Source organism: Flavobacterium hankyongi (assembly GCF_036840915.1).
GTDB classification, from domain to species: domain Bacteria; phylum Bacteroidota; class Bacteroidia; order Flavobacteriales; family Flavobacteriaceae; genus Flavobacterium; species Flavobacterium hankyongi.
Genome location: NZ_CP085725.1, coordinates 1557131 through 1614475, shown reverse-complemented (window position 1 = coordinate 1614475; position 57345 = coordinate 1557131). Strand labels below are relative to the sequence as shown.

At 31.3% G+C, this 57345-nt stretch carries 62 protein-coding genes and 1 pseudogene (2 of these 63 only partly in view); 27 read left to right on the top strand and 36 right to left on the bottom strand.

All coding sequences use genetic code 11. From position 1 onward, the window contains the following. The 3 genes in view from LJY17_RS07520 to LJY17_RS07510 are tightly spaced (at most 21 nt apart) and all read left to right on the top strand, a layout consistent with a single transcriptional unit that may run on beyond the window. Nucleotides 1–384, top strand: the end of a protein-coding gene (locus LJY17_RS07520; RefSeq protein ID WP_264543227.1) for a sigma-54-dependent transcriptional regulator. 780 nt of this gene lie to the left of the window's left edge; 384 of the gene's 1164 nt are visible here — the last part of the coding sequence; its start codon lies off the left edge, out of view; the stop codon is at nt 382–384. Between the two features lie 7 nt (nt 385–391). After that, nucleotides 392–1027, top strand: coding sequence for a DEAD/DEAH box helicase (locus LJY17_RS07515; protein ID WP_264543226.1), 636 nt, complete (start codon nt 392–394; stop codon nt 1025–1027). A 21-nt stretch (nt 1028–1048) separates the two neighbouring features. After that, the gene (locus LJY17_RS07510; protein WP_264543225.1) at nt 1049–1267 is read left to right on the top strand and encodes a DUF2007 domain-containing protein; all 219 of its coding nucleotides are present in this window, start codon (nt 1049–1051) and stop codon (nt 1265–1267) included. Nucleotides 1268–1434: 167 nt separating this feature from the next. Here the strand turns inward: LJY17_RS07510 and LJY17_RS07505 are convergent, their stop codons facing one another. Further along, a complete protein-coding gene (locus LJY17_RS07505) occupies nt 1435–3897 on the bottom strand; it encodes a T9SS type A sorting domain-containing protein (protein ID WP_264543224.1) in 2463 nt (820 codons plus the stop codon). A 135-nt stretch (nt 3898–4032) separates the two neighbouring features. Between LJY17_RS07505 and LJY17_RS07500 the strand changes: the two genes are divergently transcribed. Beyond that, nucleotides 4033–5667: an ABC-F family ATP-binding cassette domain-containing protein gene (locus LJY17_RS07500; RefSeq protein ID WP_264543223.1), complete on the top strand. Its 1635-nt coding sequence runs from the start codon at nt 4033–4035 to the stop codon at nt 5665–5667. Nucleotides 5668–5715: 48 nt separating this feature from the next. Here LJY17_RS07500 and LJY17_RS07495 read toward each other — a convergent pair whose 3' ends face one another. From LJY17_RS07495 to LJY17_RS07470, 6 genes are all read right to left on the bottom strand, one after another. Next, nucleotides 5716–7269: a vWA domain-containing protein gene (locus LJY17_RS07495; RefSeq protein ID WP_264543222.1), complete on the bottom strand. Its 1554-nt coding sequence runs from the start codon at nt 7267–7269 to the stop codon at nt 5716–5718. A gap of 176 nt (nt 7270–7445) precedes the next feature. Then, nucleotides 7446–9347 (bottom strand): vWA domain-containing protein, encoded by a 1902-nt coding sequence (locus LJY17_RS07490; protein WP_264543221.1) that lies wholly within the window; start codon nt 9345–9347, stop codon nt 7446–7448. A 38-nt stretch (nt 9348–9385) separates the two neighbouring features. After that, nucleotides 9386–10294 carry a hypothetical protein gene (locus LJY17_RS07485; RefSeq protein ID WP_264543220.1) on the bottom strand — a complete coding sequence of 303 codons (909 nt, stop codon included), beginning with the start codon at nt 10292–10294 and terminating at the stop codon, nt 9386–9388. A gap of 4 nt (nt 10295–10298) precedes the next feature. Continuing rightward, a complete protein-coding gene (locus LJY17_RS07480; RefSeq protein ID WP_264543219.1) occupies nt 10299–10799 on the bottom strand; it encodes an RNA polymerase sigma factor in 501 nt (166 codons plus the stop codon). A gap of 172 nt (nt 10800–10971) precedes the next feature. Then, complete coding sequence (locus LJY17_RS07475) at nt 10972–11412, bottom strand: SRPBCC family protein (RefSeq protein WP_264543218.1); 441 nt, start codon at nt 11410–11412, stop codon at nt 10972–10974. Nucleotides 11413–11423: 11 nt separating this feature from the next. After that, the gene (locus LJY17_RS07470) at nt 11424–12245 is read right to left on the bottom strand and encodes a DUF6929 family protein (protein WP_264543217.1); all 822 of its coding nucleotides are present in this window, start codon (nt 12243–12245) and stop codon (nt 11424–11426) included. 37 nt (nt 12246–12282) lie between these two features. On the opposite strand from LJY17_RS07470, the gene LJY17_RS07465 reads away from it, so the two are divergent. Further along, entirely contained in the window at nt 12283–13158 is an 876-nt protein-coding gene (locus LJY17_RS07465; RefSeq protein WP_264543216.1) for a PPK2 family polyphosphate kinase, read from the top strand. On the opposite strand, the gene LJY17_RS07460 is transcribed toward LJY17_RS07465, so the two are convergent. Next, the gene (locus LJY17_RS07460) at nt 13159–13632 is read right to left on the bottom strand and encodes a hypothetical protein (protein ID WP_264543215.1); all 474 of its coding nucleotides are present in this window, start codon (nt 13630–13632) and stop codon (nt 13159–13161) included. It abuts the gene before it with no gap. A gap of 79 nt (nt 13633–13711) precedes the next feature. On the opposite strand from LJY17_RS07460, the gene LJY17_RS07455 reads away from it, so the two are divergent. Both LJY17_RS07455 and LJY17_RS07450 read left to right on the top strand, forming a co-directional pair. Then, on the top strand, nt 13712–15076 hold the full coding sequence (locus LJY17_RS07455) for an MATE family efflux transporter (RefSeq protein WP_264543214.1): 1365 nt from the start codon (nt 13712–13714) through the stop codon (nt 15074–15076). A 7-nt stretch (nt 15077–15083) separates the two neighbouring features. Further along, nucleotides 15084–15311 carry a hypothetical protein gene (locus tag LJY17_RS07450; RefSeq protein WP_264543213.1) on the top strand — a complete coding sequence of 76 codons (228 nt, stop codon included), beginning with the start codon at nt 15084–15086 and terminating at the stop codon, nt 15309–15311. A 2-nt stretch (nt 15312–15313) separates the two neighbouring features. Here the strand turns inward: LJY17_RS07450 and LJY17_RS07445 are convergent, their stop codons facing one another. The 3 genes from LJY17_RS07445 to LJY17_RS07435 all read right to left on the bottom strand — a co-directional run bounded on the left by LJY17_RS07445 (nt 15314) and on the right by LJY17_RS07435 (nt 18002). Further along, on the bottom strand, nt 15314–15952 hold the full coding sequence (locus LJY17_RS07445) for a response regulator transcription factor (protein ID WP_264543212.1): 639 nt from the start codon (nt 15950–15952) through the stop codon (nt 15314–15316). Nucleotides 15953–15954: 2 nt separating this feature from the next. Then, entirely contained in the window at nt 15955–16719 is a 765-nt protein-coding gene (locus tag LJY17_RS07440; protein ID WP_264543211.1) for a sensor histidine kinase, read from the bottom strand. A gap of 653 nt (nt 16720–17372) precedes the next feature. Beyond that, nucleotides 17373–18002, bottom strand: coding sequence for a hypothetical protein (locus LJY17_RS07435; protein ID WP_264543210.1), 630 nt, complete (start codon nt 18000–18002; stop codon nt 17373–17375). Nucleotides 18003–18168: 166 nt separating this feature from the next. On the opposite strand from LJY17_RS07435, the gene LJY17_RS07430 reads away from it, so the two are divergent. Both LJY17_RS07430 and LJY17_RS07425 read left to right on the top strand, forming a co-directional pair. After that, nucleotides 18169–18759: a TetR/AcrR family transcriptional regulator gene (locus tag LJY17_RS07430; protein ID WP_264543209.1), complete on the top strand. Its 591-nt coding sequence runs from the start codon at nt 18169–18171 to the stop codon at nt 18757–18759. Nucleotides 18760–18819: 60 nt separating this feature from the next. Then, complete coding sequence (locus LJY17_RS07425; RefSeq protein WP_264543208.1) at nt 18820–19704, top strand: hypothetical protein; 885 nt, start codon at nt 18820–18822, stop codon at nt 19702–19704. Between the two features lie 14 nt (nt 19705–19718). On the opposite strand, the gene meaB is transcribed toward LJY17_RS07425, so the two are convergent. The 3 genes from meaB to LJY17_RS07410 form a co-directional block, all read right to left on the bottom strand. Then, nucleotides 19719–20804: a methylmalonyl Co-A mutase-associated GTPase MeaB gene (meaB, locus tag LJY17_RS07420; protein WP_264543207.1), complete on the bottom strand. Its 1086-nt coding sequence runs from the start codon at nt 20802–20804 to the stop codon at nt 19719–19721. Between the two features lie 92 nt (nt 20805–20896). Then, the gene (locus tag LJY17_RS07415; protein WP_264543206.1) at nt 20897–21538 is read right to left on the bottom strand and encodes an NAD(P)-dependent oxidoreductase; all 642 of its coding nucleotides are present in this window, start codon (nt 21536–21538) and stop codon (nt 20897–20899) included. 55 nt (nt 21539–21593) lie between these two features. Further along, on the bottom strand, nt 21594–22001 hold the full coding sequence (locus LJY17_RS07410; protein ID WP_264543205.1) for an Rrf2 family transcriptional regulator: 408 nt from the start codon (nt 21999–22001) through the stop codon (nt 21594–21596). Between the two features lie 125 nt (nt 22002–22126). Here LJY17_RS07410 and LJY17_RS07405 point away from each other — a divergent pair, with 125 nt between their 5' ends. Both LJY17_RS07405 and LJY17_RS07400 read left to right on the top strand, forming a co-directional pair. Continuing rightward, complete coding sequence (locus LJY17_RS07405; RefSeq protein WP_264543204.1) at nt 22127–23038, top strand: AEC family transporter; 912 nt, start codon at nt 22127–22129, stop codon at nt 23036–23038. Between the two features lie 164 nt (nt 23039–23202). Further along, nucleotides 23203–24606 (top strand): FAD-binding oxidoreductase, encoded by a 1404-nt coding sequence (locus LJY17_RS07400; protein WP_264543203.1) that lies wholly within the window; start codon nt 23203–23205, stop codon nt 24604–24606. Here LJY17_RS07400 and LJY17_RS07395 read toward each other — a convergent pair. The 9 genes from LJY17_RS07395 to LJY17_RS07355 form a co-directional block, all read right to left on the bottom strand. After that, nucleotides 24603–25136: a class I SAM-dependent methyltransferase gene (locus LJY17_RS07395; RefSeq protein WP_264543202.1), complete on the bottom strand. Its 534-nt coding sequence runs from the start codon at nt 25134–25136 to the stop codon at nt 24603–24605. The genes LJY17_RS07400 and LJY17_RS07395 overlap by 4 nt on opposite strands. Nucleotides 25137–25252: 116 nt before the next feature. Further along, a complete protein-coding gene (locus LJY17_RS07390; protein ID WP_264543201.1) occupies nt 25253–25822 on the bottom strand; it encodes a hypothetical protein in 570 nt (189 codons plus the stop codon). Nucleotides 25823–25902: 80 nt separating this feature from the next. Continuing rightward, nucleotides 25903–29265 carry a preprotein translocase subunit SecA gene (gene secA, locus LJY17_RS07385; protein WP_264543200.1) on the bottom strand — a complete coding sequence of 1121 codons (3363 nt, stop codon included), beginning with the start codon at nt 29263–29265 and terminating at the stop codon, nt 25903–25905. Between the two features lie 78 nt (nt 29266–29343). Next, nucleotides 29344–29565 (bottom strand): DUF2795 domain-containing protein, encoded by a 222-nt coding sequence (locus LJY17_RS07380; RefSeq protein WP_002986941.1) that lies wholly within the window; start codon nt 29563–29565, stop codon nt 29344–29346. A gap of 146 nt (nt 29566–29711) precedes the next feature. Then, the gene (locus LJY17_RS07375; protein WP_264544885.1) at nt 29712–30281 is read right to left on the bottom strand and encodes a cob(I)yrinic acid a,c-diamide adenosyltransferase; all 570 of its coding nucleotides are present in this window, start codon (nt 30279–30281) and stop codon (nt 29712–29714) included. Nucleotides 30282–30285: 4 nt separating this feature from the next. After that, nucleotides 30286–30666, bottom strand: coding sequence for a DUF3887 domain-containing protein (locus LJY17_RS07370; RefSeq protein ID WP_264543199.1), 381 nt, complete (start codon nt 30664–30666; stop codon nt 30286–30288). Nucleotides 30667–30817: 151 nt separating this feature from the next. Beyond that, nucleotides 30818–31507: an ABC transporter ATP-binding protein gene (locus tag LJY17_RS07365; RefSeq protein ID WP_264543198.1), complete on the bottom strand. Its 690-nt coding sequence runs from the start codon at nt 31505–31507 to the stop codon at nt 30818–30820. 79 nt (nt 31508–31586) lie between these two features. Next, nucleotides 31587–32366, bottom strand: a complete 780-nt coding sequence (locus LJY17_RS07360) for an O-methyltransferase (protein ID WP_264543197.1) — start codon at nt 32364–32366, stop codon at nt 31587–31589. A gap of 9 nt (nt 32367–32375) precedes the next feature. Continuing rightward, nucleotides 32376–34235 (bottom strand): ABC-F family ATP-binding cassette domain-containing protein, encoded by a 1860-nt coding sequence (locus tag LJY17_RS07355; protein WP_264543196.1) that lies wholly within the window; start codon nt 34233–34235, stop codon nt 32376–32378. Between the two features lie 265 nt (nt 34236–34500). On the opposite strand from LJY17_RS07355, the gene LJY17_RS07350 reads away from it, so the two are divergent. From LJY17_RS07350 to ftsY, 11 genes and pseudogenes are all read left to right on the top strand, one after another. After that, nucleotides 34501–35019, top strand: a complete 519-nt coding sequence (locus tag LJY17_RS07350; RefSeq protein WP_264543195.1) for a DUF4833 domain-containing protein — start codon at nt 34501–34503, stop codon at nt 35017–35019. 85 nt (nt 35020–35104) lie between these two features. Beyond that, a complete protein-coding gene (locus LJY17_RS07345; RefSeq protein ID WP_264543194.1) occupies nt 35105–36259 on the top strand; it encodes a glycosyltransferase family 2 protein in 1155 nt (384 codons plus the stop codon). Nucleotides 36260–36331: 72 nt separating this feature from the next. Beyond that, nucleotides 36332–37630, top strand: coding sequence for a dihydrolipoamide acetyltransferase family protein (locus LJY17_RS07340; protein WP_264543193.1), 1299 nt, complete (start codon nt 36332–36334; stop codon nt 37628–37630). Nucleotides 37631–37698: 68 nt separating this feature from the next. Next, on the top strand, nt 37699–38472 hold the full coding sequence (locus LJY17_RS07335; protein WP_264543192.1) for a 3'-5' exonuclease: 774 nt from the start codon (nt 37699–37701) through the stop codon (nt 38470–38472). Nucleotides 38473–38547: 75 nt separating this feature from the next. Further along, nucleotides 38548–39159, top strand: coding sequence for a fumarylacetoacetate hydrolase family protein (locus LJY17_RS07330; protein ID WP_264543191.1), 612 nt, complete (start codon nt 38548–38550; stop codon nt 39157–39159). Further along, a complete protein-coding gene (locus LJY17_RS07325) occupies nt 39159–39503 on the top strand; it encodes an Hpt domain-containing protein (protein WP_264543190.1) in 345 nt (114 codons plus the stop codon). Before LJY17_RS07330 ends, LJY17_RS07325 begins: the two co-directional genes overlap by 1 nt. Before the next feature lie 58 nt (nt 39504–39561). Next, nucleotides 39562–40813 (top strand): annotated as a pseudogene (locus LJY17_RS07320) (CinA family nicotinamide mononucleotide deamidase-related protein). Between the two features lie 74 nt (nt 40814–40887). Next, entirely contained in the window at nt 40888–41124 is a 237-nt protein-coding gene (gene rpmB / locus LJY17_RS07315; RefSeq protein ID WP_073309425.1) for a 50S ribosomal protein L28, read from the top strand. A 26-nt stretch (nt 41125–41150) separates the two neighbouring features. Beyond that, a complete protein-coding gene (gene rpmG, locus LJY17_RS07310) occupies nt 41151–41333 on the top strand; it encodes a 50S ribosomal protein L33 (protein ID WP_035640032.1) in 183 nt (60 codons plus the stop codon). A 45-nt stretch (nt 41334–41378) separates the two neighbouring features. Then, entirely contained in the window at nt 41379–41531 is a 153-nt protein-coding gene (locus LJY17_RS07305) for a DUF4295 domain-containing protein (protein ID WP_014166478.1), read from the top strand. A 187-nt stretch (nt 41532–41718) separates the two neighbouring features. Further along, nucleotides 41719–42672, top strand: a complete 954-nt coding sequence (gene ftsY / locus LJY17_RS07300) for a signal recognition particle-docking protein FtsY (RefSeq protein WP_264543189.1) — start codon at nt 41719–41721, stop codon at nt 42670–42672. 216 nt (nt 42673–42888) lie between these two features. On the opposite strand, the gene LJY17_RS07295 is transcribed toward ftsY, so the two are convergent. Both LJY17_RS07295 and LJY17_RS07290 read right to left on the bottom strand, forming a co-directional pair. Further along, complete coding sequence (locus LJY17_RS07295) at nt 42889–43677, bottom strand: anti-sigma factor (RefSeq protein ID WP_264543188.1); 789 nt, start codon at nt 43675–43677, stop codon at nt 42889–42891. Beyond that, nucleotides 43678–44208 (bottom strand): RNA polymerase sigma factor, encoded by a 531-nt coding sequence (locus LJY17_RS07290; protein ID WP_264543187.1) that lies wholly within the window; start codon nt 44206–44208, stop codon nt 43678–43680. Nucleotides 44209–44362: 154 nt separating this feature from the next. On the opposite strand from LJY17_RS07290, the gene LJY17_RS07285 reads away from it, so the two are divergent. Genes LJY17_RS07285 through LJY17_RS07270 form a run of 4 tightly spaced genes read left to right on the top strand, consistent with a single transcriptional unit; the run spans nt 44363 to nt 49136 of the window. Continuing rightward, nucleotides 44363–45013 carry a DUF4331 domain-containing protein gene (locus tag LJY17_RS07285; RefSeq protein ID WP_264543186.1) on the top strand — a complete coding sequence of 217 codons (651 nt, stop codon included), beginning with the start codon at nt 44363–44365 and terminating at the stop codon, nt 45011–45013. 22 nt (nt 45014–45035) lie between these two features. After that, nucleotides 45036–45590 (top strand): DUF4331 domain-containing protein, encoded by a 555-nt coding sequence (locus tag LJY17_RS07280; RefSeq protein WP_264543185.1) that lies wholly within the window; start codon nt 45036–45038, stop codon nt 45588–45590. A 58-nt stretch (nt 45591–45648) separates the two neighbouring features. Next, a complete protein-coding gene (locus tag LJY17_RS07275; RefSeq protein ID WP_264543184.1) occupies nt 45649–46935 on the top strand; it encodes a tetratricopeptide repeat protein in 1287 nt (428 codons plus the stop codon). Next, complete coding sequence (locus LJY17_RS07270; protein WP_264543183.1) at nt 46935–49136, top strand: TonB-dependent receptor; 2202 nt, start codon at nt 46935–46937, stop codon at nt 49134–49136. The genes LJY17_RS07275 and LJY17_RS07270 overlap by 1 nt, the downstream gene beginning before the upstream one ends. A 69-nt stretch (nt 49137–49205) precedes the next feature. On the opposite strand, the gene LJY17_RS07265 is transcribed toward LJY17_RS07270, so the two are convergent. The 11 genes from LJY17_RS07265 to LJY17_RS07215 form a co-directional block, all read right to left on the bottom strand. After that, a complete protein-coding gene (locus LJY17_RS07265) occupies nt 49206–49742 on the bottom strand; it encodes a hypothetical protein (protein ID WP_264543182.1) in 537 nt (178 codons plus the stop codon). A 191-nt stretch (nt 49743–49933) separates the two neighbouring features. Next, on the bottom strand, nt 49934–50512 hold the full coding sequence (locus LJY17_RS07260) for a DUF6705 family protein (protein WP_264543181.1): 579 nt from the start codon (nt 50510–50512) through the stop codon (nt 49934–49936). After that, nucleotides 50513–51115, bottom strand: coding sequence for a DUF6705 family protein (locus LJY17_RS07255; RefSeq protein WP_264543180.1), 603 nt, complete (start codon nt 51113–51115; stop codon nt 50513–50515). Nucleotides 51116–51375: 260 nt separating this feature from the next. Further along, on the bottom strand, nt 51376–51765 hold the full coding sequence (locus tag LJY17_RS07250; RefSeq protein WP_264543179.1) for a DUF6705 family protein: 390 nt from the start codon (nt 51763–51765) through the stop codon (nt 51376–51378). Then, nucleotides 51766–52368, bottom strand: coding sequence for a DUF6705 family protein (locus LJY17_RS07245; protein ID WP_264543178.1), 603 nt, complete (start codon nt 52366–52368; stop codon nt 51766–51768). It abuts the gene before it with no gap. Nucleotides 52369–52380: 12 nt separating this feature from the next. Beyond that, nucleotides 52381–53868, bottom strand: coding sequence for a hypothetical protein (locus LJY17_RS07240; protein ID WP_264543177.1), 1488 nt, complete (start codon nt 53866–53868; stop codon nt 52381–52383). A 95-nt stretch (nt 53869–53963) separates the two neighbouring features. Beyond that, entirely contained in the window at nt 53964–54713 is a 750-nt protein-coding gene (gene tpiA, locus LJY17_RS07235) for a triose-phosphate isomerase (RefSeq protein WP_264543176.1), read from the bottom strand. A 1-nt stretch (nt 54714) separates the two neighbouring features. Next, a complete protein-coding gene (locus LJY17_RS07230) occupies nt 54715–55221 on the bottom strand; it encodes a TlpA family protein disulfide reductase (protein ID WP_264543175.1) in 507 nt (168 codons plus the stop codon). Then, nucleotides 55218–55424 carry a hypothetical protein gene (locus LJY17_RS07225; protein ID WP_264543174.1) on the bottom strand — a complete coding sequence of 69 codons (207 nt, stop codon included), beginning with the start codon at nt 55422–55424 and terminating at the stop codon, nt 55218–55220. The genes LJY17_RS07230 and LJY17_RS07225 overlap by 4 nt, the downstream gene beginning before the upstream one ends. A 3-nt stretch (nt 55425–55427) precedes the next feature. Continuing rightward, nucleotides 55428–56525, bottom strand: a complete 1098-nt coding sequence (locus tag LJY17_RS07220; protein ID WP_264543173.1) for a BT_3928 family protein — start codon at nt 56523–56525, stop codon at nt 55428–55430. A gap of 2 nt (nt 56526–56527) precedes the next feature. Continuing rightward, on the bottom strand, nt 56528–57070 hold the full coding sequence (locus tag LJY17_RS07215) for a DUF1599 domain-containing protein (protein WP_264543172.1): 543 nt from the start codon (nt 57068–57070) through the stop codon (nt 56528–56530). 76 nt (nt 57071–57146) lie between these two features. Here LJY17_RS07215 and folP point away from each other — a divergent pair, with 76 nt between their 5' ends. Beyond that, nucleotides 57147–57345, top strand: the 5' portion of a protein-coding gene (gene folP, locus LJY17_RS07210) for a dihydropteroate synthase (RefSeq protein ID WP_264543171.1). Its footprint extends 623 nt past the window's final position; 199 of the gene's 822 nt are visible here — the first part of the coding sequence; it begins with the start codon at nt 57147–57149; the stop codon falls past the right edge of the window.

Below are 57345 nucleotides of genomic sequence, written 5' to 3'. Positions count from 1 at the left end.
TTAATTCAACGAGTAGGAGCAGACAAGGATATTAAAGTAAATGTTCGAGTAGTTGCAGCAACAAACAAAGATCTCAAAAAAGAAATTGAAGAAGGACGTTTTCGTGAAGATTTGTATCACCGTCTTGCTGTTATTTTAGTAAAAGTTCCGGCTTTAAATGATAGGAGAGATGATATCCCAGCTTTAATAGAGCACTTTACTGCTAAAATTGCAAGTGAGCAAGGAAGTGCTGTAAAATTTTTTTCTAAAGGAGCTGTTAAATTACTTCAGGAGTATGATTGGACAGGAAATATTAGAGAGTTACGAAACGTTGTTGAGCGTTTGATAATTCTTGGTGGAAACGAAATTTCTGAAAATGATGTGAAGCTTTTTGCTTCGAAATAAAAATAATATGCAATTAAAAAAAATAAACCCTAACCTTCAGCAAGCTCTTGCTGAAACCGGATTAACTGATCCAACAGATATTCAAAAAGAGTGTTTTGGCACACTTAAAAGTGGTGCAGATGCTGTTGTGATAATGTCAGAAGGTGAAGGGAAAAGTACTACTATTGCCTATACGGTTATTCAAAAACTTGAAAAAGCAGTTGGTGAATCTACTAGAGCCTTAATTATTGTAAAAGATAAAGAAGCGGTGTTGGAAATGGTAGATATGATTCAAAGGTTTGGAAAGTACACTAATTTGAGGGTAATTGGTGTAAACGACAAAACAAATATTGATGACGAAAAAAATATTATTTCAGCAGGAATGGATGTTTTAATAGGTACACCAAATAAAATCAACGCAATGTTTTCGGGTGCTGGGTTCAATATGAATACCATTAAAATATATGTTGTCGATGACGCTGATGAACTTTTTAAATTAAGACAAGAACCAATAGTTCAAAGATTGTCAATGAGTATTGAAAAAACACAACGATTGTTTTTTGCTTCTCAATTAACAGAAAGAATAGAAATCCTGGCAGATAAAATCATGATTGATCCGTTCCTTTTTGGAGTTGATGATTATGAGGATGAAGATGACGAGTAAAAAAATAAATAAAAAATAAATATGGCATTAATGAAGGTGTTCTCAGGGAGTGAGATTTTAGCTCAAGCTTTACAGACTAAATTAGAAGCGGCTGAAATTTCTACAGTAGTTAAAAATAACATTCAATCAGGCATTATTGCTGGTTTTGGAACTGCAGGTCAGGCTGTTGAAGTTTTTATTAAAAAAATTGATTTACTTAAAGCGAATCCAATTATTGAAGAATTTAAGATGAGTATTTAGGACTCTAAATATCAAAATATTGAGAAGACTACTATTAGTAGTCTTTTTTTGTATTTTTAAATTTTGATATACTTATGAAACAATTCAAATTTTTATTACTTTCTTTTCTTAGAGATTTTGAGTATATCGATCGACATAATAAGTATTAAATTTAGAAACAATGTCTCTTAATGTTTAATAATTTTCTTAGTTATGTTTTTTTGATCTGATTTGAAATTTATAAAATATACTCCATTTTTTAGAAAATCTAAGTTAATGGAATTGTTATTTATGTTCGATTTTGAATAAATCAATTTTCCTTCTTCTGAATAAATATTTATTTGTACTTTTTTTTCTATATTTTGAGACTGTTTCCAATTCAGATTACTTGTAAATGGAATCGGATATAATATAAAATCTTTATTTTCATCTTTTAAATAATCAATAACTTCAAGTGTACTTGAATTTAAAAAATAATCAACTCTTCCAATTTGATAGTAACTAGTAGCAATATCTAATTTATTATCATTGTTAATGTCTCCTAAATTGATATTTCTCGATAAACTTACTGCATCACCTAAACTATCTATTACTATTTGATTTCCAAAACCTGCGTTGCTGTTCAAATAAGCAAAAACTTTCTCGTCATATGGTGAATAATATTGATACGATACACCAACAATATCTTTTAAATTGTCATTGTTTATGTCACCACAATCTAATGCTTTAGCTGATTGATTACCGATAAAAATTCTATTAGAAAAAACGCCATTACCATTATTTTTTATCCAATAAATTGTTGATGAGCTATAACTATTACTACCACACGTTATAATATCTAAAAAACTATCATTGTCTAAATCTTCTAATAATATTACATCAGTAGTAATGCTTTGTGTTATAAGATGAGTTTGAAAAACACCATTCCCATTGTTTTCTAGCCATTGTATTGTGCTTGATAATGAAGAGCTTATTAGAATATCTTTATCGCCATCGTTGTCAATGTCGCCGCTCTTTATTTGATTTGGAGTATATAAAAATCCAGTATAAGATATTGTGTTAAGTGAACTATAACTATTATTTCCTAGATTAGTAATTATTCCAAGTTTTATTGTTCCTGATGCAAAAGTTAATAAAATATCTTTTAAATTATCTCCATTAATATCACAAATTTCTATTTCTTTAGATTGATTAGTTAATGCTAAAGAATAGTTTAATTGAAATGATTCATTGCCTTGATTTATGTAAATTTCTAAACTAGAGTTTGTTAAAGATATAATGTCTAAATCATTATCATTATCAATATCCTCAATTTCAAAATCATTAACAAATGTACTTGAATTTGGTAGTGAGTTTGTTATTAATTTGTAAGAACTAAAATTATTGTCGGATCTGTTTTTATTCCAGACAATTGATTTGTATCCTGATATAATATCTTTTCTACCGTCGTTATTTAAATCGGCAATTTTTGTTTTATTTATACCTATTGGATAGAAGTTAATTATTATTTCTTTGTAATTATTATTTGAAGTATATATAAAACTACTAAGTTTAGTTGGTGTTCCAGACCCATATGAAGCTGAAACAATATCAGGTTGTCCATCAATATTTATATCTTCAACAATGAATGACTTAGGATAAGTTACATTAGTTGTAATAGTGATGAATGTAGCAAAATTAGTAGTTCCTAAATTTTTATACCAGCCAATTTTATTATTTGTCCAATAAGAAACAACTATGTCTTTACGTCCATCATTGTCAATATCATGTATAATGATCTCATTTGGGTCTTGATTTGTAGAATTTATTAAATGTCCATTGTCAAAAGAAGTTCCATTTAGGTTCAAATAATATTTTAAATTATCATTGTACTTGGAACCAGCTATTAGATCAATATATCCATCTTGATTCACATCTAAAAAGTTAAATGCAGTACCTGAATCTGCATCGCCAATGATGTATTGATTTGTGCCAAAATTTCCATTATTAAGATTTAATGAAAAATATATAGAACCATCACTATGACCTGATATAACATCCTTAAATCCATCGTTATTGATGTCATAAATATTAATTTTGTTTGTTCCAGAGTTTGTAATATATAAATTTTCAAGGTTTTGGAATGTCCCATTACCATTGTTAGTAAATTTAACAACGGAAGAATTTCCGTAACAACCAACTATTATGTCACTGTCACCATCATTATCAATATCTTCAGATTTAATTGACTTAGGCGAATTTACAGAGTTTGATATTGTTATTGCAGGAGAAAAGTTATTGTTGTTTAAGTTTCTATACCAAACAATATAATTTTGATACTGACTGCAAGCAATAATATCTTTTAAACCATCATTGTCTAAATCTTTTACATAAACTGAACTAGGTGTGTCTATTTGATTGGAAATAATTAAGCGTTGATTATTTGAATAATCACCTTCTAAATTTTTGTACCAAATTATTGAATTGTCATAGTATGAGGCAACTATCAAGTCTTTTTTTGAATCATTATTTAAATCATCACAAAATATTGAAGTTACATCATTTGAAAAATGGCTCTGATCAATCAAAGTTAACTTATTATCAAAAGTTACTTGACAAAAAATGTAGTTAGAAATTAATAGTGAAAATATAAAGTGTAATTTTTTTATCATATTGTTTAATAGTTTGTAATGAAAATAAGTCCAAAATTATGATTTTTATTTCTACGATTAAAAATGAATCTTATTAATTCTATCTTTGCACCTTCAAAAAATTGATTATTGCAATCAATTTACAAACAAATAATTATGATTACAGTAAATGATATCGCGGTAGAATTTGGTGGAACAACGCTTTTTAGTGAAGTTACTTTTGCCATTAATGAAAACGATAAAATTGCCCTTATGGGTAAAAATGGAGCAGGAAAATCAACACTTTTAAAAATTGTTGCAGGAGAGAATAAACCTACTCGTGGCGGGATTTCGGCACCAAGTGATGCGGTAATTGCTTATTTACCACAGCATTTGTTGACAAAAGACGATTGCACTGTAATGGAAGAAACATCAAAAGCATTTGCTGATGTTTTGAATATGAAAAAGGAAATTGATGAGATCAACGAACAATTAACAGTTCGTACTGATTATGAAAGTGACGATTATATGAAGCTGATTGAGCGCGTATCCGAGCTTTCTGAAAAATATTATTCAATTGAAGAAGTTAATTACGAGGCAGAAGTTGAAAAAGTTCTAAAAGGACTTGGTTTTGAAAGAGAAGATTTTACACGTAAAACATCTGAATTTTCAGGAGGATGGAGAATGCGTATCGAATTAGCAAAAATCTTATTGAAGAAACCTGATTTGATTTTACTGGATGAGCCAACGAATCACTTGGATATGGAAAGTATTCAATGGTTAGAGGATTTCTTGATTAATCAAGCCAAAGCGGTAATGATTATTTCTCACGATAGAGCCTTTGTTGATAACATCACCAATCGTACTATTGAAGTGACAATGGGACGTATTTATGATTATAAGGCGGTGTATTCTCATTATTTAGAATTGCGTAAGGACAGAAGAATTCACCAACAAAAAGCCTATGATGAGCAACAAAAATTCATTGCTGATAACCAAGCTTTTATTGATCGTTTTCGTGGTACATTTTCTAAAACTGATGCGGTACAATCCCGTGTGAAAATGTTAGAGAAGTTAGTGCTTGTTGAAGTAGATGAGGTTGACTCTTCGGCATTAAAATTGAAGTTTCCACCTTCACCTCGTTCAGGGCAATATCCTGTAGTAGTGGAAGGTTTATCTAAATCATATGGTGATCATGTTGTATTTAAAGACGCTAATCTAGTGATCGAACGCGGTCAAAAAGTAGCGTTTGTGGGGAAAAATGGAGAAGGAAAATCAACCATGATTAAAGCGATCATGAAAGAAATTGATATCGATAGTGGAAGATTAGAAATTGGTCACAACTCACAAATTGGATACTTTGCTCAAAACCAAGCGGCTTTATTAGATGGTGAAATGACCATTTTTGAAACTATTGACGCTATAGCAGTTGGAGATATGCGTACAAAAATCAAAGATTTACTAGGAGCTTTCATGTTTAAAGGCGATGATATCCAAAAGAAAGTTAAAGTGCTTTCAGGTGGAGAAAAAACGCGTTTAGCAATGATTAAATTATTGTTGGAACCAGTAAATCTTTTAATTCTCGATGAGCCTACTAATCACTTAGATATGAAAACGAAGGATATTATTAAAGATGCGTTGAAGGATTTTGACGGAACCTTGGTTTTGGTATCACATGACCGTGATTTCTTAGATGGATTGGCCGAAAAAGTATTCGAATTTGGTCATAAACGTGTAAAAGAGCATTTTGAAGATATTAAAGGTTTCTTAGCTCACAAAAAAATGGAGAGTTTAAAAGAAATTGAAAAATAAAAATAAAGTAAAAAGGGATGATATTCATCCCTTTTTTATTGTTGATCTTTAAATTTTCGCACTTTTTGCAAGTCGAATAAATTCAGATTTATATCCTTCAGAATCGTTGTCAAGTCCTTCTTTGGCAAGGCTTATAATATCATCTAGATTTTTATTCTCAATGTATTTAGAATCTCTTAACTTCATTCCAAACCATGCTACTGATGATGCAAACTTAAAGTCAGGACTCGTTGATTTTAATGATTTAGCTGTATTTGGAATGATTTGAACCATTTCGATGCTTTTTTCTCCCTCTGGTTTTTTGTAACGAAATTTAATAGTAGCCAAATCATCCGAAGTTGATGTTATAGCAGTTTCATTCGAAGTGTATTTTAATTTAGAAGGGGTGTATGCACTCTCAACTCCAGTTGGAATGATTTCATATAATGCAGTAACGGTATGTCCGCTTCCTAATTCTCCAGCATCAATGGCATCGTTTTTAAAATCTTCATCGTTTAGCTTTCTGTTTTCGTAGCCAATTAATCTGTACGATTGTACATGTTTAGGATTGAATTCGATTTGAATTTTAACGTCTTTGGCGATAGCAAACATTGATCCTTTAAATTCTTTACCTAAGAAACGATTAGCTTCTTGCATGTTATCGATGTAGGCATAGTTTCCGTTGCCTTTGTCTGCAAGAACTTCCATTTTACTGTCTTTGTAATTGCCCATTCCATAACCCAAACAAGTTAAAAAGATACCAGTTTTACGTTTATTCTCGATTAAATTTTCCATTTCTTTATCCGAAGATGCTCCCACGTTAAAGTCACCATCAGTAGCAAGAACAATTCGGTTGTTACCTCCTTTGATAAAATTTTCTTCAGCAATTTTATAAGCCAATTCAATTCCTTCACCGCCTGCTGTGCTTCCACCAGCTGTTAATTCGTCAAAAGCATTCATAATTTCTCTTTTTTCATTTCCTGGAGTAGGAGGTAATACCATTCCTGCTGCTCCAGCATACACTACAATAGAAACTTTATCTTCAGGACGTAATTCGTTTACCAATACTTTCATAGATTCTTTTAGTAAAGGGAGTTTGTTTTCATCACTCATTGATCCAGAAACATCGACTAAGAAAACGATGTTAGATGGAGGAAGATTGTCTTGTTCTATTTTTTTGCCTTGAAGTCCAATTTTAACCAATTTATGTTCAGAATTCCAGGGACAATCACTGTATTCTGTATTGATAGAAAATGGATGTTCATCTTTAGGTTGAGGGTAAGTATAGGCGAAGTAATTCATCATTTCTTCCAAACGTACTGCATCTTTTGGAACTTCCTGTCCGTTATTTATGAATCGACGAATATTAGTATATGACGCATTATCAACATCGATAGAGAAAGTAGATAAAGGTTTCGTTTTAGGATTTTCAAATTTGTTTTCCTCTATTTCGGCATAACTTTCCTGATTTTCGTATTCGGGGGAATACATTTCAGAATTTTCATCTGCAGCATCAGTGACTATAATTTCACTAGCAGCTTCTTCTGAGTTCATGTATTGATTTTCTTTACAGGCTGTAAAGAACAATGCTAGTCCTGCTAGCATAAGGAAAGGCTTTTTCATACCAATTTTTGTTAAAGGATTAATAAATACGAATTTTCCTGTTGTTATAAACAAAACGCATGCCTTATTTTTATTTAAAATGTTAAATATTTGCGAAAATTTCATTTTAAAATAAAGAACCCTGAGAAAATCATCTCAGGGTTCGTAACCAAACTATAAAACAACAACCTAACTAATCATAATCTAACGTTTTCGATTAATCGAATGAATTCGGCTCTGTATCCATCCGAATCGTTTTGTAAACCTTGTTTTGCAAGATTTTTAATATCGTCTGAAGATTTGTTCTCAATTAATTTAGAATCTCTTAATTTTAACCCTAGCCAAGCTACCGCTGTAGTAAATTTAAAGTCTCCCGAAGCAGCTTCAAAAGTTTGTGGTTTGTTATCGATAACTTCGACCATTTCAATGCTTTTATCTCCATCAGGTTTTTTATATCTGAATTTGATTGTAGCTAATTCATCATTATAGCTGTTTTCAGATGATTTTGGTTGAGAATATTTTAAATCAGTTGGTTCTTTAAAGAAATCACTTTTTACACCTGTTGGAATGATTTCATATAATGCTGTTACAGTATGACCACTTCCTAATTCTCCAGCATCAATAGCATCATTGGTGAAATCTTCGGCTCTTAGTTTTCTGTTTTCGTAACCAATTAATCGGTACGATTGCACATGCTTAGGATTGAATTCTATTTGAATTTTTACATCTTTTGCGATAGCGAACATTGATCCTTTAAATTCTTTGCTTAAAAAACGATTGGCTTCTTGAATATTATCGATGTAAGCATAGTTTCCGTTGCCTTTGTTGGCCAAAGTTTCCATTTTACTGTCTTTGTAATTCCCCATTCCGTAGCCCAAACAAGTTAAGAATACACCAGATTTTCTTTTTTCTTCTATTAAACGTTCCATATCATTGTCAGAAGAAGCACCAACATTAAAATCCCCATCAGTCGCTAAGATTACACGATTGTTCCCATTTTTAATGAAGTTTTCCATCGCAATTTTGTAGGCCAAATTGATTCCTTCGCCTCCTGCCGTGCTTCCACCAGCTTGTAATTGATCTAAAGCATTAATGATAGTTTCTTTTTTGTTTCCAGCTGTTGGAGGTAAAACCAAACCTGCAGCTCCAGCATATACCACAATAGAGACCTTATCTTCAGGACGTAATTCGTTTACTAAAATCTTCATTGATTGTTTTAATAATGGTAATTTGTTTTCGTCACTCATAGAACCAGAAACATCAATCAAGAAAACAAAGTTTGAATTTGGTAAGTTTTCTGTTGGAATGTTTTTTCCTTGTAAACCAATGCGAACCAATTTATTTTTAGGATTCCAAGGGCAATCACTATAATTTGTAGTGATTGAAAAAGGATGTTCTCCTTTAGGTTGTGGGTATTGATATTTGAAAAAATTCATCATTTCCTCTACACGAACAGCATCTTTTGGTACTTGTTGCCCATTGTTTATAAAACGACGAATATTTGTATATGATGCATTATCAACATCTATTGAAAAAGTAGATAAAGGCGATTGTTTTGGACTCTCAAATTCATTTTCGACAAAAACACCATAATCTTCATTACTATTAGAAATTGGTCTTTTTTCATCACTTCTTTTCCCTTTAATAACAATTTTGCTATCTCTTTCATATGTTATAGCAACTCCAGAAATCATTGGCGCAACATTTTTATCAGCCTTAGATTTTTTAGTTCTTCTTGGTGCAGAATAATAATCTTGTCTTTCTTCTGAAGTTCCATAACCTACAACTACAACTTCTTGTAAGTTTTTTGAATCATCCTGCATAACCACATTAATAATGTTTGAAGTACCAATCACTCTGATTTGATCTTTCATTCCCATAAAACTGAAAACTAGTTTTTCACCTTGTGAAGCTTTTATGGCGTATTTTCCATCGAAACCAGTTTGTACTCCTCTTGTTGTTCCTTTCACAATAACATTTACTCCTGGCAGTGGTCCAGATGCATCTGATACAATACCTGTTATTGTTCTCTCTTGTGTCATTGCCACGAAACTTATAAGCATAGTTATGGCTAATGAAAATAGTTTTACACTTTTCATAATAGTTGGTTTTAATATGTTAGTACTTGATTTTTAGTCTATTTTGAAGACTTTGGCTTTCCGTTTTTTGTTTTTATAACAACAACACCTTTTTTCCCTTTTTCGCCATATAGTTCTATGGCTTCTTCATCTTGATGGATGGAAATCGATTCGATTTCTTGTTTGTTCAATGGATAATAGGCTGAAGTAGGATTAGGACCAAAGAGTTCCATTTCGGAATACTCTTTCCCGTTGATAATGTATAAAGGTTCTTTTAGTTCTACTATAGTTTCTAAATCATCTGAATTTTTAACATCCGAAACTTTTTTGTCAGTTGCTTTACCATCAACAATTACTAATGGGGAAGCTTTTTTACCAAGAGTTACTGATTGCGCCGATTCTTCTTTGGCTTTGTAATCACTTTCTTCTACACTAGATTTTTTTGCTGATTCTGTATGATAATAACCAGAGTTAACATCAGCTCTTTTTTCTTCCATAACTGGGGCAGCCATTACTCTTGATTGAATAGAATCTGCAGCAATTGGTTTGTTTTCTGAAATCACAACCTGATTTGTTCCGTTTATTTGTTGTTGTAATATTTTTTCATTTTGCTTATTGTTTATTACAGATTCTTCTGTTGTTACAATAGCTGTAGAATCGTTAGTTGTAGCCAAATTAATCTCATTCTTTACTGTTTCAACAACCGAATTCTGAATTGGTTCTTTTGTTGTGTCAAATTGCTTCCATAACTGAAAAGCAAATAAACTTCCTACAACCACAGATGCGGCAACAGCAAACTTTTTCCAGTTGGTGTTGGTTTTCTTTTGTGCTTTAAAAACGTGTGTGTCCAATTTAGCATCTACACGAGACCAAACTTTTTCCATTCCCATAAAATCTTGTGAATCTTGGGTTTCCTGATTTTCGGCAGCTTTTTTAAATTGTTCGAATATTTTATCTTGATGTTCCATTACTTTACTTTGCGTTTTGATAGTAGAAATTGTTGACTAAATCTTTCAATTTGGTTTTTGCTACATTCAATTGTGATTTTGAAGTACCTTCTGAAATTTTAAGCATTGCTGCAATTTCTTTGTGTGAATAGCCTTCGATGACAAATAAATTAAAAACAGTTCTACAACCTTCAGAGATGTAATTCAATAATTTTAAAACGTCTTGTTCTTCTAAACTTGCATCTTGAGGGACTTCTGGTTGAATTTTCAACGAAGTTTCTTCTAAGTATAAATTGAAATTTACATTCTTCTTTAATAAGTGTAAACATTCATTTACAGCGATGCGCTTTGCCCAGCTGTAAAAAGCTGCATTTTCTTTTAATTGGTCAATTTTTGTAAAAATGATCACAAAGGCATCGGCCAAAACTTCTTCTATTTCCTCTTCTTTTTTCAGGTAGCGTTTGCAAACCTGATAAAGCTTGGGAGCCATTAACTCATACATCTTACGCTGAGCGTCTCGATGCATTTTCCGGCAGGCTTGTATTAATTGTTCGTCTATCACAATAAAGGTCTTTATATGTAAAGAGGATATATTTTATGAAAAGGTTGGGAAGAGTATGAAAAAAATATTTTTTTTATCACATTTTTATATTCAGTTTTAACGTGATTTGTTTACTGATAAGGGTTTAACCCATGTTTTATATTCTTGAAATTTCTTTTTCTAATCGGTCAAAATTTTCTTCATTTTTTGGTTCAGCAAACTTTCTAATCTTTTCACATCCTTCAACGGTATCAAAAATCATTAGGAATGAAATCTCAGTTTCTGAATCACTAATTTTTTTAAAACCTATTTCCATGTCAAAATAAGGTTGAGAAACCCTTGTCCAGGCAATTAATTTATGTGGTTCTACAGTTTTAAAAACGGATGAGTTTTCATAATTACCTTTTTCGGGGCCATGCATAGTAAGTATCCATTTTCCACCTGGTTTTAAATCAAATTCATGTATTGTATTTGTAAAGCCTTCTGGTCCCCACCAATTTTTTAAATGTTCCGGATTTGCGAAAGCTTCATACACAATCTCTACTGGATAATTTAAAACTCTCGAGCTAAAAATGTTGCGATTAGAATCTGAATTCATGCTTCTCGATTTTAAGGTTTTATATTTAGAACTAACTTGTATATGGTAGCATTCAAATCTTCGGTGTCGTTGTCTTCACACAGTAGAAAAGTGAGTTGCTTTCCTTGTTTTTCAAAAAGTGTTAAACCTTCTAATTTGTGTGTAGGTGTTAATTGAATGTGTTTTTCTACTTCAAGTGTTTCAGGATTCAGGATTCCCATGATAGTTCCTAATACTTCGCCATCTTCATAAGTCGAAATCGTATCTTCTGCGGCAGCTAAGAAATAAATTTTATTTTCGATTAACACAGCATCTGTAAAACTGCTTTCTACATGTTTTATTTTAGGTAATGAAATTGGAAAAAACTCATAGTGATTGTCGGTACTGATTTTAAAAACTCCGTTTTTAGCAGTTAATCCGTTTCCTCTTTGAAAGAGATATAAAGTTTCATTAATATATAAAGATCCTTCAATGTTTAAATCGTCGTCAGACATTTTAAATTTAGATTTTAATCCCTGATAAGTAGATGAAAAATCGAGTTCTTTTACATCTTTTGTGTTTAAGTTATAAATAAGTTTTTTATTTCTATTGATGGTAGATCCAGAACCAAAGATGTGTAATTCATTATCTTTTAATGTAATGGATTCAAAATCGGGTTTTCGTTTTTTTTCAATATTAACTGAAGCGTCTTCTACTAATGTGTGCTTAATTAGAGGAGAAGAGTCCAGTTTTTGTTCAAATAAATAGCCCGAATTGTCACTAACAATAAATAATGAGTTATTGTGAAAAACTATTCCTGAAGCGGCTCCAATACCTTGGATAGTCAAAAAGGCAAGTAGTTGAATTTTTTCCATATATTTACTTCTATACAAACAAATATACTTTAAAACTATGACAGCTTTTAACTCTCAAGACTTTAAAATCACTAAGCCTTTTAAGTTATCTGATTTCCCGACTGAAATAGAAACTTCATTAAAAGATAAAGAGAAAGAAAAAATGCTTGATGAGGTACAAAAGCCTTTGAGCGAGTGGCAGGATGTAATGTATGCTCATAACCGTTATGGTGTTTTAATTTGTTTGCAGGGAATGGATACTTCAGGAAAAGATAGTTTGATTCGTGAGGTTTTTAAAGAGTTTAATCCGCGTGGGGTAGTGGTACATAGCTTTAAAACGCCCAATTCAACCGAATTAGAGCACGATTATTTGTGGCGTCATTATTTGGCTTTGCCAGAAAAAGGAAAGTTTTCTGTTTTCAACAGAACACATTATGAAAATGTGTTGGTAACTCGTGTGCATCCTGAATATATTTTAAATGAAAATCTTCCAGGAATTGAAAAAGTTGAAGATATAAAACCTGAGTTTTGGGAGAATCGTTTTGAGCAAATCAATAATTTCGAAAAGCACATAACTCAAAATGGAACTATAGTGCTGAAATTCTTTTTTTATATGAGTAAAGAAGAGCAACGTAAGCGTTTGTTTCGTCGATTAGAAGAAGAGGAACATCATTGGAAGTTTTCTCCTGGAGATTTAAAGGAGCGTGAGCGTTGGGATGATTATATGAAATATTATGAAGAAGCTATTAATAAAACTTCTAAACCAAACGCACCATGGTATATTATCCCCTCGGACGATAAAGAAATGGCGCGTTATATGGTTGGAAGGATTATTTGGGAAGAAATGCAGAAATATACCGATGTTAAAGAACCTCCTCTTGATGAAAAGATTAAAGCAAACTTCGCCGAGTATAAAAAGCAATTAGATGAATAATTAGAGCTTATAACCGTAAGCAAGGCGTAATGCTAATTGTCCCGAATTGAAGTGTCCTACATTTTCATAACGCAAGCTAATATCAATATGCTTTGTTGCAACACCTACTCCTGGATTCCACAAGAAAGAAACTCCTTCACCAGTAGTACTAAAAGCAGCACCAAGTTCGCCAAGAATATAAATTTGATCACCAATGTGAGATTTAAAACCAGCTTTTGCAGGAATGTAAGCAATGTCAGACACTGTACTGCTAAAATAATGCGTGTAACCGGTTGTCCCTATCAATGAGCTTTTTAGAGTGATGTCATATTGTATTCGACCATCAATGCCAGCTGCAAAAACATAATCTTTTATAGGGATTCCTCCATTAAATCCATATCCTAAACGAATGTCGCCAACTTTTTTTTGTCCATAATTAGACATTGAACATAATGAAAATGCAAACAGCAGTAAATTTGTTTTAAATAAATTCATAAAAATTTTATTAGAGAATTGGGTATAGTCTTAACTCGATATCCTTTTTAATTATTGTATTTTTGCCAAAATTTTTGCCATGAAACTTTCTGTATATACCAGAGAATTTAAAGAAAACATAAAATTAGCTTACCCAATCATTTTAGGGATGTTAGGTCATACTTTAGTGAGTATTGTTGATAATATTATGGTGGGAAGGTTAGGTCCTACTGAGTTAGCTGCAGTTTCTTTAGCTAATAGTTTTGTGTTTATTGGTATGTCTTTAGGAATTGGTTTTTCTACAGCAATTACCCCTTTGATTGCAGAAGCAGATGGTGAAAATAGTTTGGTAAAAGGAAGGAGTGTTTTCCATCATGGATTGGTTTTATGTACAATTTTAGGATTGGTTTTGTTTGGAGTTATTTATGCTGCAAAACCTTTGATTGTTTTGATGGGACAACCAAAAGAGGTTGTTGAGATGGCTAAACCATTTCTTGATTTAGTGGCTTTTTCATTAATTCCGTTAGTCGTTTTTCAGGGATACAAACAATTTGCCGATGGTAAGAGTGAAACTAAGTATGCCATGTGGGCGAACTTACTTTGTAATGTGGTTCACTTATTTTTGAACATTGTTTTAATTTACGGAGTTTGGATTTTTCCAAAAATGGGTATGCTAGGAGCAGCAGTGGGAACTGTTATTTCTCGTGTATTTATGGTGGTATATATGCACTTTGCTTTAATATCTAAAGATAAATTCAAACCTTATTTTGAAGGTTTTAGTGTTAAAGGTATTGGTAAAGTAATGAGCATGAAAATTATAAATTTAGGTTTGCCTTCTGCTATGCAAATGTTTTTTGAAGTGGCGTTATTCACTGGAGCCATTTGGTTGTGTGGTCGAATAGGGACAGCAAGTCAGGCGGCAAATCAAATTGCACTGACATTAGCAACATTTACTTTTATGTTTGTTTCTGGATTAAGCGTTGCTGGGATGGTTAGAGTAGGAAATCAAAAGGGAATAGGAGATTTTATAAAGCTACGCATTGTAGCAAGATCTATATTTTTATTGGCAATAATTGTTCAAGGTACTTTTGCCTTACTGTTTGTATTGTTGCATACTATTTTGCCTCATTTTTTTTTGAATGAAGATGTTTTGCAAACTGCAGAAGTTATATCTATTGCATCTAATTTAATTTTGATTGCAGCAGTATTCCAATTATCTGATGGAATTCAAGTAGTCGTTTTAGGTGCTTTACGTGGCTTACAGGACGTGAAAATACCTATGTATATTACATTTGTTGCTTATTGGATAATTGGATTCCCTATTTCTATTTATTTAGGATTATTTACTAATTTAAAAGCAATTGGTGTTTGGATAGGCTTGCTTTCTGGTTTAACAGCAGCAGCATTATTTTTGTACCTTCGTTTTAATAAACTTTCAAAAAAATTAATAATACATAATTCATAATATTACCATGGAATTACCAAAATTTGTACTTGCTGATAACTCTGATTTTCCTGATGATATCTTTATCATTCATTTAGAATATCCTCGTTTTTTAATCAACTTAAAAGATGATTCGGTTGAGTTTATTGAAGAATTAGATGATGAAGACGAACATGAGATGGAATCTGAAATGGAATATTTAATTACTCTAGCAGGAGAATTTTATGACCGTGAAATGGAGCGTTACGAAGAATAATCCTAACAGGTAAAAATCTTGTTTTTTATAGCATAAATTACAAGTCCTATTCTGTTTTTAACGTCTAGTTTAACGAATAAATTGTCACGATAGCCATCAATAGTTTTAGGACTTAGGTGCATTTTATTGGCAATTTCTTTATAAGTCATTTCAGTACAAAGAAGTTTTAAAAATTCTATTTCAGTATCTTTTAAAGCTTCTTTTGTATTGGATTTACCAGTAACAGAATTTACTAATACATCTACAACAATATTTGAATGATAAAAACCAGTTTCTATGGTTTTTTTAAGCGCAAATTCTAAAGTTTTTTTATCTACATCTTTCAGTAAATATCCTTTTGCACCTGCACGAATCATTTTTAGAATTGTTCCTTCGTCTTCTTCAACCGTCAAGGCTAAAACATAAATCTCTGGATGGTTTTCAGATAGCCATATGGTTGTTTCAATACCGTTCATTATTGGCATATTTACATCCATCAAAATTATTTTGGGCGCAGGATGTGTTTTAAGTTTTTCAACTAATTCGGCTCCGTTTTTACATAAAAAGGCAACGTGAAAAAGTTCAAATTTGTTTATTACTTCAGCAATAGCTTGAGACAGTAATGTATGATCTTCAATTATCGCAACAGAATATTTTTCCATAATTATTTTTGTTGATAAATGATTGAAAGACTTGTTCCTATATTTAATTCTGATTCTATATTGACTTCAGCACCAATTAAATGTCCTCTCTTTTTCATATTAATTAATCCAATTCCTCTTTCGTTAGTTTCGTTAATGTCAAATCCTTTGCCGTTATCTTTTGCTACAATAGTTACTTCCTTCTTTTCTTCATCTGCTTCATAGTTTATGCTTACTGCAAGTGTAGAAGCTTTAGAATGCTTAATAGTATTCGAAAAAAATTCTTGGAGTATTCTGAAAATTATGGTTTCGGATTTTGGATTAATAGTAAATTGTTCTCCCTCGGTTGTTAGAGTAGATTTAATGTAATTGAGCCTATTAAAACGATTAATCTCTAATGTTAATGCTTCTTCAAGACTTATTTTACTCACATAATCTGGATTTGTTACTTTAGATAGACTTCTTACTTCGTTTAGAATATTAGTTAAGTTTTCATTTAGTTCATTAGTTTCAGGGTCTTTTATTTTCTGTAATTGAATTTTAGCCAGAGTAATTAGTTGACCAATGTTATCATGAAGTTCCCAGCTAATATTACGTAATGTTTGTTCTCTAATCTCTATTTGTGATTCTACAAGTTCTTTTTCAAAATGTTTTTGCGTTTCTACTTGTCTTGTAATTAGGATGTTTTTCTTTTTTTGAAAAATTAGAAACAATAGTATAATTACAAAACATAAGCCTGCTAAGCCTAGTGTTGCAAATATTACTCCTTCGTTTCCGGTTTGCTCCATATAAAACCTATAATGTGTATTAAATAGTAAGCTAAAAGTAAGAAATAATTCACAATAAATATATAAGGAATAGTATTTGAATCAGAGTAGTATTTTCTAACGATATAGAATGGAATATTTGGTACAAAATAGATTAAGTATGCAGAACTTATCCAAAAAATTAAAGATTCCGATATATATAATACTTTTTCAGAACGTAATATTTCAAACATGAATAATAAAACAGATATTGCTATACATGAAGAGCCAATAATAAATGTGTTTAAAAAGTAATCATTCCAAAATGATTCAATAAAAAAATTAATTACCACAGAAAGACAGTAAATAAATATAAAAGCAGTTATTATTTTTTTAGAAAACGTACTTTCAATATATATTTTATAAATAAAAAGAATTACAATAAACCTAATTATTTGATAAATGTTGTATATAAAATAATTGCTTGTAACATTATTAAAACTTTGGTATAGTAAGCCTATAGTATCATTAATACTAGTATACCAAAGCAGAAATAAAAAATATTTTAATACAGTTTTTTTAAACTTATAATAATAAATACTTCCAATAATTGCAGTAATATATTGCAATATGATTATTAAGTATTTAATGTCTTCTGTGGTAATATTCTTTAAGGGCATAAAATTTTTACATGTTTACTGTTTTGGAGGAGGGAACATAGCAACCTCATTAAGTAAAAGGCTTGTTTCGTTTTCTTCAACTAATTTTTGTTTTTGAAATGAAGTATTGTTTCTTTCACCTTCAGAAAGTAATCTTGTAATAACCTCAAAATTTCCTTTCAATTTATTTTCTCCTGTATTTTTAATGCTAAATGGAACATGCTCAAGAATTGGAAATCTTTTAGATGTTTCACTTGAAGCTGTTGCAATTGTAGGTGCGAAGAAGATTGTTTCTCTCCCTGGAATTAAATTTGCAATTTGTTCTTTACTGTATTGGCCAGTTTTAGGATACTCTGAAAAATAAATTCTGACACCTGTAATTTTTTTATTGTTCAATTCTGAAACCTTATCCAACAAAGCTATATAGTTTTTAAGAGAATCTATATTGATCCAAGCAAATTCGGTTCCTTGATATGCACCATTTTCTCTGTTTCTTTCAATGATACTTTGAATATCGTTATTGTATGTTTGTTTCATCATTATGCCTTTATTGACAGGAATAATGTTATGTGGCATTTTTACATCAGCTTCCTTTTTAGGCTCACATGATGTTAATAATTGTAGCGTTAAAGCTAAAAATAATGTAATTGCTCTTTTCGTTTTCATGTTGTTTTTGTTGATTTACTTGCAAAAGTATAGCTTAGGTTAACTAAGAAGTACAGGAAAAACACCCAATTTTTATTCCCCTTTTAGGGTTACTTTAAATTATCTTTTATTATTTAATACCAAATGGTATTTTTTAATATATTTGCATCGAAATTAGAGAGTTAGGATGTCAAAAGCAGATCGTACAAAGCAATTTATCATAGAAAAAACGGCAAGTATTTTTAATACTAAAGGATATGCAGGGACATCTATTAATGATTTGATTGAAGCTACAGGACTAACAAAAGGAAGTATTTACGGAAATTTTGAGAATAAAGACGAAGTTGCACTAGCTGCTTTCGATTATAATTTTGAGAGATTGATTAATTACATCAGAGGTATTATGGATACAAGAAATTCATCTATTGAAAAGATGTTGGTTTATCCAGAAACCTATCGTAATTTTTTAACTAATTCAATTTTAATTTCTGGATGTCCAATTACTAATACATCAACAGAGGCTGATGATACGCATCCTTTGTTGAGAGCAAGAGTTGAAAATGCCTATGTTTTTTGGGAAGAAACATTAATGAATCATATCAATAATGGAATTGAAAATGGTGAAATTAATGCGGGAATTAATAAAAAAGAATTCGTATCTGTTTTTATGTCGATACTTCAAGGTGGAATTTTACAAGCTAAAGCAACAAGGAAAATGGCTTCTCTTAATTCTTCAATGAATTTTCTTGAACGTTACATACTATCTATAAAAATGTAAAAAAATTTTTACAAAAATATACCATTTGGTATTTTTTATTAACAATTGAAAATCGTGAATATGAAAAATGTTTTACTTACTTTAAGTTTAATCTTAGGTTTAACTAGCTCAAAAGCTCAAGAAGTTACTAAGGTTGGAGGTTTTAATTATCCAGAAAGTGTTGCTTCTGATGCAACATTTTTATACGTTGCAGATATTGGTGCTAAAATGAAACCAACTGATAAAGATGGTGATGGTAAAATTATCCGACTTGATAAAGCAGGAAAAGTTGTTGACAACAATTTCTTTAAAGAAATTTTAAACGCTCCTAAAGGATTAGCTATTGATGGAGATATTTTATTTGTAGCAGATGTTGATAGAATAGTAGCTTTTGATATTAAAACAGGAAAAAAATTATATGAAGTTGATTTTGTTCCTCAAACATCATTCCTTAATGATATAGCAGTTTGGGATAAAACTACTTTATATGTATCTGCTACAGATAAGAGCAAACTTTTTAAAGTAAACTTGACGAATAAAACATTTGAAGAAGTTCTTACAGATGTTGCAATTGACGGAATTAATGGTTTATATGCTGATAAAGGTGCTTCAAGATTATATGTAAACGGATTTGGGACTAATAATCAAGTGAATGGAACTATTGGTTATATTAATTTAAAAGACAATAAATTCACACAGCTTATACAGTTAGAAGGTCTTTATGATGGAATTACAATATACCAAGATGTGCTTTATTTTACAAACTGGATTGCTCCTGAGAAAAAAGGAATCTTAGTGTCAGTTGATTTATTAAATAATCATAAAATGACAGTGATGAAGCTTCCTGAATTTATTGGAGGACCAGCTGATTTAACTGTTTCTAGAGATAATTTAGTTATTCCAGCGATGTTAGAAGGGACATTGTACTTTGTGAACATCAAAAAAGAGTTAATGTATATTAACTAAAAAAGGAGATAAGGTTATTTAAAATACCTTTTCAATAATTCTTGAGCCGCTGCAAAAGGTGATATTTCATTATTTTGCACGGCTTTTTTGTTTAATTCAAGTAAATTTTCAATTTGAGGATTGTTGTAGAAATGATTTTTTAATTGATCATTAATTGTTTCCAATAACCAATATTGATTTTGATTTGCTCTTTTAGTATCAAAGTAACCATTCGCTTTGGTCATGGAAAAATATTCCTGAATGGTTTCCCATACATTGTCAATCCCCAATTTTTCTATTGCACTACAAGTAGTCACTTTGGGATTCCAGCCAGAGTTTTTCATTGGGAACAAATGCAAAGCTCTGTTGTATTCTGTTTTAGCAAGTTTAGCTTTGGTAACATTATCTCCATCGGCTTTGTTAATGACAACTAAATCTGCCATTTCCATGATACCACGTTTAATTCCCTGTAATTCATCGCCAGCACCCGCTAAATTCAACAGTAAAAAGAAGTCGACCATACTGTGAACAGCCGTTTCACTTTGACCAACACCCACTGTCTCAATCAAAATGGTATCAAAACCGCAGGCCTCGCAAAGCACAATACTTTCTCGTGTTTTACGAGCAACTCCGCCCAAACTTTCTCCAGAAGCACTTGGTCGAATGTATGCGTTTTCATCTTTTACCAATTCTTCCATTCTTGTTTTATCTCCCAAAATACTGCCGTGGCTTATTGAAGAACTTGGATCAACAGCTAAAACGGCTACTTTTTTTCCAATGGAAGTTAGATATTTACCAAAAGCCTCAATAAAAGTCGATTTTCCTACGCCAGGAACACCAGTAATTCCAATTCTTACCGATTTGTTGGCATAAGGCAAACAGCCTTGGATTACTTTGTTGGCTTTTTCAATATGTTCTGGATTGGTACTTTCAATTAGGGTTATAGCTCTACTCAAAGCAGTTTTGTCTCCTTTTGTAATACTTGCAATTAAATCATCTGCAGAAGGTTGTGTTCGTCTTAGTTTCTGAATTTGTTGTACAGAAGTTGAACTAATGGTTTCGGGTTGTTCGATACCGTCATTTTCTTTTAAGGCCGAAGGATGTATTTTTTTTAAAGACACATTGATGATTTATAAAGTAAAAATAAAGAAAAACTGCACAACATTCAATAGGAATCGAACATTGTGCAGTTTTGCAATATGAAATTAATAATTTAGTATGCTGCGGTAAAGCGTACTTGATGATGTTTTGGATTTTCGGTTTCATCTGCAATTACAACTGCTAAATCTTCGACAGATAGAATACTTCTGTTGTTTTCGTCAAAAACTGGATTTTCTAAACCTAATCGATAATTTCCTGTTCTTCCGGTTGTTATTCCTGCGTGCATTTCGAAAGCAGGACTAAAAAAGGCCCAATCTAAATCTTTTTCTTCTTTAATAATGTTTAGATAATCTCTAGCTGCCGAAGCTCCTGCGTGAAATTCTTTTGGGAAATCTGGTGTATCTACAGCTTGTATGTTTGGTGCTACAAATAGGCTTCCAGCGCCACCAATTGTAATAAATCTTTTCACTCCAGATTTTTTAACGGCTTCTTGAATCGATTTAGATCCCGAAAGAAAGTCATTATAAATATTAGGATTTGACCATCCCGGATTGTAGGAATTGATAACAACATCGTTTCCTTTTAACACACTTGCTAATTCGTCTGTATTAAAAATGTCGGCTTGTCTCCAATTTGCTTTACTATCTGATTTGATATTTCGTGCAATGGCTGTGATTTCATGATTTCTATTTGAAATCTCATTTAAAATTGCTGAACCAACAAAACCTGTGGCTCCAATAATTGCTACTTTCATAGTATAAATATTTAATTGTTATAAAAAATATTACAGTTTTAATTAAAAAAATAGATTAAAATTTTTCAACAAATTCAGCCAATGTGACTTTTTGTAATTGCTGACTAACAGTTTGATTAAGATTAGTGTATAGATCTTCCAGATTGTGATTTATTTTTTTTCCAATTGGACATTCAGGATTGGGCTCGTTTTTAGAAAAACCTAAAGTTGCTTTGTCAAAAGTAATTTTAAAAACATCTTCTAATGTAATTTTAGAAGGAGAAATAGATAGCTTGACACCACCATTTTTACCTTCTTTACTTTCCACCAATTTATTTTTTTTTAGGTTTGCTATTTCTTTTCTAACCAAAACAGGATGAATATTTAAGCTGCCAGCAATATAATCTGAAGCCATAAATTCTGTGGGGAATTTGGCTAAAAGAGTTAAAATATGAGTTGTAATGGCAAACTTACCGGTTATCATAACTGTAATAAAATATATTTCAAATATATAACAATTTTAAGATTGCGAAATTAAATTTTGTTAAAAAATGTAAATAGCTTGAAAATAGTGGAGTTCCTCGTAATATTGTAATTTAGAATCTTTTTATGGATAACATTATACTTATTTTTGTTTGTATGATTTTGGGATTTGTGCTCAAAAGAAATACTGTATTTCCTCCATTAAGTTATAAAACACTCAATCAGTTTGTAATTTATATATCACTTCCTGCAATTGCTTTATATTATATTCCAAAACTAGAAATTAGTTCTAAGTTATTATTTCCTTTAGGGATAGCTTGGTTAGGTTTTGCGCTTTCCTATTTGTTCTTCACAGCTTTTTCCAAAATGTTTGGTTGGTCCAAAAAACTTACGGGATGTTTAATAATTGTTGCTGGTCTTGGGAATACTTCGTTCGTTGGCTTTCCGGTTATAGAAGCACTTTATGGTAAGAAAGCTCTTGAGACAGCTGTAATTGTAGATCAACCAGGCTCTTTTGTGGTAGTTTCAACATTAGCATTGTTGGTGGCAACAATGTATTCTAGAAGCACAACGAGTTCTGGTGAAATTTTTAAAAAAATATTGTTTTTTCCACCTTTTATAGCTTTTGTAATTTCTTGCTTTTTAAACGTTTTTAAACTCGATTTTCCAACCGAATTGCAATCTGTTTTTCAACGATTAGGAAGCACAGTTACACCAATTGCCCTTGTTTCGGTAGGTATGCAATTAGAATTCGATAGTAAAAGCAAACATTGGAAATTCCTCACCTTAGGCCTACTGTTCAAGTTATTTATAACTCCTGCCTTCTTTTACCTGTTGTATGTGGTAATCCTCAAAGGGAATGGTTTAGAAGTACAAGTTTCTTTATTGGAATCAGCTATGGCGCCTATGATTACGGGAGCTATTGTTGCTTCAAATTATGGACTCAAACCTAAATTAGCTAACATGATGATCGGTTTCGGGATTCCTCTTTCGTTTCTTACACTGATTTTTTGGTATTTTGTACTGAAATTTATTTAGAAGCTTTTTCCCGCTGTCCGTTATATCTTTTTTGCTGGTCATTGAGGCTCTCGAAATCAAAAGCAAAAAAGGATGACACTCCCTCAGGGCTAGTGGAGTAACTTTATAATAAGCTTTACTTTCTTTATTATTAAGTTTGCTAAATTTGTTTAAAATAATCTGTTATGCAATTCACACCCGAAATAATAAATAAACTTGAATTAATTGTTGGTTCTTCTTTTGTTTTTACCGATGAAGAAACACGTAAACACTATGGTCATGATGAAACTGAAGATTATAACTTTCCACCAGGAGTAGTTGTAAAACCAGCTTCTACTGAAGAGGTTTCAAAAATTATGAAATTGGCTAATGACTATTATTTGGCTGTAGTTCCTATTGGTGGGAGAACAGGATTAAGTGGTGGAGCATTGAGCCTTTTACAAGGTATTGGTATGTCAATGGAGCGCATGAACAAAATTCTGGATATTGATGAACAAAATCTTCAAGTTACTGTTGAGCCTGGAGTTATTACTCAAATTTTGCGTGATACTGTTGCTCAAAAAGAGTTGTTTTATCCAGTAGATCCTAGCAGTATGGGCAGTTGTTTTATTGGAGGTAATATTGCAGAAAATGCTGGTGGAGCGAGAGCTGTTAAATATGGCGTTACCAAGGATTATGTGCTAAATCTTGAAGTAGTTTTGCCTAACGGAGAGATTATTTGGACAGGTGCCAATACCTTAAAAAATTCTACAGGTTATAATTTAACACAGTTAATGGTGGGTAGCGAAGGAACGTTGGGAGTAGTGACAAAAGCTGTTTTAAAACTTTTACCAAAAAATGCTCATAATGTTTTAATGCTGGTTCCTTTTTATAAAGCAGAACAAGCTTGTGAAGCCGTTTCGGCAATTTTCAGAGCAGGAGTTGTTCCAAGTGCGTTAGAGTTCATGGAAAGAGATGCAATCGATTGGAGTTTGCAATATGTTGAAGGAATTTCTGTAAATGTAAAACCAGAACATCAGGCACATTTATTAATTGAAGTTGATGGTAATTATCCTGAAATTTTAATGCTTGAAGCAGAAAAAATTATGGAAGTCGTAGAAAAGTTTGAAATTGACGAAATCCTTTTTGCAGACAGTGAAGATCAAAAAAATGCTTTATGGAAAATGCGTCGTGGTGTTGCAGAGGCTGTAAAAGCAAATTCAATATATAAGGAAGAAGATACGGTTGTTCCAAGATATGAATTGCCTAAGTTATTAAAAGGAATTAAAGACATTGGCAATAAATACGGATTCAAATCGGTTTGTTATGGTCACGCTGGAGATGGAAATCTACACGTAAATATTGTAAAAGGAGATATGGCCGATGATAATTGGAAAAAAGAAGTACCTAAAGGAATTCGTGAAATTTTTGAATTGACGGTTTCTTTAAAAGGAACACTTTCGGGAGAGCACGGCATTGGTTTTGTTCAAAAAAATTATATGGATATTGCTTTTTCAAAGTCACATTTAGAATTAATGGAACAAATCAAATACATTTTCGATCCAAACAATATTATGAATCCAGGGAAAATTTTGCCGGATAGGAACTAATTTGAAAATACAATTAAGCGGTTTTTTATTTCAACGGAAGTAAAACCAAATTTATTGACAATCCATTCCATTGTTTCTTTTTGGTATAAGAAGACATGTGTGTGATCTTTTATATAATACCATGAAGGAAAATCAATTTCAGGATCGTACAAATGCGTCATGATGTATAATTTGCCTCCTTTTAATAAAAGATTCTTTAGTAAGGCAAATTCTTTATTTGGATGATGAAAGTGCTCTACTACTTCACAACTGGCAATGTAATTGTATTTGGTTTTTAATAATTCGTGGTTATTGTGGAAGTATGGATCGTATTCAGCAATTTGATAAACGTTGTCCCGAAGCACTTTGGTAATGGGAGAACCAGTTCCAGCCCCAAAATCCAATCCAGAATCTTTGAAAGTAAAATCATTTAGAACTCTATTAGTTATAGGAGATACAAAGTTTTGATACCCTATGTCATTTGCATCATTATTGTGAAAGCGATAATGTTTTTCTTCGTTTTCAAAACTCATGTACTGCGAAGAATCCATAAAAATACCCTTACATTCTGAACATTTGTAATAAACGCGAGTTTGAACTTCTTCAAAAAAAGAGCTTTTTGTATCGCAAAGTGGGCAAGTGGAGTTCATTTTACAATATAAGCAAATTAAAGACCTAATTCTTTTTTGATGTTATCATTAAAAATTAATGAGAAAATTTTACCACTTTTATCATCATTCAAAAATCGCCATTCATTATTTGTGGTGCTGTCTGCAACAGCAACCATTGTTGAAATTAATTTAATAGTTATTGAATTTGTTTTTTCATCAAAAGTAATATCATCAGTTTTCATTGATTCTTTAAACAGACTTATATACATCTCAGGAGTTTCAATTTTTTCTGTAAAAGTCATTGTCATGGCATTATTGTGTTTAATTACACAAAAAGTCTTGTTTTCTATTTTTTTGATTTTACCATATTGAAAATTAGGGTCAACTGTTATCATTTTAATTTTAAAGTCAGTATTTCCGTCAAAGCTACTTTCTAGAACTTTTAGCATTGTTTCCCTTGGTGCTATGGAAAAAAGTTTTGGGTAAGATAAATCTAAAATACAATTAAAGTCTTGTTTAGCAGTACAATCATATACTTTGTATGCATTTATTTTTAATGCGTCAATGTTTTGTGCATAATTGTAAAAACTAATAAACAGAACTACGAAAACTATGATTTTTTTCATTTTGTAATTTTTTCAAATATAAAAATCCCCAACTACATTCTTTGTAATTAGGGATTTTATTTATTAGTACTTGATAAATGTTATTCTTGAACTATAACCCATTCGCCAGAAGCTAAAAGAGATTCAGCTTTTTTGAATTTCATTGTTTCAGATTTTCCACTCATTACATGTTTGATAGTAACATTATCATTACGGTTAATCTTAGGTTGATCACGAACAATAGTTTCAGTTACATGGTGTTGCTGAGATTGTCCTGCATTTTGCATAGCTTCTCTGTTACGCTCAGCTTGCTCTTCCATGTTTAACACTTCGTCTTTGCTTTCTATGTAACTTTCGTTATGAACTTCTTCAACTGCTTCTTGAATGTTAGTGTTTTGTTGAGGTAAATCTCCTTTGAAAAGGAAAGAAATAACCTCTTTATTAATACCGTCTAACATGTTTTTGAACAAGTTGAATGCTTCAAATTTATAGATTAGTAATGGATCTTTTTGTTCGTGAACAGCTAATTGAACAGATTGTTTCAATTCGTCCATTTTACGTAAATGTTTTTTCCAAGCCTCGTCAACAATAGCAAGAGTGATGTTCTTTTCGAAGTCAGCAACTAATTGTTTTCCTTGAGATTCGTAAGCTTTCTTTAAGTCTGTTACTACATTTAATGATTTTATTCCATCAGAGAAAGGAACAATGATTCTTTCAAATTGATTGTTTGGATTCTCATAGATGTTTTTGATGATAGGTAAAGCTTCGTTAGCATCCCTTTCGTTTTTAGCTTGATAATATTCTGATGCTGCTTTGTAAACTTTTCCAGTAATTTCTTGATCTGATAACCTGTTAAAATCAGCTTCATTCACTGGAGATGTTATTGACAAATAACGAATTAATTCGAATTCAAAATTTTTGAAATCTTTAGATAATTTGTTTTTCTCTACAATGTTATCACAAACATCATAAATCATATTAGCAATATCTAGTTTCAAACGTTCTCCATGTAAAGCATGACGACGACGTTTGTAAACTACTTCACGTTGAGAGTTCATAACGTCATCATATTCCAATAAACGTTTACGAACACCAAAGTTGTTTTCTTCTACTTTCTTTTGAGCTCTTTCAATAGATTTTGTCATCATTGAATGTTGGATAACTTCACCTTCTTTTAAGCCCATTCTGTCCATAACTTTAGCTACTCTCTCAGAACCAAATAAACGCATTAAGTTATCTTCTAATGATACATAAAATTGTGAACTTCCTGGATCTCCTTGACGACCAGCACGACCACGTAACTGACGGTCTACACGACGTGAATCGTGACGTTCTGTACCAATGATGGCTAAACCACCAGCTGCTTTTACTTCGTCAGTCAATTTAATATCGGTACCACGACCAGCCATGTTTGTAGCAATAGTTACAACACCTGGTTTACCAGCTTCAGCAACGATTTGTGCTTCTTGCTTGTGTAATTTTGCATTTAATACATTGTGTTGAATACCTTTCATTTTAAGCATACGGCTTAATAATTCTGATATTTCAACTGAAGTTGTACCAATTAATACAGGACGACCTTCACTTACTAATTGTTGAACATCTTCTGCAACAGCATTAAATTTTTCACGAACCGAACGATAGATTAAATCTTCTTTGTCTTTACGAGAAATTCCTCTGTTAGTTGGAATTTCTACTACGTCCAATTTATATATTTCCCAAAACTCACCCGCTTCAGTTACAGCTGTACCCGTCATACCTCCTAATTTGTTGTACATACGGAAGTAATTTTGAAGTGTAATTGTAGCGTAAGTTTGTGTAGCGTCTTCGATTTTTACGTTTTCTTTTGCTTCAATTGCTTGGTGCAATCCATCAGAGTAACGACGACCATCCATGATACGTCCCGTTTGCTCATCTACAATCATGACTTTGTTATCCATGATTACATATTCTGTATCTTTTTCAAATAAAGTATATGCTTTTAATAATTGTGTTAATGTATGGATACGCTCACTTTTCACAGAGAAATCAGCAAATAAAGCTTCTTTTTGTTCAGCTTCTTCTTCTTTTGAAAGGTTTAATTTTTCAATTCGAGCAATTTCAGTTCCAATATCTGGTAAAACGAAGAATCTATCATCAGTAGTTTTTGATAATTCTTTGATTCCGCTTTCTGTTAATTCTACCTGATTGTTTTTTTCTTCAATAACAAAGTATAAAGCCTCATCAATAATTGGCATTTTACGGTTGTTATCTTGCATGTATTCGTTTTCAGTTTTTTGAAGTAATTGTTTTACTCCTTCTTCTGATAAGAATTTAATTAATGCTTTATTTTTAGGTAGTGCACGGTGAGCACGTAATAATTGAACTCCTCCTTCTTTGGTGTTACCTGATGAAATTAATTTTTTTGCTTCAGATAAAAATCCGTTAGCTAATTGACGTTGAATTCCAACTAAATCCTCGATTTTTGGTCTTAATTCGTTGAATTCATGACGATCACCGTCTGTAACTTGACCAGAAATAATTAAAGGTGTACGAGCATCGTCAATTAATACCGAGTCAACCTCATCTACAATAGCAAAATTATGTTTGCGTTGTACTAAATCATTAGGAGAGTGTGCCATGTTATCACGTAGGTAGTCGAAACCAAATTCGTTGTTAGTTCCGTAAGTGATATCAGCATTGTATGCTTTTTTACGAGCATCTGAATTAGGTTGGTGATTGTCTATACAGTCAACTGTTAATCCGTGGAATTCGAATAAAGGTGCTTTCCAAGTACTGTCACGTTTTGCAAGATAATCATTCACAGTTACTAAGTGAACACCATTTCCTGTTAGTGCATTTAAGTATAATGGGAGGGTAGCAACTAATGTTTTTCCTTCACCAGTTTGCATTTCAGCAATTTTTCCTTGATGTAAAACAACACCACCAATCATTTGAACATCATAGTGAATCATGTCCCAAGTAATTGCTTTTCCAGCTGCATCCCATGAATTTGCCCAAACAGCATTGTCTCCTTGAATTGAAATATAAGGTTTTGTAGCAGAAAGTTCTCTATCTGTTGGAGTTGAAGTAACGGTAATTTCAGTATTTTCTTTGAAACGACGAGCTGTTTCTTTTACAACTGCAAAAGCTTCAGGAAGAATTTCGTTTAATGTTTTTTCTGAAATTTCATAAGCTTCTTTTTCCAGTTTGTCGATTTCATTATAAACATCTTCTCTTGCATCAACATCAGAAATTTTTTCTACATCCTGTTTTAAGGAAGCAATTTTAGTGTCTTTATCAGCGCGAGCTTGTTTAATTTTTTCTTTAAACTCAACTGTTTTAGCTCTAAGTTGATCGTTTGAAAGTCCAGCTAATGCTCCTTCAAATGATTTTATTTTATTTATAATTGGTTGGATTGCTTTTACATCTTTTTCAGATTTATCTCCAACAAAAACCTTCAATATGCTGTTTATGAAGCTCATAGTATTTATTTTAAAAATGTGTAAAATTAACCAAAAAAAAAGTCTCCAAAGAGACTTTTTTAGTAGGTTTTATTTTTATTAATATTCATCCTCGTTCCAAAGATAATCTTCGTCTGTTGGATAATCTGGCCAAATTTCTTCCATCGATTCGTAAATTTCGCCCTCATCCTCGATAGATTGTAAGTTTTCTACCACCTCAAGAGGTGCACCAGTTCTAATGGCGTAGTCGATTAATTCGTCTTTAGTAGCAGGCCACGGAGCATCACTTAAATACGATGCTAATTCTAATGTCCAATACATCTCAGTAAAAATTTTTAATTTGTGCAAATATAATTTTTCTACAAAAAAAATCAAGTTTTTTTTGATTTATTTTCAGTTAAATTTAAGAACGTCTTTTTTTGATTATTTAGTTCTACTTTTAAATTGATAGAACTAATGGTCAAAAGCTATTTTCTGGGTATCCATGGTACCTCATTAGCGTGCAAATCATGTGACAACTTTCGTGCCAGTACAAAAAGGTAGTCAGAAAGTCGGTTTAGATACTTTAAAACAAGCTCGTCGGTAGGTTCAAGTTCGTGTAAGTGTGTGGCTAAACGCTCGGCACGACGGCATACACAGCGTGCTATATGACAATATGACACTATTGTGTGGCCTCCTGGTAAAACAAAGTGCGTCATAGGAGGTAAATCAGCTTCCATAGCATCGATTTCTTTTTCTAAATATTCAATGTCTACTTCAGTAATTCCTAGATTTTGAAGTCTCTTTTCTCCATTCTTTAAAACCTCTTTCTCTGGAGGAGTAGCTAAAATAGCTCCAAGTGTAAATAATCTATCTTGTACTTCAATTAAAACACTTTTATATAATGGATTAATGTCTTGGTCACGAATGAGCCCTATGTGAGAATTTAATTCGTCAACAGTACCGTAGCTTTCAATGCGAATATGGTGTTTAGGGACACGTGTGCCACCAAATAGGGCAGTGGTTCCTTTATCGCCTGTTTTTGTATAAACTTTCATGCTTTTAAATGTAAATTTTCTTTTTAAAGATATATAATCCAATGATTTGGCCAGTTCTATCAATAGTAATTTTTATTGTAAGTTCACCATTTTCATTTTCAGAATTATATATTCCTTGCGTTATTTTTTCTTTAGTTTCTCTGTATTTTAAAAGTTCTAAATTCAGAATTGCTCCATTTTCAGTTCTTATTCTTGAAAAAAAATTATGAAAGTATTCTTTAGTTTTAGCTTTTTGCATTTTTTCTGAAAACGATTGAAATATATTTTCAAAATTATAGCTATTGAAGTTTTGTATAAAAGTATTTGTAATAGATTTATGAGTTTCGTTTTGTGAAAAACAAAAACAAGACACTAAAAAGAGTAATATTAGTAACACTTTTTTCATTTGAAGAAAAATTGTTTCAAATATATCATATTAATAGAAATTGGGAAAGCATTACTTATAGAGCTATATGAAAAAAGATCACTTTTTTAAGTAATCTTTTTAAATCTAATTTTTATATATAAATTGTCTAAGTGGTTTTTAATGTTAATTGTTATTTATTTTGATTGTCACTTTCAATAAGGCCGTCTCTAAGACGTATAATTCTATGAGCATGTTGAGCAATATCTTCTTCGTGTGTTACTAAGATTACTGTATTTCCATTTGCATGAATTTCATTAAAAAGTTTCATGATTTCTACAGAAGTTTTACTGTCAAGATTACCTGTAGGCTCATCGGCAAGAATTATTGATGGTTTGTTAACCAATGCACGAGCTACAGCAACACGCTGGCGTTGTCCTCCAGAAAGTTGATTGGGTTGATGATCCATGCGGTCTCCTAAACCAACTTGATTTAGAACTTCTTTTGCACGTTCAGTTCTATCTGTTTTTGAGTAACCTGCATAAATCATAGGTAATGCCACATTATCTAAAGCAGTTGTTCTTGGCAATAAGTTGAAAGTTTGAAAAACAAATCCAATTTCTTTATTACGAATTTCGGCCAATTCATCATCTACCATTTGGCTAACATCTTTATTATTCAAAATATAAGTCCCAGAAGTAGGAGTATCCAAACAGCCTAAAAGATTCATTAAAGTTGATTTTCCAGAACCTGAAGGTCCCATTAATGCTACATATTCACCTTTATTGATTTTTAAATCAATACCTTTTAAAACGTTTATAGTTTCGCTTCCAAGTTGGAAATCACGTTTTATGTCTTTTATGTCAATTAATGAATGGGTCATTTGGTTTGAAGTTTAACTTTTGGATATTAGACATAAAAATAAAAATTTGTTACAATTTTTAAGATTTGTAATTGACAATTTATATTCTAATTGTAAAATGTTCCTTTTCTTGTTCTCTTCTAAAGAATACTAATCCCCATTGAAAGGTGTCAATTGTAACTTTTACTTTTGGATGATTTTTTATTATCTCCCAGGCTTCTTCCATATCTTTTGACCAATGAATGTCATCAAATATCCAAACAGAGTTATTTGTAATGCTTGGTAATAATAATTCGAAGTATTCTAAAGTGGCACTTTTTGAATGATTTCCGTCGAAATAAATTAGGTCGAAAGTTGAAGATTGAACTTCAATAGTTTTTAAATACTTTGAAAATTCAGTATTAACAAATTCGATATTTTTTAAGTTTTGTTTTTGACATTGCTTTTTTGCAATCTCCATTGTATTTGGACAGCCTTCTAAACTGATTATTTTTGATTTCTGATTTCCTAAAGAAAGGGTAGAAGTAGCTAAGCCTAGCGAAGTACCAATTTCTAATATACTTTCGGGCTGAAAGTATCTAACAACTCGGAACAAAAGTTTAGCTCTTTTTCTTGAAATGCCAGCGTTTTTAGCGATAGCTGATATTTTTCTTTGATTACTTTTAAAGACACGGGAACCAGCACCAAAATCGGTTACTTCGATAGTGTCATGATTTTCAAGCAAACTGACTCTGTAATCTTTTAAGCTTTCATATTCAAAATAGTTTGTTTTATCATAAAAACAGTTTGTAACTAAATCGAACACAAAAGGAGAATGAACTCCGTGTTGGTTACTGGAGTTTTTTATAAAATTTAGATATGATTTTATGATTTGAAGCATTTTGATAAATTATCCTTCCATTTTAGTAGATAATTCAAACCAACGTTCTTCTTTTTCTTCCATCTTTTTGATGATGTTCTGTAGTTCGTTGGCTTTCTTTTCAATATCAGCATCGGAAACTTTTCCATCAGAAAACAATTGTTCAATTTCCTTTTTCTTGATTTCTAAATCTTTGATTTCTCTTTCAATTTTTTGAAATTCTTTTTGCTCGTTGAAAGATAGACCTGAAGTTGATGAATTGTTTTGTTTCCAGTTTACTTTTTCCTTAGCTTCTTCTTTTATTGGTTCTATACTGTCTTCATAGGCTCTAAAATCGGAATAATTTCCAGGGAAGTTTTCTATTTCGCCTTGACCTCTAAAAACAAATAAATTATCCACGATTTTATCCATAAAATAACGGTCGTGAGATACTACTAATAAACAACCAGGATAATCTAAAAGGAAACTTTCAAGAACATTTAAAGTGACAATATCCAAATCGTTAGTAGGCTCATCCAGAATCAAAAAGTTCGGATTCTGAATTAAAACTGTACATAAATATAAACGTTTTAGCTCGCCACCACTCAGTTTTTCAACATAATCATATTGTTTTTTTGAGTCAAAAAGAAAACGTTCCAATAACTGTGAAGCCGAAATAATGCGTCCTTTTGCTAACGGAATATATTCGCCAAATTCTTTAATGATGTCGATAACACGTTGTCCCGGTTTAGGATTGATACCACTTTGAGTATAATAACCAATTTTGATCGTATCACCTTTAATTACTTTCCCACTATCTAATGGAATAGTTCCAGTAAGTAAGTTTAAGAAGGTTGATTTCCCTGTTCCGTTTTTACCTATAATTCCAATACGTTCACCACGTTGAAAGTCAAAACTAAAATCGTTTAAAATGATTTTGTCTTTAAATTTTTTAGAGATTTTGTGAAGTTCAATGATTTTAGTCCCCATTCGCTCCATGTTAATCTCTAATTCGACTACATTTTCTTTTCGGCGACTTTGAGCCTTTTCTTTGATTATGTAAAAATCATCCTGACGTGATTTAGATTTTGTGGTACGAGCTTTCGGTTGGCGGCGCATCCATTCTAGTTCTTTTACAAATAAGTTTTTGGCTTTGTCAATACTAGCATTTTCAGACGTAATGCGTTCTTCTTTTTTCTCTAAATAATAAGAGTAATTGCCTTTGTATTGGTATAATTTTCCGTTGTCTAATTCTATGATTTCGTTACAAACACGTTCTAAAAAGAAACGGTCGTGCGTTACCATAAACAACGTAATGTTTTCTTTGGCAAAATAATTTTCCAACCATTCGATCATTTCTAAATCTAAGTGATTGGTAGGCTCATCCAGAATCAATAAATCGGGGCGGTTAATTAAAATAATAGCCAGAGACAAACGCTTTTTTTGTCCACCAGAAAGGTTCTTTACTTTTAGTTTGAAATCTTCTAGTTTAAGTTTGAACAAAATCTGTTTGAATTGTGTTTCAAAATCCCAAGCATTGTGACGATCCATATCGTCAAAAGCTTTTTGGTAAGCTTCTCCATCTTCAGGATTCTCTAATGCTTTTTCATATCGTTCAATTACTTTTAGCGTTTCGTTATCTGAAGCAAAAATACTTTCTTCAATGGTAAGTTCGTCCTGCAAATTATGATCCTGTGACAAAAACGCCATTTTGATGTCTTTGCGCACGACTACCTGACCAGTATCTGGTTCATCTTCTCCATTAAGGATTTTCATAATACAGGTTTTCCCCGAACCATTTTTAGCTATAAAAGCTATTTTTTGGTCTTTATTAATCCCGAAAGAGATGTTTTCAAACAAGGTGCGTTCCCCAAAAGATTTAGAGATATTTTCGACTGATAAGTAATTCACAAGAATATTTTTTTGCAAAAGTAAGCTATTATATTACGAATTAAAAATGATGAGGTTTGGTAACTAATGGTTTGGGATGAATATGTTGGTTTTTCCCATTGTCTGTATTATTAAATAAAAATATACTATGCTACGTTCAATCTTGACTACTCTATAAATATCTTTTTTGTTTTCAATAAAACAATTCTCTCTTTGTCGAAATTTCAATAATCTCCAATTATTTATTAAGTAACTTTGTGTGTTCAAAATATAGGAGGAAAAAGAAATGAAGAGATTATTTTTATTATTAATTTTTAGTCAAATTATTAGTTTTGCCCAACAAGGATATCCAATCCCTCCAGATGCAGACGAACGCTTGTTTTACATTCAGCACAGTGATAATCATAATACTTTTGTGTACGACCTTAATTTTTCCGAAAACAATAAGATTAATCATATTGATCCTATTAAAATTTACAGAATTGTTTATACAAAAGGTGGTGTAAAAGAGGAATTGAGCAGTGTGCAACGAAAGTTTGCTTATGGGATTACTTTCAAAAAAATAAAAGAAAGTAGCTATGAATTTAGGTTGGTGGCTTATCCCGAAAAGAAACTTTATCTTGAATTGGATTCGAAAGGAAAACCACAAGTAAAAACTATCGTTAACGGAAAGAAAATGATTGTAAAAAGAATATTTATTTCTAAAGCCGTTACAAAATCGGTTAAACCTAAAATTGATTTTATTGATTTCTATGGAAACAATGAGTTTGGGAATAGCGAAATCAAAGAACGATTCTATCTATAAAAATGAAATATTTGGTATCTAAAAAACCAATATTTACTGTTGCCGTAATTTCAGAATTGACAATTTTTCCTGTTATATTTGCTCCATGCAGTTATCCGTAATAATTCTCAATTATAATGTTCGTTATTTTCTCGAGCAATGTGTGTTAAGTGTTCAAAAAGCACTTGAGAATATTGATGGAGAAATTATTGTGGTAGATAATTTTTCGCAGGATGATAGCTGTCAAATGATAAAAAAGCGCTTTCCAGATGTTAAGCTAATCGAAAACAAAGAAAATTTTGGTTTTCCTAAAGGAAATAACATTGGAGTAGCAGAGGCTAAAGGTGAATACATTTGCATACTTAATCCCGACACTGTTGTTGCTGAAGATACTTTTGAAAAAATTCTGAATTTTATCAAAATGAAAACCAATTTAGGAATTATTGGTTGTAAACTTATTGATGGAACAGGGAATTTTCTTCCTGAATGCAAACGCGGATTACCTACACCTTGGGTAGCAATGACTAAAATATTTGGCTTGTATAAATTCTTTCCAAAATCATCTGTATTTAATAAATATTATGCACAACATTTGTCTGAAAACGAATCGGGTGAAGTTGATATTCTTGTAGGGGCTTTTATGGTCATGAAGCGTGAGTTGTATTTGAAAGTTGGAGGATTTGATGAAAACTGTTTTATGTATTCGGATGATATCGATTTGAGTTATTTAGTGAAAAAAGAAGGGTTTCAAAATTATTATTATCATGAAACTACTGTGATACATTATAAAGGAGAAAGCACAGTACGTGATGAAAAGTATGTGAAGCGATTTAGTGAAGCCATGCGGTTTTTCTATAAAAAGCATTTTGGAGGTTCTTGTTTTTTTAATTTTTTTATGAGAGTTGGAGCTTTTTCTTTCTCATTATTAAAAGTATTTCAATCAAAAATGGTTAGTACAAAAAAACCAGAGCACTATATTTTTGTTTCTGAAAATGAAAGAAATGAAAATTTATTAAATATAATTGGTGACAGATTAAATGCTTCAGTAACTGAAAAAAGCAATACAGTTCCTCCTAATTTAAAAGTTGAATTTATAGTTGATTTAAAATCTATTTCTTTTAAAAGAGCAATAGATTTGATGGAAAAAAATGTAAATTATAATTATAGTTTCAAGTTTTTATCATTTAATCATGATTATTTAATTGGTAGTAATAGCGCAAACGATATAGGGCAAGTAATAAATTTAACAAAAATTGACTGATTCGTGGTGTATCGAACAAAAAAATGTTAATTTTGCAAACCAAATAAGGAAACACAACTTTAGTTTAAAAATATGGCAAAGTTTGAATTGAAATTACCCAAAATGGGAGAAAGTGTTGCAGAAGCAACCGTAACAAACTGGTTAAAAAATGTTGGTGATAAGATAGAACAAGATGAAGCTGTTCTTGAAATCGCTACAGATAAAGTAGATAGTGAAGTGCCTTCAGAAGTATCTGGAACACTTGTTGAGATATTATTTCAAAAAGATGATGTAGTGCAAGTAGGTCAAACTATTGCAATCATTGAAACAGAAGGAGGTGCTTTTGTAGCAGAAGCTCCAAAAGCAGAAGCAGCATCAACTCCAGTTGCTGAAGTTGCTAAAACTGTTGAAGTTGCAAAAGAAAATGCTGCTCCTGCAGATTTTTCAGGATCTGATAAGTTTTTCTCTCCATTAGTAAAAAATATTGCGAAAGAAGAAGGTGTGTCTTTAGCTGAATTAGAATCTATTCAAGGTTCTGGTAAAGATGGACGTGTAAATAAAGAAGATTTATTAAACTATATTAAAAATAGAGGTAATAAACCTGCGGCAACAACAGAAGCTCCTAAAGCAGTTGTAGCTCCAGTTCAAACATCAACTCAAGCGGTTCCTGTGTCTGTAAACGGTGCTGATGAGGTTGTTGAAATGGACAGAATGCGTAAACTGATTTCAAAATACATGGTGGAATCTGTTCAAACATCTGCACACGTACAATCATTCATCGAAGTTGATGTTACTAACATCGTGAAATGGAGAGATAAAGTGAAAAATGCTTTTGAAAAGAGAGAAGGTGAAAAATTAACATTCACTCCAATATTTATGGAAGCTGTTGCAAAAGCGTTAAGAGATTTCCCTGGAATGAATATTTCTGTAGAAGGAGAATACATCATTAAAAAGAAAAATATTAACTTAGGTATGGCTGCTGCTTTACCAAACGGAAATTTAATTGTTCCTGTAATTAAAAATGCAGATCAATTGAACTTGGTAGGTATGGCAAAAGCAGTTAATGATTTAGGTAACCGTGCAAAATCCGGTAAATTAAAACCAGACGATACTCAAGGAGGTACTTATACAGTAACTAATGTTGGTACTTTTGGTTCAGTTTTTGGAACGCCAATTATCAATCAGCCACAAGTAGGTATTTTAGCTTTAGGAGCTATTCGTAAAGTACCTGCTGTTATAGAAACTCCTGAAGGAGACTTTATTGGAATCCGTCAAAAAATGTTCTTATCACACTCTTATGATCATAGAGTAGTTGACGGAGCTTTAGGTGGAAGTTTTGTAAAACGAGTTGCTGATTATCTTGAGGCTTGGGATATTAATAGAGATATTTAATAAAAAAATCATACTTTGAAAACCACGCAATAGCGTGGTTTTTTATATTTGCATATCAAATAAAAAAAATGGAACTAAAACTAAACAGACCAATCTGTTTTTTTGACTTAGAAACTACAGGAATCGACGTTGGAAGAGACAGAATTGTCGAAATCGCAATTGTAAAGATATATCCTAACGGAAATAAAGAAAGTAAAACATGGTTGGTGAATCCAACAATTCCAATTCCAGCTTCTGCTACTGCCGTTCACGGAATTACCAATGAGAAAGTGGCAAATGAGCCTACTTTTAGAGAATTGGCTTCACAAATTCACAATATGATTAAAGATTCTGATTTGGCTGGTTTTAATTCAGACAGATTTGATATTCCATTGTTAGCAGAAGAATTGTTACGTGCCGAAGTTGATTTTGATATGAAAAACAGAGTGTCAGTAGATGTTCAAACTATTTTCCATAAAATGGAAGAAAGAACATTGGGTGCTGCATATAAATTCTATTGTGGACAAACTTTAGATAATGCACACAGAGCAGCTGCAGATACTGAAGCTACTTATGAAATACTCAAAGCACAATTAGAACGTTATCCAGATTTAGAAAATGATATGAAGTCTTTATCAGAATTTACAACACGTAAAAAGTTTGTGGATTTTGCTGGATTTATAGCTTTAGATGCAGAAGGAAATGAAATTTTCACCTTCGGAAAGCATAAGGGAGCCTTAGTCGAAGAGGTGCTTGAAAAAGAACCAGGCTATTTTGGTTGGATTCAAAATGCTGATTTTCCATTGTATACAAAAAAGGTTTTAACTGGAATTAAATTAAGAAAATTAAATACAAAGCAGTAATTAGTTTGCAGTTTAAAGTGTTCATCTTTAGAATCACTGATAAAACTAGCGGCTATTAACTGAATGCTTAATGATATGAAAATAATCTGCATAGGTCGTAATTATGCTGACCATATTTCGGAACTAAATAACGAACGTCCAAGTGAACCAGTAATTTTTATGAAACCGGATACTGCGATTTTGCCTAAGCAATTTCCTTTTGTAATTCCTGAATTCAGTAATGATGTACATCATGAAGTTGAGATTTTAGTCAAAATCAATAAAGTGGGTAAGTATATCGATGCTAAGTTTTCCCATAAATACTATGATGAGATAGGTTTAGGGATTGATTTTACAGCTCGGGATGTGCAATCTGAACTAAAAAGTAAAGGATTGCCATGGGAAAAAGCAAAAGCATTTGACGGTTCAGCGGTAATAGGTGACTTTTTATCGAAAAAAGATTTTGATTCTTTAGAAAATATTAAATTTGAATTAACTAAAAATGGTGAGGTAGTTCAAAAAGGTAATACCAGTATGATGTTATGGAAAATAGATGAAATCATATCGTATGTTTCGCAATATTTTACATTAAAAACTGGAGATATTATTTTTACAGGAACACCTGCGGGAGTAGCAAAAGTTAATCCTGAAGATGTTTTAGAAGGATTTATTGAAGATAAACAACTATTTAAGATTCAAGTAAAATAATGGCAATACACTATAATTTAGCAAAAGTTTATGCAATATCAGATGATGACAAAGATTTTGTATTACAAATTATAAATTTGTTTGTTGATGAAGTGCCAGATGACATCAAAGAGATGAAGGATGGTATTAAAGAAAAAGATTACGCTAAGGCATATAGTTTTGCTCATAAAACAAAACCAACATTAGATTTGTTGGGTATGGATGCGGCCAAAGAAGAAATTCTTCAAATCGAACAATGGACTCGCGATAAAGGAAAGAAAAAGGAAATTAAAGAGGTTTATAAAAGTCTTAAAGGGCGCATCGATGCAGCACTTGAAGAAGTAAAAAAAGATTTTAATCTGTAATCAATTTCTCTACTTCGAAAGAATCACTGTAAAATAACAACTTCTATTCTGATAAAAAATGAAAGCAGTAATTGTCACAATTGGTGACGAAATTTTAATAGGCCAAATAGTTGATACTAATTCTGGTTTTATAGCAAAATGTCTTAATAAAATTGGGATTGAAGTTAACGAAATGCTTTCAATTTCAGATGATAAAAAACATATTCTTGACACACTCTCAAACCTTCAAAATAAATTTGATTTAGTTATTATCACTGGAGGTTTAGGGCCTACTAAAGATGATATTACCAAAAAAAACTTTATGTGAGTATATGAACGATACGTTGGTTTATAACAATCAAGTTTTAGATCATGTGACCCAATTAATTGAAGTTTTTTTTAAGCGTCCTATAACACAAATCAACAAAGATCAGGCTTTAGTGCCTTCAAGATGTGAAGTATTATTTAATCAGGTAGGTACAGCGCCTGGGATGTGGATGGAGAAGGAAGATACAGTTTTTATTTCTTTGCCAGGGGTTCCTTTCGAAATGAAATATCTTATAGAAAATCAGGTTATTCCAAAACTTGTTGAAAAATTTGATAGACCATATATAATTCATCAAACACTCTTGACATATGGGGTTGGGGAAAGTTTATTAGCAGAGCGAATAGAAAAATGGGAAGATAATTTGCCTGATTTTATAAAGCTCGCTTATTTGCCAAACCCTGGAAGGGTTAGATTAAGACTATCAGCAAGGGGCAGTAATGAAGAAGTCTTAAAAAAGGCTTTGGAGGAACAAATAAATTTACTCAAACCACAAATAGAAGATTGTTTAGTTGGTTTAGATGATGACGAACCTTTGGAATTTGTATTGGGTAGATTGCTTTCTTCAAAAGGTTTTAGTATCTCTACGGCTGAAAGTTGCACAGGAGGGAAAATAGCCTCGGTAATAACTTCAGTTTCTGGAGCTTCAGTTTATTTTAAAGGTAGTGTTGTGAGTTATGCGACTGAAGTTAAAGAAGATATTTTAGCGATTCCTCACGAATTAATTCAGAAAGAATCGGTAGTGAGTAGTGCTGTTGCCGAAGCTATGGCTTTGAGCATTCAAAAAAAGTTTCAAACAGATTTTGCCATTGCAACAACTGGAAATGCAGGTCCAAATAAAGGAGACTCAGATGCCGAAGTAGGTACAGTTTTTGTCGGAATTGCCACACCAAAAGGAGTCTTTTCAGAAGAATTTAATTTTGGACAACCGCGTGAAAAAGTGATTGATAGAGCCGTAAACAAAGGGTTGGAGCTTATTTATAAAGAAATTTTAAAAAACTACTAAAAATAATTTGTTACTAACGTTTCTTTTTTGTTACTTTGCACCCTGATTTTGAATAACGATAAAAGATAAGCATAATGTCAAGAGTTTGTGACCTTACAGGAAAAAGAGCGATGGTTGGAAATAACGTTTCTCACGCTATGAACAAGACTAAGAGAAAATTCTCTGTTAACTTGGTTAAAAAACGTTTTTACCTTCCTGAAGAAGACAGATGGATTACTCTAAGAGTAGCTGCTTCTACAATTAAGACGATTAACAAGAACGGAATTTCTGCAGTTTTGAAAAAAGCACAAGCAGACGGATTTATTAAATAATCTGTTCCTAATAAATTTATAGCAAAATGGCAAAGAAAGGTAATAGAATCCAAGTAATTTTAGAATGTACTGAGCACAAAGCTTCTGGCGTAGCTGGAACATCTCGTTACATCACAACAAAAAACAAAAAAAACACTCCAGATAGATTAGAAATCAAAAAATTCAATCCTATCTTAAAGAGAGTGACTGTTCATAAAGAAATTAAATAATCTAGAAGTTATTTTTAATAATACTTCAATTAAATAGTATAAGTCATGGCAAAGAAAACCGTTGCAACATTACAAACAGCTTCTAAGAGATTATCAAAAGCTATCAAAATGGTAAAATCTCCAAAAACTGGTGCTTACACTTTTGTTGAGGCTATCATGTCTCCAGAAGAAGTAGATGAATTTCTTAAAAAGAAATAATTTTATCCATTCAATATAACTAAGCTACTTTCATTGGGAAGTAGCTTTTTTATTTTATATTTGCTAGAGTTTAGGAGCCATCAATTGGCGTTTTTTAAATGTATTTCCTGTCTCGTCATTAATGACAAGAGGCAGATACAAACAAAAGGCTTCTATAAAATGCAAAACTTATAACTTATAATTAAAAATGAGCTTTTTCAAAAGATTATTTTCTTCAGAAAAAAAAGAAACATTAGACAAAGGTCTTGAAAAGTCAAGTACTTCCTTTTTGTCAAAATTGACTAAAGCGGTTGCTGGTAAATCAAAAGTAGACGACGAAGTTTTAGATAACCTTGAAGAAGTTTTAGTAACTTCCGATGTAGGTGTAAATACTACTTTAAAAATAATTGAACGTATCGAGGAAAGAGTTTCTCGCGATAAATACTTAGGAACAGAAGAATTAAACCAAATCCTTCGTGATGAAATTGCAGGTTTATTATCTGAAACAAATTCTGGTGAAGAAACTGAATTTACAATTCCAGCCAACAAAAAACCATATGTAATTATGGTGGTTGGTGTTAACGGAGTAGGGAAAACAACAACTATTGGTAAATTAGCAAATCAGTTTAAAAAGGCTGGTTACAAAGTAGTTTTAGGAGCTGCGGATACGTTTAGAGCAGCTGCTATCGATCAATTACAAATTTGGGCTGATAGAGTAGGTGTTCCTATTGTAAAACAACAAATGGGTAGTGATCCAGCCTCGGTTGCATTTGATACTTTACAAAGTGCTGTTTCTCAAAATGCAGATGTAGTGATTATTGATACAGCAGGACGTTTACATAACAAAGTTGGTTTAATGAATGAGCTTACTAAAGTAAAACGCGTTATGCAAAAAGTGGTAGAAGATGCGCCACACGACGTGTTATTAGTTTTAGATGGTTCTACTGGACAAAATGCTTTCGAACAAGCAAAAGAGTTTACAGCAGCAACAGAAGTTTCATGTCTTGCTGTCACAAAGCTTGATGGAACTGCTAAAGGTGGTGTTGTTATTGGTATTTCTGATCAATTTCAAATACCTGTAAAATATATTGGAGTGGGTGAAGGGATTAATGATCTTCAAGTGTTTAACAAATACGAATTCGTAGATTCATTCTTTAAATAATATGCAAAGTTTCAAAGCTTTTCACTTTTTTTTATTTGCTACATCGGCTTTATTGTTAGCACAAACCGTTAAAAATATTTATATTTCTATCGTGTTTTACTTTATTGCGCTCATCATGTATATTGCAGCATGGGTAAAGTTTAATAAGGAGAAAAAGCAATAATAAAAAATCCAGCTAACTCAGCTGGATTTTTTATTTATATTTTTTTAGCAGAGTTATATTGTTCCTAAAGTATACAATTGTTCCATTGTAGGAGTTTTGCTTCCGCCTTTTGGTTCTAGAGTAATTCCAAAAGCTTCTGCATCTTGAGTTTTGCTAACTTCAAATATTTTTGAATTGTTTTCAGTAAAATTGCTCAGTAATCCAATACTGGTAGGTGTTAAAGATGGTTTTAATTTTAATGACCAAACCTGATACTCTTTTCCTTCTGGAGGTTCCGGTAATCCAGAAGCATCAATATATACTGTCTGTTTATCTTTATTCCAATATACTTTAGCATAAGAAGAAGGAGAAACAGTTTGTCCAGCAAGTGAAACTACAGTATTTTTAGTGTCTCTAATGATATTAAGAGCTTCCTTAGACTGTTTTGCTTCATTTTCTGAAGTCACTACTGCTTCATTCAGTTTTTCATTGTTTTTTTCCAATGTTACTACTTCATTTTTAATTGCTGATTGTTGGTTGTATTGATATCCTATGAATAAAAGTAAAACAGCTGCCGCTGCCCATCCAATGTAGTTTGGTATTGATTTTTTTGGCTTCAAATCAATCACATTATTATGTTTAATTTCTAATTCAGCTTTTATTTTTTCAAAATTCTGAACAGATAGGAATGGTGAAAAACTTGTTGATAGAGAAAGAATAGATTTTTCAATAGCTACAATTTCAGCTTCTACCTCTTTATGTTTTATAGACATTTCATGTACTTCTAGGTTTTGCTCTTCATTTAGTAAACCATAAACATAAAGTTCCAAAATTCCTGATTCTATGTATTCTTTACTATCCATTTATACTTTTAAAAAGATTCTTAAATCATTAATGCAATTTCTATTTTGTGTTTTAACAGTTCCAAGCGGTATTTCTAATTCTTCTGAAGCTTCTTGTTGCGTATAACCTTTAAAGAATAATAAATCAATTAAGGCAATGCATTTGGGTTTTAGCTTTTTTATGAATTCTTGAATACCAATGGCTTCAATCTTGAAAACAGATTTATTGCTCTCGTCAAGTAGATGTACGAAATTATCAGAAGATAGGTTTTTTTTGCTATTGTTAAAGTTTTTAGAACGGAGTTTATCAATGGCTGTGTTTCTTGCAATATTAAGCATCCAGGTATAAAGTCTCCCTTTGGATTCATTGTATGAATCTATATTTTTCCAAATTTTCACAAATGACTCCTGAAGTATATCTTCGGCTTCTTCACGATCATTTATTAAATTAATGATGACTGCAAAGAGGCTTTTAGCATACATGTCATACAAAACACTATAGGCTTTATCATCTTTTTTTTGTAGTAGCAAAATGATTTCTTCCTGACTCATACAATTATCGGATTTGAATTACAAACATATATATTCTTTTTTATAAACCTCATTTAATGGGTAGATTATTTTTTTTGAAAAAAAAACATCTTTTTTAAAACCAACAAGAAAGTTATTGCGTAAGTGTCTTTATAATCATTTAAAAATTAATAAAATGAAAAAGACTAAAATGTATATAGGCCTTTCGTTGTTTGCGATTTCAGGTCTATTATTAATCGCTGCGGATCACGCAGATGCACCAGCGGTAACAGGTAACGCATCCGACATTACCGATGTATATGCTTTTCAAGGGCAAAATACAAGTAACATGGTTTTTGTGGTTAACTCACAAGGATTGTTAAGTCCTGGAGCTACCGCAAGTGCAACATTTAATGAGAGCGTGCTAACAGAAATCAACATTGACAATAACAATGACAATGTTGAAGATCTAGTGATTCAGGCAATTAAACGTGGAAATAAAATGTATTTCTTCGGCCCTGTTGCACCAGACGCTACTGGTACTTCAAGTACGATAAAAACTAATAATGCTTCAGGGAGTGTCGAAATTTCTCAATATGGTCAGGCAGCCATAATTGGAACAAACAATAATATGAAATTTTTTGCTGGACCAAGAGACGATCCATTCTTTTTCGATTTAAATCAGTATAAAGCCATTTTAGCTGGAACTGCAACTGGATTTAATAATCCTGGAACTGATACATTCGCAGGAACTAATGTACTTTCTACAATTATTGAAGTACCAAAAGCTTCTTTAGGAACATCTTCTTCTATAAATGTTTGGGTAGAAACTAAACAAAAGCAATAATCTAAACTTTAATATGAAATTTATGAAAACAAATAAATATATAATAGCTGCAATATCTATTTTAGGACTGTCTATGTTGATGAGTTGTAATGATGATGATGATGATATGCAAATGATGGATTATGGACCTGATTTTTCTGGAACTTATGTTCAAAAGGATCAAATGGCAAGACCGGCGATTAACACGGTTTTTGTTGCCTCGGGATCTCCTAAAGACGCATTCAATACAACAATCCCTTCTATGATGGGGGCTAGTTATCAGGCTACTTTTCAGTCAAGATTATTAGCTTTAAATTCAGGTTATACTACTAATGCTTTGGGACAAACAGCTGCTCAGTTTACAGGATTATTGGCTACTGATGTTTTAAATGTGAGTAAAGTAGGTACAACTACTTTTTTTGATGGTACAAATGTTTTAACAGGTAGAGCTTTAGCTGATGATGTTATTGATGTCGAATTATTATTGATTTTTGGAGGACCCGCAGGGACTTCTAACGCTGGACTTACATCAGACCACGTTAATGCAAATGATAAAGCTTTTTCTAGCACATTTCCATATTTAGCTACGGCTTGGTAAAACTTTAAGGGCATGTGTATTATCATGCCCTTTTTTATTTAACATTCAATTCAAGATTATGAGAATTTTTTTTATATTTTTTAGTTTCATATTTATTATTTCTGGATGCAAAAAAGAAAATGGTAAGCTTATGAATAGCAATGACTACAATTCTTATTTGAATTTAAAAGGAAATAAAACTGTTGATTTTGCTTTGAGTGAAATTAAATTCTGGCAGAATAAATATGATAAATCGCCAACACAAACGAGCTATCTAAATAAAATTGCTGCTTACTATTCATTGCTTTTTGAACAAACAGGTAATATAGAAGACTTACACAAAGCCGAAAATTTATTAATAGAGTCGAACAAAAAATTAAATTATAAAGATGTAGGTTCTTTAAGATCTTTAGCAAGAAATTACATCACACAACATCGATTTAAAGAAGCACTAACTTTAGCAGAAAAGGCATATCAAATAGGTGAAAAACTTCACGAAACTCATAAGCTTTTATTTGATGTTCAAATGGAATTGGGTAATTATGAAAAAGCTAAAGAAAGTTTAAAAGCGATTTATGATATTAATGATTTTGATTACTTAATACGATTAGCTAAATGGAATGATCATAAAGGTGATTTGAATACTGCTATATCTATTATGGAAAATGCTTCCAGAATGACTGAGAAGCTAGATAATAAATCTTTAATGACATGGTCTTATTCGAATTTGGGTGATATGTATGGACATGCCGGCAAAATAAACGATTCATACGATTATTATCTAAAAACATTAAATCTAGATTCTAATAATTCTTTCGCTTTGAAAGGATTAGCATGGATAGCTTTTTCTCACGAAAAAAATACTAAAGAAGCCAAACGTATTCTCGAAATAGTTTCTAAAAAACACAATTCACCAGATTTTTATCTGCTTAAAGCCGAAGTAGCAGAGTATGAAAAAGATTTTGCTTCACAAAAAAAATATCTTCATGACTATTTCATGATGTTAGATAGTAATAATTATGGAGTGATGTATAATAAATACAATGCACTACTTTTTTCGGAAGAAAATAAAAAACTTGATGAAGCATTTAAAATTGCAAATCAGGAAATTAGTAATAGACCCACACCACAATCTTACGATTTATTGGCTTGGGCTTATTTTAAAAACGGAGAATCTGAAAAAGCTTTAAAAATCGTAAATGAACATGTAGTAAAAAAATCTTTTGAGCCTGAAGTAATGTTCCATTTAGCAAGTATATATAAAGCTAATAATTTATTAAACGAAGTAAAACCCATAAAAAAAGAATTAGAATCTAGTATTTTTGAATTAGGACCAAACATGTCAGCCAAAATCCAAAGTTTATAATGAAAAGTATAATCAACATAACATTTTTTTTAATTACTTCAATTGCTTTTTCACAAGTTCAAAAAGGAGTTGTTATCGACTCACTGGGGACCCCAATAGAGAATGCTTATCTAATCAATAATACTACACAAACACATTCACATACTGATGAATTTGGAAATTTTTTTATTGAAAAAACTAAAGAAAATGACCAATTGTTAGTGTCTGCATTGGGATTTAAAAAACAAACTATTACTGTAACTGCTGGTGAACTTAAAATTACACTACAATCAGATGCTTTTAAATTGGATGAAGTTGTTGTTTCATCAAATCTTTCAGCAATGAATATAATTTCCAAAATAGATTTGGCTACAGCACCTGTAAAATCATCCCAGGAAATTTTAAGAAAAGTACCGGGACTTTTTATAGGTCAACACGCAGGTGGCGGTAAAGCGGAACAAATTTTTCTTCGTGGATTTGATATAGATCATGGAACTGATATTGCTATTTCTGTTGATGGAATGCCCGTAAATATGGTTTCCCATGCCCACGGTCAAGGTTATGCCGATTTACATTTTGTGATTCCAGAAACTATCGATAAAATTGATTTTGGGAAAGGAAGTTACTACGCCAATAAAGGTGATTTTGCTACAGCAGGTTATGTTGCTTTTAAGACGAAAGAAGATATTGAAAAAAGTTTTGTAAGTGCCGAAGTAGGTCTGTTTAACACATTGAGAACCGTTGGAGCTTTTGATTTGTTAGATAAAAAATTTAAAGATAAAGCGTATATCGCTACAGAATACATGTTGACAGATGGACCTTTTGATTCACCTCAAAATTTTAAAAGAATAAATATTTTAGGTAAATACACAACGTTGTTGTCTAATAACGGAAAAGTTTCGGTTTTAGCTTCAAGATTTACAAGTAAATGGGATGCTTCAGGACAAATTCCACAACGATTAATTGATAACGGAGCCATTTCAAGATTTGGTGCCGTGGATAATACCGAAGGAGGTTCAACATCAAGAACCAATGTAAATGTTTTATTAATCAAACCATTAACTGAACAAACATCTATAAAGGCGAATACATTCTATTCAAATTATCAGTTTGAATTGTATTCTAATTTTACTTTTTTTCTAGAAGATCCTATAAATGGAGACCAAATAAGACAAAAGGAGTACAGAGATATTTATGGTTTAAACGCCGAACTAAGTAGTAAGCTAACTAAAGGATTATTACAGTTTGGATTAGGATTTAGAGCAGATCAAACTAAAGACACAGAATTATCACATACAAAAAACAGAAAAGAAACTTTAAATACCACAAAACTTGGTGATATAGACCAAACGAATATGTTTTCTTATCTGAATACTGAATTCGATTTTGGGAAATTTAAGATAAATCCATCGCTTCGATTAGATTATTTTAAATTTGATTATCAGGACAAGTTGGCAACAAATTATAGAACACAATCCGAAAACAAAGCCAAAATATCTCCAAAACTGAACTTGATTTATGCACATAGTAATACTTTTCAGGTATTTATTAAATCGGGTTATGGGTTTCATTCAAACGACACAAGAGTGGTTGTTGAGCAATCAGGGAAAAAGATATTACCAACATCTTTTGGAGCCGATTTTGGAATTATTTACAAACCGTTTTCTAAGCTATTAATTAATTCAGCTTTATGGATGTTAGATTTACAACAAGAGTTTGTTTATGTAGGCGATGCAGGTGTTGTTGAGCCAAGTGGTAAAACAGCACGAAGAGGAATAGATTTAGGGATGCGTTACCAACTTAGTGATTATTTGTTTTTTGATGCAGATGCAAATTATACTCACGGAAGAAGTACAGAAGACCCCAAAGGACAAAACTATATTCCTTTGGCACCTGATTTTACAACTACAGCAGGAATTAGCCTGAAAAATTATAAAAATTGGTCAGGCGGATTACAATACCGTTATTTGAAATCGAGACCTGCTAACGAAGACAATTCAATCGTTGCCAAAGGATATATGGTTACAGATGCCAATATAAATTATAAGTGGAATGCAATTGCGTTTGGAATTAGTGCCGAAAACATTTTTAATACAAAATGGAATGAAACGCAATTTGCTACAGAGTCACAATTGCAAAATGAAACCCAAAGTGTTGAAGAAATACATTTTACGCCAGGAACACCGTTTTTTCTTAAAGGAAAAATTACTTATAATTTTTAAAAGTTAGTTTTAGTTTGTTTTTATTTGAGAAGCCTATCATAGCGTTTTTTTTATGATAGGCTTTTTTTGTTAATTATATGTCTTTAGTATGTTTTCTAATGCTACATATTCACCCGATTGACCAAATTTCGAATCATTATAACGTTCACCTATCATTTGGTGTCTCAAACAATCAAAACTTATTTTTACCATTCCAACGATGACATTCTTTTCCCTAAAAATAAGGATGTCTTTATAATCTGATTGACATTTAGGAGATATATTTTGCGATGCTTCTCTAGAGGAAAACAAATGGGATATTTTTGAATATAATTTAGGATCAATAACATCTTTTTTAAAATTAAGAATCTCCATGTTTTTTATAAACATAGTATCCTTTATGGATACTGGAATATTACCTGTTAGAATTTGCAATAAAGCTTCTTCTTCTCTTGTTTTATTCGAATTCATTATGATGGAATGAAATTCCTTTTTTGTAAGAGTAGGATGGTAGTATTCTAGTTTATCAAAATGAAAAAAAGGTAAATCAGTGCTGGTTGCTGATTTTTTATTTTCATTGCATGAGAATAGTAAAATTGATAAAAGAAGGGCTGGGATATATTTCATTTTCAATTAATTTTTTCATTATCATACTATTGTTTAATATCTAGAACAATAGTACACCATAAGTTTTCTATTTGTAGTAGTGATGTAACTTGCAATAAATTTAAATCGAATCATTATTTTGCAAATACAATAGCGACTTTCAGCTTTAAATTGAAAATCGCTATTGTTAAGAGCTTATGTTACAAGATTTTTTATTGTTTAGTTAATATTAAATCTGTTTTGGGTAAAAATATAGGTATGTCATAAATGTTTTGATAATTTAAACATTCATTATCTCTATAGCTTTGTAACGTAAAATAACAGTAGGTTAATTGATTTGGTTGACCATTTATACGTCTTAAATGTAAATAGCATTTTTCAGCTTTATCTTGATACAAAAAACTAAACATCCCATTTTTTTTAGCTAATCCTAAAATTAAATAATCATCATAATTTGTTACGTTTAAATTATCATATAGAACTTGATTTGTCAGGAGGTCAATAACTTTTAATTTCCCTAGAATTTCATCTTCATAATAATAACTTCCATTTGTAGTTCCATCATAACTTCTAAGATGTTGCGTAAATTTGACAAATTCAAAAATATACTTTTTGTTGTTTAAGGTTCCTTCCCATTTTCCTACATAATAATCCAACTCGTTATTTAAGTCCTTAAAATAAGTGCCATTTGGATTTTCAAAACTTAACCCATTTAAGGGAGCAATTGAAGTTACTTGACTTTTGCAGGATAATGCTATAAATATCAGTGAATATTTTAAAACATGTTTCATTTATTGTTTTATCAAAGTATAACTTCCTGATGGCAAAGCAAAATTAAAAACTGGTTCAGGATCTGTAGAATTATAGTAAACTGTATTACCTAAATCTAAATCAATTTTTATTTGTTCTTGACCACTAACTACTTCTCGTTTTATTATTAGTCTTCTAAAATATATGCATTGTGTATCTTGTAGAGTTATAAATAGTCTTTTTTCACCTGGAGTACATGTGCTGCATGGGGGATGTGAATTGTTTAATAAATAAGCATTACCATTAATATAATAACTACCAGCATATGTATTTGCAGGTAAGGTATTAGGTAAAGTATTTGCAATAGTTACTCCATTTACTATATATTCATAACCACCATATATAACATCTTCTGCATATTTTCCGTTATCTTTTATTTTCTTATCAAGAATAATCTTTAAACTAGTATTTCCGTTGGTGTAAATGTATGTGCCAATAAAAGGATTTAAAAAGTTATTTATATCTTTAAAATAGGCACCTAGAGGGTAATGTCTGTATGTTCCTTTATTTTCTAAATTAATTATTTGTTGTGCATTACAATTACTTAATAATAATGTGAACGCAAATAAAAATATTTTTTTCATATGTAAAAAACGACTTTCAGCTTTAAATTGAAAATCGCTATTGTTAATAGCTTATGTTACAAGATTTTTTATTGTTTCGTTAATATTAAATCACTTTTTGGTAAAAATATAGGTATATCATGAATGTTTTTATAATTAAAACATTGATCATCCCAATAGCTTCGTAATGTAAAATAACAGTAGGTTAATTGATTGGGCTGACCATTTATACGTCTTAAATCAAACTCAGCATCTAAATTGCAATGCTCTGCTTTTGCATCTTAACTAAAGCTGAACATTCCATTTTTTTTAGCCAATCCTAAAATTAAATAATCATCGTAATTTATTGCATTTAAATTATCATACAGAATTTGATTCGATTGCAAATCTAAAACTTTCAACTTAACTTTTACAATATCTTTATAATAGTAACTCCCATTTGTGGTTCCATCATAACTACTGAGATGATGTGTAAATTTCACAAATTCAAAAGTATATTTTTTATTATTTAAGGTTCCTTCCCATCTGCCCACGTAATAATCCAGTTCATTATTTAAATCCTTAAAATATGTACCATTTGGATATTCAAAAGTTAATCCATTTAATGGTGCTATTTGACTTTTACAAGAAATTGCTGTAATTATCAGTAAATATTTTAAAACATGTTTCATTTATTGTTTTATCAAAGTATAACTTCCTGATGGCAAAGCAAAATTAAAAACTGGTTCAGGATCTGTAGAGTTATAGTAAACTGTATTACCTAAATCTAAATCGATTTTTATTTGTTCTTGACCACTAACTACTTCTCGTTTTATTATTAGTCTTCTTAAATAAATATTATTAATATCTTTTAAGGTTATAAAAAGCCTTTTTTCGCCTGGAGTACATGTGCTGCATGGGGGATGTGAATTGTTTAATAAATAAGCATTACCACTAATATAATAGCTACCAGCATATGTATTTGCAGGTAAGGTATTAGGTAAAGTGTTTGCAATAGTTACTCCATTTACTATATATTCATAACCACCGTATATAACATCTTCTGCATATTTTCCGTTATCTTTTATTTTCTTATCAAGAATAATCTTTAAACTAGTATTTCCGTTGGTATAAATGTATGTGCCAATAAAAGGATTTAAAAAGTTATTTATATCTTTAAAATAGGCACCTTGAGGGTAATTTCTGTATGTTCCTTGGTTTTCTAAATTAATTATTTGTTGTGCATTACAGTTTACAAAAAGTAAAAGAAATGTTAATAAAGTTAAATTTTTCATATTCATTTGGTTTTAATTGCAAGGTATGTTAGTTATAGGGCTTGTAGCACTGTTAGATAATGTAGGTTTATCCCAATTAGTTAAAGAGGCATTTGCTTTGTACAGAGTTGCACCACAACCCGCAAAATAATTTAAAAAAGGAACCTCTTGATTAATGTTAAAGTTCTGTAAATTATATTTATGTTGCTTTGCATTCATTATGTCTAATATTGTTCTTAAACGTTGTTCATCTGTTGTTAATCCAGCTAAATCTTGAGGAGTAATTGTATTCGATATGTCATTTGTTAAATAATTTGAAAACATATCAAAATCATCAATCTTTAAGGCATACAATTGGTTGTTACCATTGTTGTCTTTGCAGACTAAATAAACTGCTACTTCTTCAAGAAGATTTGTTTGAGCATTTTGATAATATTGTTGTAAACTAAAAAGGTCTTCCCAAGAGAACATTGGGTTTCCTCCTGGGTATGGGTGAGTGTGTATACTTGCAAAATAGTATTCACCAACTTTAATGGTTATTTTGTTTGATGAAGAGTTGTTTGATTGAGTAGATGTATATATACCATTTTCTTTTTTAAAGAAAAATCCAAATTCTTTATTTTGATTCAAATTATTTTTTAAAAAATCATTAATTCCTGGACTCTTAAGCTTTATTCCTGTTACTCCTGATAAGTGTTTTTTTAAATTTGTACATGGATTGTTTTGAGCTTGATCTATTATAGGACAATCAACCCTTGGGTCACATGGAGGTGTTGGGTTTGAATAAATTGGGGTATTTCCTGAGCCAGATGAACCGCCTGGATTACTTGGTGTTGATGGCGTAGTTGGGATCCCTGTTGCTCCACCACCTTGAAAATCAACACAAACTTCTTCAGAAAAGTTTACTATTTTAGCTCCAGAGCAATATTCTGTAGCTCTATGGGGTTGTGAAAAAATGCCATCTCCTGCGAGTTCATAACACATTGCATAATGATGTGTATAACATATATCGCCATATCTTGCCATAATGTTTCCTGAATAAATAATCGGTTTTATTGCTACATTAGCTGTAAAAGAGACCGAATTATGAATTGTAGGTTCAATTTGGGAAGTTAAGTTATATTTAAAAATATAAGCTTTTGTTTCGTTTGTGAATTTATTGGTATTGAGCACTAGATTTTCAAAATAATTACCAGTTTTAAGTGTATCACTTTTAATAAGCAAATTATAAACAAGTAATGAATCTGATTCCATTATATTTATTGGAGTATCGTAAATTGTAAAACCATATTCATCTTCCATTTGAGTTCGACCCAATTCGTTTATTTTATTTACTTTTTTCTTCGGAATTTTGCTAAAGGCTTTAGTGAAGTTTTTCTCGGTAATTAGTTCTTTATAACTCTTAGAACTTCTTTTAAAATTTTGTGAAGTATTTGTTATTTCAATATAATCTTCTTGTACTTCACATGATGAGAATATCATTACCAGAATTGATAAATAAGGTAGAATTTTAAATTTCATTATTATTTGGTTTGTAAAAAAAACGATTAAGAATCAAATGTAAGAAAAAACCTCTAGCAAAAACTAGAGGTTCAAATATTAAAATTTAATTGTTTTTAAATCCCATTTATAATCCCAATAAAATCATCTGCTTTTAACGCAGCACCACCAATTAAACCACCATCAACATCTGGTTGAGAAAAAATTTCTCTAGCATTGTCTGGTTTTACACTTCCTCCGTAAAGGATTGAAACATTATCAGCAATAGTATTTCCGTAACGTTCTAAAATAGTCTCACGAATAAATTTGTGCATTTCTTGTGCTTGTTCTGGACTTGCAGTTTCTCCTGTCCCAATTGCCCAAACTGGTTCGTAAGCTAAAATGATGTTTTGCCAAGCATTTTCACCCAAGTGAAATAAAGCATCTTTCAATTGATATTCCACCACATTAAAATGTTGTTTGTCTTGACGATCTTTCAATTCTTCTCCAAAACAAAAAATAATTTTTATCTCGTGTTTTAAAGCAGTATCTACTTTATTGGCCAACAAGGCATCTGTTTCATGAAAATAAGCACGACGCTCAGAATGTCCTAGAATCACTGTTTTAATCCCTATGCTTGTTAGCATATCAGCAGAAATTTCCCCTGTAAAAGCACCGCCTTCTGCCTGATGCATGTTTTGAGCAACAACCTCTATTGCTGTCTCATTCGTTTGATTTACGGCTTGCGCCAGATTTACAAAGGTTGGTGCTATGATAACCTTAGCTTCTGTCTGAGGTAATTTTTCTAATAATTCAGTAATTAATTCTTGTGTTTGCACAGCATTTTTGTTCATTTTCCAATTGCCGGCTACTATTTTTTGTCTCATGTTATAATGTTTTTAAGAGTCCGTCCACTTTTTCGTGGTCAGTTTCTATTGCTCTGTATAATGCAACTTTGCCTGATTTGTCTATGATGATGTATCTAGGAATCCAATCCAGATTTACTGCTTTTCCAAAGGTTCCTTTCATGCCACCGTCCATTAAATAATGATCGCCAGTTAATTGATGTTTTTCAATTCCTTTTAACCAAGCATCAGGGGTTTTATCTGCCGATAAAAACACAAAATTTACATTTGGATTATTTGTTTGTAATTCTTTTAGTTTTGGTATGTTTTTTACACAATCGCCACACCATGACGCCCAAAACTCAATTACTGTCGTTTTGCCTTTGTTTTTATTTATAATCTCTTGAAAAGAAATTTCGTTACCATCTTTATCTTTTAAAATTGAAGCTAAAGCTTCTTCAGAGAATTTGTTTTTTTGATTCTTTGCTGAATAGGCAAATGCTAAAAGGATTCCTCCTATAAGTAATATTATTACGGCTATTTTTTTCATCTGTTGTTTTTTATTAGTTTGTAAAGCCATTTTAAAGACAATACAGAATTGACAAGTATTGCAAAAAATCCAATTAATTGATTTGATGGTATATCTAATATTTTTTTCTCAGATTTTATATTAAATAATAAAATGCCCAGAATAACAAAAGCCAAAGAAAGTCCTAGATTTAAAATTACTTTATGATTTTTTTGAACTTCCATATCTTATAATTTTATTGAATCAATATCATTATAATGTGCTTTTTGTGTCACAGTTCCTTTATTTAAAACAATAATACTTGGATTTGCTCTTTCAATTGTTTTAATCGTTGTAGGGTCACAAAAATAGAAATCAAAACTTAAGCCATATTGCTTTTTTACTTTTGAAATTAAATCATTTGCAGAACCAGTTAAAGCGAATACTCTGTATCCTTTTGATTTTGCATTTTGATAGAAACTTTCTAATTTTTGAAGTCCTTCAGCGGAAGATTTATCTAAATTGTACATAGTAAAGAAAACAACTTTTTCTTCAGAAAGGATTTGATCTTTTTCATCAACTCCATCTTTTTCAAGACTAAAATCATGAATAGGAGGTACATAGCCTTCTTTGATTAATTTGTCAATTCTATCAACAAATTTTGCGTTTGGAGGCAAATTCATTAATTCTTTATCTGAGAATTCTTTTTTAACTCCGTTCACTTCATAAATGAATTTCATTTCATATTCAGATTTTGGAGCACCTTCAGGTATTTCCATTCCTTTTTGAATGTTTTTTCCAACGGCAAATGCTCTAAAATCGATTACTGGTAAATGATTCAAAACATAATATCCTAAAAAACAACTTCCTAAAATTGATAGGAAAGATAAAGTTGTCGCTACTTTATTATTGATTAATGAAGTGATGTGTTTTACACCTGCCATTAAAATCAGAATAAAACCTAATAAAACAACATCTTTAGTAAAAGATTCCCAAGGAGTCAATTTTAAAGCATCACCAAAACAACCACAATCTTTAACTACATTAAAATATGCAGAATAGAAAGTTAAAAAGGTGAAGAAAACGATTAGACCAAATAAACTCCAAACCGTAAATTTAGATTTATATCCTGCTAATAGCATAACACCTAAAACTACTTCAAGTATAACAACAAAAAGTGCTATAGCTAAAGTAAAAGGGAGTAGAAATGGTATGTTGAATACTGTTTCACCAAAATATTCATCTAACTTATAAGAAAATCCAATAGGATCATTAAGTTTAATTAATCCAGAGATGATAAATAATACGCCAACAAACAGACGTGAAAAGTGTACTAGATATTTCATGTTTATTTTTTTAAATCCATATGAATTAAGGCAAAAACCGAATAGTTAATCATGTCCTGGTAATTGGCATCAATACCTTCAGATACTATTGTTTTTCCTTTATTGTCTTCAATTTGTTTAACTCTTAAAACTTTTTGTAGAATTAAATCAGTTAATGAGCTAACTCTCATATCACGCCAAGCCTCACCGTAATCATGGTTTTTGGCTTCCATTAAATCTTTTGTCAATTTGATTTTTTCATCATAAAGTCTTACAGCTTCATCAACATTTAAATCGGGTTGGTCAGCAACTCCGAGTTCTAGTTGAATTAATGCCATGATTGAATAATTAATGATTCCGATAAACTCAGAAGCTTCTCCTTCGTCTACTTTTCGAACCTCATTTTCCTGTAATGAACGAATGCGTTGTGCTTTTATAAATATCTGATCGGTAAGTGAAGGCAATCTTAAAATACGCCAAGCACTTCCATAATCTTGTAATTTTTTGGTGTATAAATCACGACAAATTGCAATGATTGCGTCGTATTGTTGTGAGGTGTTACTCATTATTAATTTATATTTGTATCAAGTTTGTCCAAAAATAGCCTTTTTTGTTTATAATTTATTTAAAAAAAATATAAAAATGACCATCAACTGCAAAGGAAACCTTATTGATTTGAGTAAGCCCAAAGTCATGGGAATTTTAAATGTTACTCCAGATTCTTTTTATGATGGAGGTAGATTTTCTTCTGATTCGATTGTTTTAAATCAGGTTGAAAAAATGCTAAAAGAAGGTGCTACTTTTATTGATGTTGGAGGACAAACCACAAAGCCAACAGCTG

What these genes read in the sequence shown, in the direction of transcription:
- LJY17_RS07230 (WP_264543175.1), bottom strand. Translation starts at nt 55,221, where the DNA reads ATGAAAAAAATAGCCGTAATAATATTACTTATAGGAGGAATCCTTTTA.
- LJY17_RS07485 (WP_264543220.1), bottom strand. Translation starts at nt 10,294, where the DNA reads ATGGAACATCAAGATAAAATATTCGAACAATTTAAAAAAGCTGCCGAA.
- LJY17_RS07410 (WP_264543205.1), bottom strand. Translation starts at nt 22,001, where the DNA reads ATGATAACCGGTAAGTTTGCCATTACAACTCATATTTTAACTCTTTTA.
- rpmB (WP_073309425.1), top strand. Translation starts at nt 40,888, where the DNA reads ATGTCAAGAGTTTGTGACCTTACAGGAAAAAGAGCGATGGTTGGAAAT.
- LJY17_RS07465 (WP_264543216.1), top strand. Translation starts at nt 12,283, where the DNA reads ATGACAGCTTTTAACTCTCAAGACTTTAAAATCACTAAGCCTTTTAAG.
- LJY17_RS07340 (WP_264543193.1), top strand. Translation starts at nt 36,332, where the DNA reads ATGGCAAAGTTTGAATTGAAATTACCCAAAATGGGAGAAAGTGTTGCA.
- LJY17_RS07390 (WP_264543201.1), bottom strand. Translation starts at nt 25,822, where the DNA reads ATGAAAAAAATCATAGTTTTCGTAGTTCTGTTTATTAGTTTTTACAAT.
- LJY17_RS07345 (WP_264543194.1), top strand. Translation starts at nt 35,105, where the DNA reads ATGCAGTTATCCGTAATAATTCTCAATTATAATGTTCGTTATTTTCTC.
- LJY17_RS07335 (WP_264543192.1), top strand. Translation starts at nt 37,699, where the DNA reads ATGGAACTAAAACTAAACAGACCAATCTGTTTTTTTGACTTAGAAACT.
- LJY17_RS07350 (WP_264543195.1), top strand. Translation starts at nt 34,501, where the DNA reads ATGAAGAGATTATTTTTATTATTAATTTTTAGTCAAATTATTAGTTTT.
- LJY17_RS07280 (WP_264543185.1), top strand. Translation starts at nt 45,036, where the DNA reads ATGAAAACAAATAAATATATAATAGCTGCAATATCTATTTTAGGACTG.
- LJY17_RS07415 (WP_264543206.1), bottom strand. Translation starts at nt 21,538, where the DNA reads ATGAAAGTAGCAATTATTGGAGCCACAGGTTTTGTTGGTTCAGCAATT.
- LJY17_RS07405 (WP_264543204.1), top strand. Translation starts at nt 22,127, where the DNA reads ATGGATAACATTATACTTATTTTTGTTTGTATGATTTTGGGATTTGTG.
- LJY17_RS07225 (WP_264543174.1), bottom strand. Translation starts at nt 55,424, where the DNA reads ATGGAAGTTCAAAAAAATCATAAAGTAATTTTAAATCTAGGACTTTCT.
- LJY17_RS07470 (WP_264543217.1), bottom strand. Translation starts at nt 12,245, where the DNA reads ATGGAAAAAATTCAACTACTTGCCTTTTTGACTATCCAAGGTATTGGA.
- LJY17_RS07515 (WP_264543226.1), top strand. Translation starts at nt 392, where the DNA reads ATGCAATTAAAAAAAATAAACCCTAACCTTCAGCAAGCTCTTGCTGAA.
- LJY17_RS07370 (WP_264543199.1), bottom strand. Translation starts at nt 30,666, where the DNA reads ATGAAAAAAGTGTTACTAATATTACTCTTTTTAGTGTCTTGTTTTTGT.
- LJY17_RS07245 (WP_264543178.1), bottom strand. Translation starts at nt 52,368, where the DNA reads ATGAAAAATTTAACTTTATTAACATTTCTTTTACTTTTTGTAAACTGT.
- LJY17_RS07430 (WP_264543209.1), top strand. Translation starts at nt 18,169, where the DNA reads ATGTCAAAAGCAGATCGTACAAAGCAATTTATCATAGAAAAAACGGCA.
- LJY17_RS07295 (WP_264543188.1), bottom strand. Translation starts at nt 43,677, where the DNA reads ATGGATAGTAAAGAATACATAGAATCAGGAATTTTGGAACTTTATGTT.
- LJY17_RS07360 (WP_264543197.1), bottom strand. Translation starts at nt 32,366, where the DNA reads ATGCTTCAAATCATAAAATCATATCTAAATTTTATAAAAAACTCCAGT.
- LJY17_RS07305 (WP_014166478.1), top strand. Translation starts at nt 41,379, where the DNA reads ATGGCAAAGAAAACCGTTGCAACATTACAAACAGCTTCTAAGAGATTA.
- LJY17_RS07220 (WP_264543173.1), bottom strand. Translation starts at nt 56,525, where the DNA reads ATGAAATATCTAGTACACTTTTCACGTCTGTTTGTTGGCGTATTATTT.
- LJY17_RS07270 (WP_264543183.1), top strand. Translation starts at nt 46,935, where the DNA reads ATGAAAAGTATAATCAACATAACATTTTTTTTAATTACTTCAATTGCT.
- ftsY (WP_264543189.1), top strand. Translation starts at nt 41,719, where the DNA reads ATGAGCTTTTTCAAAAGATTATTTTCTTCAGAAAAAAAAGAAACATTA.
- LJY17_RS07500 (WP_264543223.1), top strand. Translation starts at nt 4,033, where the DNA reads ATGATTACAGTAAATGATATCGCGGTAGAATTTGGTGGAACAACGCTT.
- LJY17_RS07445 (WP_264543212.1), bottom strand. Translation starts at nt 15,952, where the DNA reads ATGGAAAAATATTCTGTTGCGATAATTGAAGATCATACATTACTGTCT.
- LJY17_RS07495 (WP_264543222.1), bottom strand. Translation starts at nt 7,269, where the DNA reads ATGAAAAAGCCTTTCCTTATGCTAGCAGGACTAGCATTGTTCTTTACA.
- LJY17_RS07455 (WP_264543214.1), top strand. Translation starts at nt 13,712, where the DNA reads ATGAAACTTTCTGTATATACCAGAGAATTTAAAGAAAACATAAAATTA.
- LJY17_RS07450 (WP_264543213.1), top strand. Translation starts at nt 15,084, where the DNA reads ATGGAATTACCAAAATTTGTACTTGCTGATAACTCTGATTTTCCTGAT.
- tpiA (WP_264543176.1), bottom strand. Translation starts at nt 54,713, where the DNA reads ATGAGACAAAAAATAGTAGCCGGCAATTGGAAAATGAACAAAAATGCT.
- LJY17_RS07375 (WP_264544885.1), bottom strand. Translation starts at nt 30,281, where the DNA reads ATGAAAGTTTATACAAAAACAGGCGATAAAGGAACCACTGCCCTATTT.
- LJY17_RS07435 (WP_264543210.1), bottom strand. Translation starts at nt 18,002, where the DNA reads ATGAAAACGAAAAGAGCAATTACATTATTTTTAGCTTTAACGCTACAA.
- LJY17_RS07505 (WP_264543224.1), bottom strand. Translation starts at nt 3,897, where the DNA reads ATGATAAAAAAATTACACTTTATATTTTCACTATTAATTTCTAACTAC.
- LJY17_RS07325 (WP_264543190.1), top strand. Translation starts at nt 39,159, where the DNA reads ATGGCAATACACTATAATTTAGCAAAAGTTTATGCAATATCAGATGAT.
- rpmG (WP_035640032.1), top strand. Translation starts at nt 41,151, where the DNA reads ATGGCAAAGAAAGGTAATAGAATCCAAGTAATTTTAGAATGTACTGAG.
- LJY17_RS07265 (WP_264543182.1), bottom strand. Translation starts at nt 49,742, where the DNA reads ATGAAATATATCCCAGCCCTTCTTTTATCAATTTTACTATTCTCATGC.
- LJY17_RS07255 (WP_264543180.1), bottom strand. Translation starts at nt 51,115, where the DNA reads ATGAAAAAAATATTTTTATTTGCGTTCACATTATTATTAAGTAATTGT.
- LJY17_RS07490 (WP_264543221.1), bottom strand. Translation starts at nt 9,347, where the DNA reads ATGAAAAGTGTAAAACTATTTTCATTAGCCATAACTATGCTTATAAGT.
- LJY17_RS07260 (WP_264543181.1), bottom strand. Translation starts at nt 50,512, where the DNA reads ATGAAACATGTTTTAAAATATTCACTGATATTTATAGCATTATCCTGC.
- LJY17_RS07400 (WP_264543203.1), top strand. Translation starts at nt 23,203, where the DNA reads ATGCAATTCACACCCGAAATAATAAATAAACTTGAATTAATTGTTGGT.
- LJY17_RS07395 (WP_264543202.1), bottom strand. Translation starts at nt 25,136, where the DNA reads ATGGATTCTTCGCAGTACATGAGTTTTGAAAACGAAGAAAAACATTAT.
- LJY17_RS07250 (WP_264543179.1), bottom strand. Translation starts at nt 51,765, where the DNA reads ATGAAACATGTTTTAAAATATTTACTGATAATTACAGCAATTTCTTGT.
- LJY17_RS07215 (WP_264543172.1), bottom strand. Translation starts at nt 57,070, where the DNA reads ATGAGTAACACCTCACAACAATACGACGCAATCATTGCAATTTGTCGT.
- LJY17_RS07290 (WP_264543187.1), bottom strand. Translation starts at nt 44,208, where the DNA reads ATGAGTCAGGAAGAAATCATTTTGCTACTACAAAAAAAAGATGATAAA.
- LJY17_RS07330 (WP_264543191.1), top strand. Translation starts at nt 38,548, where the DNA reads ATGAAAATAATCTGCATAGGTCGTAATTATGCTGACCATATTTCGGAA.
- LJY17_RS07440 (WP_264543211.1), bottom strand. Translation starts at nt 16,719, where the DNA reads ATGGAGCAAACCGGAAACGAAGGAGTAATATTTGCAACACTAGGCTTA.
- LJY17_RS07365 (WP_264543198.1), bottom strand. Translation starts at nt 31,507, where the DNA reads ATGACCCATTCATTAATTGACATAAAAGACATAAAACGTGATTTCCAA.
- LJY17_RS07475 (WP_264543218.1), bottom strand. Translation starts at nt 11,412, where the DNA reads ATGAATTCAGATTCTAATCGCAACATTTTTAGCTCGAGAGTTTTAAAT.
- LJY17_RS07510 (WP_264543225.1), top strand. Translation starts at nt 1,049, where the DNA reads ATGGCATTAATGAAGGTGTTCTCAGGGAGTGAGATTTTAGCTCAAGCT.
- LJY17_RS07460 (WP_264543215.1), bottom strand. Translation starts at nt 13,632, where the DNA reads ATGAATTTATTTAAAACAAATTTACTGCTGTTTGCATTTTCATTATGT.
- LJY17_RS07240 (WP_264543177.1), bottom strand. Translation starts at nt 53,868, where the DNA reads ATGAAATTTAAAATTCTACCTTATTTATCAATTCTGGTAATGATATTC.
- LJY17_RS07285 (WP_264543186.1), top strand. Translation starts at nt 44,363, where the DNA reads ATGAAAAAGACTAAAATGTATATAGGCCTTTCGTTGTTTGCGATTTCA.
- LJY17_RS07480 (WP_264543219.1), bottom strand. Translation starts at nt 10,799, where the DNA reads ATGCATCGAGACGCTCAGCGTAAGATGTATGAGTTAATGGCTCCCAAG.
- LJY17_RS07425 (WP_264543208.1), top strand. Translation starts at nt 18,820, where the DNA reads ATGAAAAATGTTTTACTTACTTTAAGTTTAATCTTAGGTTTAACTAGC.
- LJY17_RS07380 (WP_002986941.1), bottom strand. Translation starts at nt 29,565, where the DNA reads ATGTATTGGACATTAGAATTAGCATCGTATTTAAGTGATGCTCCGTGG.
- secA (WP_264543200.1), bottom strand. Translation starts at nt 29,265, where the DNA reads ATGAGCTTCATAAACAGCATATTGAAGGTTTTTGTTGGAGATAAATCT.
- LJY17_RS07275 (WP_264543184.1), top strand. Translation starts at nt 45,649, where the DNA reads ATGAGAATTTTTTTTATATTTTTTAGTTTCATATTTATTATTTCTGGA.